This is a genomic window from Brachybacterium squillarum M-6-3 (genome assembly GCF_000225825.1).
Lineage (GTDB): Bacteria > Actinomycetota > Actinomycetes > Actinomycetales > Dermabacteraceae > Brachybacterium > Brachybacterium squillarum.
In genome coordinates this window covers 1-56,616 of record NZ_AGBX01000007.1, presented here as the reverse complement: position 1 = coordinate 56,616, position 56,616 = coordinate 1, and the positions used below count along the sequence as shown (strand labels likewise).

The 56,616-nt window shown below is 73.6% G+C and carries 50 protein-coding genes (1 of these 50 only partly in view); 13 read left to right on the top strand and 37 right to left on the bottom strand.

Annotated features, from left to right (window positions below):
* The 15 genes from metK to OM98_RS09760 form a co-directional block, all read right to left on the bottom strand.
* Nucleotides 1–918: the 5' portion of a methionine adenosyltransferase gene (metK, locus tag OM98_RS09830; protein ID WP_010534451.1), read on the bottom strand. 291 nt of this gene lie to the left of the window's left edge; 918 of the gene's 1,209 nt are visible here — the first part of the coding sequence; it begins with the start codon at nt 916–918; its stop codon lies beyond the left edge, outside the window.
* On the bottom strand, nt 915–2,222 hold the full coding sequence (coaBC, locus tag OM98_RS09825; RefSeq protein WP_010534450.1) for a bifunctional phosphopantothenoylcysteine decarboxylase/phosphopantothenate--cysteine ligase CoaBC: 1,308 nt from the start codon (nt 2,220–2,222) through the stop codon (nt 915–917). The genes metK and coaBC overlap by 4 nt, the downstream gene beginning before the upstream one ends.
* A 1-nt stretch (nt 2,223) precedes the next feature.
* On the bottom strand, nt 2,224–2,586 hold the full coding sequence (gene rpoZ / locus OM98_RS09820) for a DNA-directed RNA polymerase subunit omega (protein WP_010534449.1): 363 nt from the start codon (nt 2,584–2,586) through the stop codon (nt 2,224–2,226).
* A gap of 111 nt (nt 2,587–2,697) precedes the next feature.
* Nucleotides 2,698–3,288 (bottom strand): guanylate kinase, encoded by a 591-nt coding sequence (gmk, locus tag OM98_RS09815; RefSeq protein ID WP_010534448.1) that lies wholly within the window; start codon nt 3,286–3,288, stop codon nt 2,698–2,700.
* Entirely contained in the window at nt 3,285–3,611 is a 327-nt protein-coding gene (mihF, locus tag OM98_RS09810) for an integration host factor, actinobacterial type (protein WP_010534447.1), read from the bottom strand. Before mihF ends, gmk begins: the two co-directional genes overlap by 4 nt.
* A 208-nt stretch (nt 3,612–3,819) precedes the next feature.
* Nucleotides 3,820–4,695 carry an orotidine-5'-phosphate decarboxylase gene (gene pyrF / locus OM98_RS09805; RefSeq protein ID WP_010534446.1) on the bottom strand — a complete coding sequence of 292 codons (876 nt, stop codon included), beginning with the start codon at nt 4,693–4,695 and terminating at the stop codon, nt 3,820–3,822.
* Nucleotides 4,692–8,066, bottom strand: coding sequence for a carbamoyl-phosphate synthase large subunit (gene carB / locus OM98_RS09800; RefSeq protein ID WP_010534445.1), 3,375 nt, complete (start codon nt 8,064–8,066; stop codon nt 4,692–4,694). The genes pyrF and carB overlap by 4 nt, the downstream gene beginning before the upstream one ends.
* Nucleotides 8,066–9,295, bottom strand: a complete 1,230-nt coding sequence (gene carA / locus OM98_RS09795) for a glutamine-hydrolyzing carbamoyl-phosphate synthase small subunit (RefSeq protein WP_010534444.1) — start codon at nt 9,293–9,295, stop codon at nt 8,066–8,068. The genes carB and carA overlap by 1 nt, the downstream gene beginning before the upstream one ends.
* Nucleotides 9,292–9,786 (bottom strand): PH-like domain-containing protein, encoded by a 495-nt coding sequence (locus OM98_RS09790; RefSeq protein ID WP_010534443.1) that lies wholly within the window; start codon nt 9,784–9,786, stop codon nt 9,292–9,294. Before OM98_RS09790 ends, carA begins: the two co-directional genes overlap by 4 nt.
* Before the next feature lie 6 nt (nt 9,787–9,792).
* Nucleotides 9,793–11,112 (bottom strand): dihydroorotase, encoded by a 1,320-nt coding sequence (locus OM98_RS09785; protein ID WP_010534442.1) that lies wholly within the window; start codon nt 11,110–11,112, stop codon nt 9,793–9,795.
* Nucleotides 11,109–12,065 carry an aspartate carbamoyltransferase catalytic subunit gene (locus OM98_RS09780; RefSeq protein WP_010534441.1) on the bottom strand — a complete coding sequence of 319 codons (957 nt, stop codon included), beginning with the start codon at nt 12,063–12,065 and terminating at the stop codon, nt 11,109–11,111. Before OM98_RS09780 ends, OM98_RS09785 begins: the two co-directional genes overlap by 4 nt.
* The gene (gene pyrR / locus OM98_RS09775; RefSeq protein ID WP_010534440.1) at nt 12,062–12,664 is read right to left on the bottom strand and encodes a bifunctional pyr operon transcriptional regulator/uracil phosphoribosyltransferase PyrR; all 603 of its coding nucleotides are present in this window, start codon (nt 12,662–12,664) and stop codon (nt 12,062–12,064) included. The genes OM98_RS09780 and pyrR overlap by 4 nt, the downstream gene beginning before the upstream one ends.
* A gap of 151 nt (nt 12,665–12,815) precedes the next feature.
* Complete coding sequence (nusB, locus tag OM98_RS09770) at nt 12,816–13,337, bottom strand: transcription antitermination factor NusB (protein ID WP_010534439.1); 522 nt, start codon at nt 13,335–13,337, stop codon at nt 12,816–12,818.
* The gene (efp, locus tag OM98_RS09765) at nt 13,330–13,887 is read right to left on the bottom strand and encodes an elongation factor P (RefSeq protein ID WP_010534438.1); all 558 of its coding nucleotides are present in this window, start codon (nt 13,885–13,887) and stop codon (nt 13,330–13,332) included. The genes nusB and efp overlap by 8 nt, the downstream gene beginning before the upstream one ends.
* A 121-nt stretch (nt 13,888–14,008) precedes the next feature.
* Nucleotides 14,009–14,620 carry a MarR family transcriptional regulator gene (locus OM98_RS09760; RefSeq protein WP_029362799.1) on the bottom strand — a complete coding sequence of 204 codons (612 nt, stop codon included), beginning with the start codon at nt 14,618–14,620 and terminating at the stop codon, nt 14,009–14,011.
* A gap of 216 nt (nt 14,621–14,836) precedes the next feature.
* Between OM98_RS09760 and OM98_RS09755 the strand changes: the two genes are divergently transcribed.
* On the top strand, nt 14,837–15,208 hold the full coding sequence (locus OM98_RS09755) for a TfoX/Sxy family protein (RefSeq protein WP_010534436.1): 372 nt from the start codon (nt 14,837–14,839) through the stop codon (nt 15,206–15,208).
* A gap of 20 nt (nt 15,209–15,228) precedes the next feature.
* On the opposite strand, the gene OM98_RS09750 is transcribed toward OM98_RS09755, so the two are convergent.
* Complete coding sequence (locus tag OM98_RS09750) at nt 15,229–16,833, bottom strand: ABC-F family ATP-binding cassette domain-containing protein (protein ID WP_010534435.1); 1,605 nt, start codon at nt 16,831–16,833, stop codon at nt 15,229–15,231.
* A 343-nt stretch (nt 16,834–17,176) separates the two neighbouring features.
* Between OM98_RS09750 and ald the strand changes: the two genes are divergently transcribed.
* Entirely contained in the window at nt 17,177–18,295 is a 1,119-nt protein-coding gene (ald, locus tag OM98_RS09745) for an alanine dehydrogenase (protein ID WP_010534434.1), read from the top strand.
* A 129-nt stretch (nt 18,296–18,424) separates the two neighbouring features.
* On the opposite strand, the gene OM98_RS09740 is transcribed toward ald, so the two are convergent.
* The 6 genes from OM98_RS09740 to OM98_RS09715 form a co-directional block, all read right to left on the bottom strand.
* Nucleotides 18,425–18,769, bottom strand: coding sequence for a metal-sulfur cluster assembly factor (locus OM98_RS09740; protein WP_010534433.1), 345 nt, complete (start codon nt 18,767–18,769; stop codon nt 18,425–18,427).
* 40 nt (nt 18,770–18,809) lie between these two features.
* Complete coding sequence (gene sufC, locus OM98_RS09735; RefSeq protein WP_010534432.1) at nt 18,810–19,568, bottom strand: Fe-S cluster assembly ATPase SufC; 759 nt, start codon at nt 19,566–19,568, stop codon at nt 18,810–18,812.
* Between the two features lie 61 nt (nt 19,569–19,629).
* A complete protein-coding gene (locus OM98_RS09730) occupies nt 19,630–19,968 on the bottom strand; it encodes a non-heme iron oxygenase ferredoxin subunit (RefSeq protein ID WP_010534431.1) in 339 nt (112 codons plus the stop codon).
* Entirely contained in the window at nt 19,968–21,287 is a 1,320-nt protein-coding gene (gene sufD / locus OM98_RS09725) for a Fe-S cluster assembly protein SufD (RefSeq protein WP_010534430.1), read from the bottom strand. The genes OM98_RS09730 and sufD overlap by 1 nt, the downstream gene beginning before the upstream one ends.
* Nucleotides 21,287–22,717 (bottom strand): Fe-S cluster assembly protein SufB, encoded by a 1,431-nt coding sequence (gene sufB / locus OM98_RS09720; RefSeq protein WP_010534429.1) that lies wholly within the window; start codon nt 22,715–22,717, stop codon nt 21,287–21,289. Before sufB ends, sufD begins: the two co-directional genes overlap by 1 nt.
* Nucleotides 22,714–23,511 (bottom strand): helix-turn-helix transcriptional regulator, encoded by a 798-nt coding sequence (locus OM98_RS09715; protein ID WP_010534428.1) that lies wholly within the window; start codon nt 23,509–23,511, stop codon nt 22,714–22,716. Before OM98_RS09715 ends, sufB begins: the two co-directional genes overlap by 4 nt.
* A 362-nt stretch (nt 23,512–23,873) precedes the next feature.
* On the opposite strand from OM98_RS09715, the gene OM98_RS09710 reads away from it, so the two are divergent.
* From OM98_RS09710 to OM98_RS09685, 6 genes are all read left to right on the top strand, one after another.
* On the top strand, nt 23,874–24,977 hold the full coding sequence (locus OM98_RS09710; protein WP_010534427.1) for a glutathione S-transferase family protein: 1,104 nt from the start codon (nt 23,874–23,876) through the stop codon (nt 24,975–24,977).
* A 39-nt stretch (nt 24,978–25,016) separates the two neighbouring features.
* Nucleotides 25,017–25,961: an ABC transporter ATP-binding protein gene (locus tag OM98_RS09705; RefSeq protein ID WP_245528763.1), complete on the top strand. Its 945-nt coding sequence runs from the start codon at nt 25,017–25,019 to the stop codon at nt 25,959–25,961.
* Nucleotides 25,958–26,779: an ABC transporter permease gene (locus tag OM98_RS09700; RefSeq protein ID WP_010534425.1), complete on the top strand. Its 822-nt coding sequence runs from the start codon at nt 25,958–25,960 to the stop codon at nt 26,777–26,779. Before OM98_RS09705 ends, OM98_RS09700 begins: the two co-directional genes overlap by 4 nt.
* Before the next feature lie 132 nt (nt 26,780–26,911).
* Nucleotides 26,912–27,955: a COX15/CtaA family protein gene (locus OM98_RS09695; RefSeq protein WP_010534424.1), complete on the top strand. Its 1,044-nt coding sequence runs from the start codon at nt 26,912–26,914 to the stop codon at nt 27,953–27,955.
* Nucleotides 27,952–28,773 carry a type I methionyl aminopeptidase gene (gene map, locus OM98_RS09690; protein WP_010534423.1) on the top strand — a complete coding sequence of 274 codons (822 nt, stop codon included), beginning with the start codon at nt 27,952–27,954 and terminating at the stop codon, nt 28,771–28,773. Before OM98_RS09695 ends, map begins: the two co-directional genes overlap by 4 nt.
* A gap of 54 nt (nt 28,774–28,827) precedes the next feature.
* Entirely contained in the window at nt 28,828–30,105 is a 1,278-nt protein-coding gene (locus OM98_RS09685) for an APC family permease (protein WP_010534422.1), read from the top strand.
* Between the two features lie 218 nt (nt 30,106–30,323).
* On the opposite strand, the gene acnA is transcribed toward OM98_RS09685, so the two are convergent.
* The 5 genes from acnA to dut all read right to left on the bottom strand — a co-directional run bounded on the left by acnA (nt 30,324) and on the right by dut (nt 36,916).
* Nucleotides 30,324–33,146: an aconitate hydratase AcnA gene (gene acnA / locus OM98_RS09680; protein ID WP_175285975.1), complete on the bottom strand. Its 2,823-nt coding sequence runs from the start codon at nt 33,144–33,146 to the stop codon at nt 30,324–30,326.
* Nucleotides 33,147–33,434: 288 nt separating this feature from the next.
* Nucleotides 33,435–34,757 (bottom strand): class I SAM-dependent RNA methyltransferase, encoded by a 1,323-nt coding sequence (locus OM98_RS09675; protein ID WP_010534420.1) that lies wholly within the window; start codon nt 34,755–34,757, stop codon nt 33,435–33,437.
* A gap of 184 nt (nt 34,758–34,941) precedes the next feature.
* Complete coding sequence (locus OM98_RS09670; RefSeq protein WP_010534419.1) at nt 34,942–35,658, bottom strand: DUF3159 domain-containing protein; 717 nt, start codon at nt 35,656–35,658, stop codon at nt 34,942–34,944.
* A 7-nt stretch (nt 35,659–35,665) separates the two neighbouring features.
* Entirely contained in the window at nt 35,666–36,406 is a 741-nt protein-coding gene (locus OM98_RS09665; protein WP_010534418.1) for a DUF3710 domain-containing protein, read from the bottom strand.
* 3 nt (nt 36,407–36,409) lie between these two features.
* Nucleotides 36,410–36,916: a dUTP diphosphatase gene (dut, locus tag OM98_RS09660; RefSeq protein ID WP_010534417.1), complete on the bottom strand. Its 507-nt coding sequence runs from the start codon at nt 36,914–36,916 to the stop codon at nt 36,410–36,412.
* Nucleotides 36,917–36,979: 63 nt separating this feature from the next.
* Here dut and OM98_RS09655 point away from each other — a divergent pair, with 63 nt between their 5' ends.
* Complete coding sequence (locus tag OM98_RS09655) at nt 36,980–37,498, top strand: DUF3093 domain-containing protein (RefSeq protein WP_010534416.1); 519 nt, start codon at nt 36,980–36,982, stop codon at nt 37,496–37,498.
* Nucleotides 37,499–37,622: 124 nt separating this feature from the next.
* Here OM98_RS09655 and OM98_RS09650 read toward each other — a convergent pair whose 3' ends face one another.
* Nucleotides 37,623–37,922, bottom strand: coding sequence for a DUF4193 domain-containing protein (locus tag OM98_RS09650; protein WP_010534415.1), 300 nt, complete (start codon nt 37,920–37,922; stop codon nt 37,623–37,625).
* Between the two features lie 299 nt (nt 37,923–38,221).
* Between OM98_RS09650 and sepH the strand changes: the two genes are divergently transcribed.
* The gene (gene sepH / locus OM98_RS09645) at nt 38,222–39,475 is read left to right on the top strand and encodes a septation protein SepH (RefSeq protein ID WP_010534414.1); all 1,254 of its coding nucleotides are present in this window, start codon (nt 38,222–38,224) and stop codon (nt 39,473–39,475) included.
* 64 nt (nt 39,476–39,539) lie between these two features.
* Here sepH and OM98_RS15895 read toward each other — a convergent pair whose 3' ends face one another.
* The 3 genes from OM98_RS15895 to OM98_RS09630 all read right to left on the bottom strand — a co-directional run bounded on the left by OM98_RS15895 (nt 39,540) and on the right by OM98_RS09630 (nt 44,111).
* Nucleotides 39,540–40,685, bottom strand: a complete 1,146-nt coding sequence (locus OM98_RS15895) for an alkaline phosphatase family protein (protein ID WP_010534413.1) — start codon at nt 40,683–40,685, stop codon at nt 39,540–39,542.
* Nucleotides 40,682–41,257, bottom strand: a complete 576-nt coding sequence (locus OM98_RS15890) for a DUF5998 family protein (protein ID WP_010534412.1) — start codon at nt 41,255–41,257, stop codon at nt 40,682–40,684. The genes OM98_RS15895 and OM98_RS15890 overlap by 4 nt, the downstream gene beginning before the upstream one ends.
* 151 nt (nt 41,258–41,408) lie before the next feature.
* Entirely contained in the window at nt 41,409–44,111 is a 2,703-nt protein-coding gene (locus OM98_RS09630; RefSeq protein WP_010534411.1) for a bifunctional acetate--CoA ligase family protein/GNAT family N-acetyltransferase, read from the bottom strand.
* 124 nt (nt 44,112–44,235) lie between these two features.
* Here OM98_RS09630 and OM98_RS09625 point away from each other — a divergent pair, with 124 nt between their 5' ends.
* Nucleotides 44,236–46,692, top strand: coding sequence for a DNA gyrase/topoisomerase IV subunit A (locus tag OM98_RS09625; protein WP_010534410.1), 2,457 nt, complete (start codon nt 44,236–44,238; stop codon nt 46,690–46,692).
* Between the two features lie 60 nt (nt 46,693–46,752).
* Nucleotides 46,753–47,628 (top strand): D-hexose-6-phosphate mutarotase, encoded by an 876-nt coding sequence (locus tag OM98_RS09620; protein WP_010534409.1) that lies wholly within the window; start codon nt 46,753–46,755, stop codon nt 47,626–47,628.
* Between the two features lie 537 nt (nt 47,629–48,165).
* On the opposite strand, the gene OM98_RS09615 is transcribed toward OM98_RS09620, so the two are convergent.
* The 3 genes from OM98_RS09615 to OM98_RS09605 form a co-directional block, all read right to left on the bottom strand.
* Entirely contained in the window at nt 48,166–49,749 is a 1,584-nt protein-coding gene (locus OM98_RS09615; protein WP_010534408.1) for an FAD/NAD(P)-binding protein, read from the bottom strand.
* 138 nt (nt 49,750–49,887) lie between these two features.
* Nucleotides 49,888–50,673 (bottom strand): imidazole glycerol phosphate synthase subunit HisF, encoded by a 786-nt coding sequence (gene hisF / locus OM98_RS09610; RefSeq protein WP_010534407.1) that lies wholly within the window; start codon nt 50,671–50,673, stop codon nt 49,888–49,890.
* Nucleotides 50,670–52,799, bottom strand: a complete 2,130-nt coding sequence (locus OM98_RS09605) for a DNA gyrase/topoisomerase IV subunit B (RefSeq protein ID WP_010534406.1) — start codon at nt 52,797–52,799, stop codon at nt 50,670–50,672. Before OM98_RS09605 ends, hisF begins: the two co-directional genes overlap by 4 nt.
* 173 nt (nt 52,800–52,972) lie before the next feature.
* Here OM98_RS09605 and OM98_RS09600 point away from each other — a divergent pair, with 173 nt between their 5' ends.
* Entirely contained in the window at nt 52,973–53,191 is a 219-nt protein-coding gene (locus OM98_RS09600; protein ID WP_010534405.1) for a DUF7455 domain-containing protein, read from the top strand.
* A gap of 159 nt (nt 53,192–53,350) precedes the next feature.
* On the opposite strand, the gene OM98_RS09595 is transcribed toward OM98_RS09600, so the two are convergent.
* From OM98_RS09595 to metX, 3 genes are all read right to left on the bottom strand, one after another.
* Complete coding sequence (locus OM98_RS09595) at nt 53,351–54,727, bottom strand: RNA polymerase sigma factor (RefSeq protein WP_010534404.1); 1,377 nt, start codon at nt 54,725–54,727, stop codon at nt 53,351–53,353.
* Between the two features lie 238 nt (nt 54,728–54,965).
* A complete protein-coding gene (locus OM98_RS09590) occupies nt 54,966–55,403 on the bottom strand; it encodes a universal stress protein (protein ID WP_010534403.1) in 438 nt (145 codons plus the stop codon).
* Nucleotides 55,404–55,469: 66 nt separating this feature from the next.
* Nucleotides 55,470–56,616 (bottom strand): homoserine O-acetyltransferase MetX (gene metX / locus OM98_RS09585; protein WP_010534402.1); only part of this gene is annotated, 1,147 nt, incomplete at its 5' end.

The following is a 56,616-nucleotide window of genomic DNA, read 5'->3' as shown; positions in this document are numbered from 1 at the left end:
GACGACGTTCTTGGCGACCCAGCGCATGGCGTAGGCGCCGGAGCGGTCGACCTTGCTGGGGTCCTTGCCGGAGAAGGCGCCGCCGCCGTGACGGGCCATGCCGCCGTAGGTGTCCACGATGATCTTGCGGCCGGTGAGGCCGGCGTCGCCCTTGGGGCCGCCGATGACGAAGCGGCCGGACGGGTTGATGTGGTAGGTCACGTCGGAGACGTCCAGGCCGTTGGCGGCGAGCTCCTCGAGCACGGGGGCGACGACGACCTGGCGGATGCCGGGTTCGAGCTGGCCGCGCACGTCGACGTCCTCGTCGTGCTGGGTGGAGACCACGATCGCCTCGACGCTGCGGGCCACCCCGTCGTCGTCGTAGCCGATGGAGACCTGGGTCTTGCCGTCGGGACGGAGGTAGGGCAGCACCCCGTGGCGGCGGGCCTCGGAGAGGTTCTGGGAGAGCCGGTGGGCGGCGTGCACGGGCAGCGGCATCAGCTCGGGGGTGTCGCGGCAGGCGTAGCCGAACATGAGGCCCTGGTCGCCGGCGCCGAGGTCGGCGAAGGTCTCGGTGGCGCCGCCGTCGCGGCGCTCCCAGGACTCGTCCACGCCCGCGGCGATGTCGGGGCTCTGGGAGCCGATGGACACCTCGACGCCGCAGGAGTCGGCGTCGAAGCCCTTCTCGGAGGAGTCGTAGCCGATGTCGCGGATGACGTCGCGGACGATCCTGGAGACATCGGTGTAGCCGGAGGTGCGGACCTCCCCCGCCACGTGCACCAGGCCGGTGGTCACCATCGTCTCCACGGCCACGCGGGCGGCGGTGTCCTGGGCGAGCATGTCGTCGAGGATCGCGTCGGAGATCTGGTCGCAGATCTTGTCGGGGTGGCCCTCGGTGACGGACTCGGAGGTGAAGGTGCGCAGCTCGCTCGTGCTCATGGGGTCCAGGGTACGGGGGCGGAGGGGACGGGTCGCGACGGCAGGGCGTCGAGGATCGCATGCGCCACCTGCGTCTTGTCCCCCGCGGCGGCGGCGAGCTCGGCGCCGGTGGCGTCCAGCAGGTGCACCGCGTTCTCGGCGCCGCCGAAGACGCCGGCGGAGACGTCGTTGAAGACCAGCAGGTCGGCGCCCTTGCGGCGGGCCTTGGCGCGGGCGTGCTCGAGCGCGGGGGTGTCCGCGTCCCCGGTCTCGGCGGCGAAGCCGACGATGACGGGTCCTCCTCCCTGCGCGCGCTGGCTCACACTGTGGCGCAGGATGTCGCGGGTGCGGCGCAGGGCGAGGGTCGGGACCTCCTCCCGCTCCCCCTCCCCGGCGCTCTCGTCCTTCTTGATCTTGGCGCCGGCGCGCTCGGCGGCGGTGAAGTCGGCGACGGCGGCCGCCATGACCAGCACGTCCGTGTCCGGGTCCGCCCCGGGCAGGCGCTCCTCGACCGCGGCGGCGAGCTCGGCGGCGGAGCCGACGTCGACGCGCTCGGCCCCGGGCGGGGTCTCGAGGTCGACGTTGGCGGCGAGCAGGGTGACGCGGGCGCCGCGGGCGAGGGCGGCGTGGGCGAGGGCGAAGCCCTGACGGCCCGAGGAGTGGTTGCCGAGGTAGCGCACCGGGTCGAGCTCCTCGCGGGTGCCGCCGGCGGTGATCAGCAGGTGCCGGCCCTCCAGGTCCCGGGCGACGGCGCCGTCGGCGGTGCGGGGGGCGGTGATCGCGGCGCGGGCGGCCTCGAGGATCGCCTCGGGCTCGGGCAGGCGGCCGGGGCCGGAGTCGGGGCCGGTGAGGCGGCCGACGGCGGGCTCGAGCACGGTGACGCCGCGCTCGCGCAGCACGGCCACGTTCTCGGTGGTGGCGGGATGCTCCCACATCTCGGTGTGCATCGCGGGGGCGAGCACCACGGGGGCGCGGGTGACCAGCAGGGAGGCGGTGAGCATGTCGTCGGCGCGGCCCTGGCGCAGCCGGGCCAGCAGGTCCGCGGTGGCGGGCGCGACGACGACCAGGTCGGCCTGCTGCCCGTGGCGGACGTGGGCGACCTCGTCGACGTCCTGGAAGACGCTGGTGAGCACCGGGTGGTGGCTGAGGGCCTCCCAGGTGGCCGTCCCGATGAACTCCAGGGAGGAGGCGGTGGGGACCACGCGCACCTCTGCCCCGGCACCGACAAGGCCGCGCACCAGGTGCGCGGCCTTGTAGGCGGCGATGCCGCCGCCGACGCCGACCAGGACCCGGGCTCCGGAGAGCCCGGCGGCGGGCGCGGTCATCTCAGAAGGTGAAGTCCGTCAGCGGCGCCTCGGGGGCGTCGTCGCCGAGCTTGAGCGGGGCCGGGGCGTCGGGGTCCGGCTCCTGGGCGGCGGCGAATTCCTCCTCGTCGACCTCGCGGACGGTGAGCAGGCCCTCATCGATCTCGCGCAGGGCGATGGAGAGCGCCTTCTCCTGGCTGTCGACGTCCACCAGGGGGCCGACGAACTCGAGCAGGCCCTCGGAGAGCTGCTCGTAGTAGGCGTTGATCTGGCGGGCGCGCTGGGAGGCGTACAGCACCAGGGCGTACTTGGAGTCGACGGTCTCCAGCAGACGGTCGATCGGCGGATTGGTGATGCCTTCGGGCTGAGCCACGGTTCCGGCCACGGAAGTCCCTTCCTCGATGGTGGACGTGCAACGGTCAAGGGTACGCCCTCGGCCCGGGTGGGGGCGAGGGCGACGGGGCGGGGCGCGCGTGACCTCCCGCACCCCGGGCGCTCAGACGCCGACGCCGATCAGGGCGGCGAGCTCCTCGGTGGCCCGCTCGACCCGGTCGTTGACGATCGTGACGTCGAACTCGGGCTCGGCGGCCAGCTCCGACCGAGCGGTGGTGAGGCGGCGCTCGCGCTCCTCGGCGTCCTCGGTGCCACGGCCGACGAGACGGTCCACCAGGGTGTCCCAGTCCGGCGGGGCCAGGAACACGAAGCGGGCCCCGGGGAGGGTCCGCCGCACCTGACGGGCCCCGGACAGGTCGATCTCCAGCAGCACGGGGCGTCCGGCGGCGACGGTCTCCTCGACCGGTCCGCGGGGGGTGCCGTAGCGGTGGCGGCCGTGGACGACGGCCCATTCGAGCATGCGGTCGGTCTCCACCAGCTCGGTGAAGACCTCCTCGCTCACGAAGTGGTAGTGCACCCCGTCGACCTCGCCCGGGCGCGGGGCGCGGGTGGTCGCGGAGACGGACAGCCAGATCTCGGGGAACCGCTCACGGATCCGCGCGGAGACGGTGCCCTTGCCGACCGCGGTGGGGCCGGCGAGCACGGTGACGGAGGCCGGCGCCGCAGCGGCACCGGCCTCCCCCGGGGTCGTCACTCCGAGAAGTGCGCGACGAGCTTCTCCGCCTGGTGCGAACCCAGGCCGCGGATCTTGCGGGACGGCGAGATGCCGATCTCCTCCATGATCTGCTGGGCCTTCACCTTGCCGACGCCCGGCAGGGCCTCGAGCAGGGCGGCGACGCGCAGGCGCCCGACGACCTCGTTGACCTCGGCCTCCTCGAGGACCTTCTGGATCTCCTCGCCGCGGCGACCGGCGCTGTCCTTGAGGCGGGCCTTGATGGCGGCGCGCTCGCGGCGGGCCTCGGCCGCCTTCTGCAGGGCCGCTTCGCGCTGCTCGGGAGTGAGGGGAGGGAGAGCCACGATTCTTACCTCTTCTGTAGCTGGTGATGCGAGGGGGCGGTGAGCCCCCGCCGGTGGGTAGAGCGTAACCCCATCCGAGTGGCGGAGCACACTTCCCGCGCCTACTCTCGCAGATCAGCGGCCTGCACGGCAGCCGAACCGGCGATCCGGACGGGACCGAGCGCCCGGCCCCGCCCGGCTCCCTCCGCCGGGCGCGAGGGCGCGGCGCTCAGCGGTACTGCGCGGTGAGCTCGCGGGCCCGTTCGCGCAGCGTCTCGGGGTCCGGGCCGGCCGCGAGCAGCCCGCGGGACAGCGAGACCAGCACGTGACCTGCGGATTCACCGAACACCTGGGACAGTTCGGCCGGTCCGGCGCCCTGGGCCCCGAAGCCGGGGGCCAGCAGCGGGGCGCTGGGCGCCGCCGTGGCGAGGCCCAGCTCCCGGTAGGCGTCCCCGACGGTCGCCCCGACCACCAGGCCGAGGGAGGACCAGCGGCCCTGCTCCCCCGCCCCCGGCGTGCCGCCGCCGCGGGCCTCGGCGTGTCGCGCGACGGTCACGGCGACGCTGTGCCCGGCCGCGTCCCGGGCGTGCTGCACCGCGGGGCCGTCGGGGTTCGAGGTCAGGGCCAGCAGGAAGGCGCCCTTGCCGTGCTCGAGGGCGAGGTCGATCGCGGGGTCCAGCGAGCCGGCCCCGAGGTACGGGCTGAGGGTGACGGCGTCGGCCTCCAGGGGCGCCCCGGGTCGCAGGTGCGCGGCGGCGTAGGCGCCCATGGTGGAGCCGATGTCCCCGCGCTTGACGTCGAGGATGCTGAGCACGCCCCGCGCGCGGGCTGCGGCCAGCAGCTCCTCGAGCACGGCGACGCCGCGGGAGCCGTGCCGCTCGAAGAAGGCCGACTGCGGCTTGATCGCGGCGACGTCCTCCCCCACCGCCTCCAGCACGGTCCTGGCGAAGACCCGCAGCGAGTCCGGGGTGTCGGGCAGGCCCCATGCCTCCAGCAGCGAGGCGTGGGGGTCGATGCCGGCCACCACGGGCCCGCGGGCGGCGACCGCGGCCTGCAGCCGTGCCCCGAAGGGGTCCGCGGCGCCGGCAGAGGTGGGGGTGCTCACGCGCTCGCCCCGGCGGTCTCCTGCTCGGCGCCGCGGGAGCGGGCCTCGACCAGACGGGCGGTGTGCGCCTGCAGGCTGGTCACCGCGAAGGGCTCCTCGGGCAGGGCCTCGATGGCCTGCACGGCCGCCTGGAACTCCTGCACCGTGGTGATGATCGGGACGTCCACGCTGGTCGCGGCCGCGCGGATGGCGTAGCCGTCGGCCCGGGCGTGGGAGCCCGAGGGGGTGTTCAGCACGAAGGCGATGCGGCCGGCCTCGATCAGGTCGATCACCGTGTCGCCATCGCCGGGCTGGGAGGCCTTGCGCAGCACCCGGCAGGGGATGCCGGAGCGGCGCAGCACCTTGCCGGTGCCTGCGGTGGTGAGGATCTCGAAGCTGAGCGCCGCGAGCCGCGCCGCGGGCAGCACCACGGAGCGCTTGTCCCGGTTCGAGACCGAGATGAACACGGCGCCGGAGGTCGGCAGGCCCTGCCCGGAGATCGCCAGCTGGGACTTCGCGAAGGCCAGCGGGAAGGTGGAGTCCAGGCCCATCACCTCGCCGGTGGAGCGCATCTCGGGGCCGAGCAGGGAGTCCACGGCGTGGCCCTCCGCGGTGCGGAACCGCTTGAAGGGCAGCACGGCCTCCTTCACGGCGATCGGGGCGTCGTCCGGCAAGGAGGTGCCGTCGCCCTCGGCGGGCAGCACCCGCTCCGCGCGCAGCTGTGCGACGGTGGCGCCGGCCATCACCCGGGCGGCGGCCTGGGCCAGCTGCACGCCGGTGGCCTTGGAGACGAAGGGCACCGTGCGGGAGGCGCGGGGGTTGGCCTCGAGCACGTAGAGGATGTCCTGGCTGAGCGCGTACTGCACGTTCAGCAGGCCGCGCACGCCGACGCCCTCGGCGATGGCGCGGGTGGACTCGCGGATCCGCTCGACCACCGCGTCGCCGAGGGTGACCGGCGGCAGGGTGCAGGCCGAGTCGCCGGAGTGGATGCCGGCCTCCTCGATGTGCTCCATGACGCCGCCGATGTACAGCTCCTCGCCGTCGTAGAGGGCGTCCACGTCGATCTCGGTGGCGGTGTCCAGGAAGCGGTCGATGAGGATCGGAGCCTCGGAGCGGCCGCCCTCGGGGAGGTTGCGGCCCACGTAGTCGGCGAGCTGCTGGTCGTCGTAGACGATCTCCATGCCGCGGCCGCCCAGCACGTAGCTGGGGCGCACCAGTACCGGGTAGCCGACCTGCGCAGCGACCTCGAGGGCGTCGCCGAGGGCCCAGGCGGTGCCGTAGGGCGGGGCGGGCAGATCGGCCTCGGCCAGCACGGCGCCGAAGTGGCCGCGGTCCTCGGCGAGGTCGATCGCGGAGGGGCTGGTGCCGATGACGGGCAGCCCGGCCTCCTCGAGGCGGCGGGCGAGCGAGAGCGGGGTCTGCCCGCCGAGCTGCACGATCACCCCGGCGACGGGGCCGACGGCCTTCTCGGCCTCGTACACCTCGAGGACGTCCTCGAAGGTGAGGGGCTCGAAGTAGAGCCGGTCGGCGACGTCGTAGTCGGTGGAGACGGTCTCCGGGTTGCAGTTGACCATGATGGTCTCGTAGCCGCCGCCGGGCAGCTCGCGGTCGCCGAGGGCGAAGGCCGCGTGCACGCAGGAGTAGTCGAACTCGATGCCCTGGCCGATGCGGTTGGGGCCGGAGCCGAGGATCATCACGGCGGGGCGCTCCCGCGGCTCGACCTCGGTCTCCTGCTCGTAGCTGGAGTAGTGGTACGGGGTGCGGGAGGCGAACTCGGCGGCGCAGGTGTCGACCGTCTTGAAGACAGGGGTGATGCCGAGGGCCTCACGGACCCCGCGCACCACCTCGCCGCGGCGGCCGCGCAGCGCGCCGATCTGCTCGTCGGACAGGCCGTGACGCTTGGCGGCACGCAGCAGCCCGGCGTCCAGCACCTCGGCGGCGCGGATGTCGGCGGCGAGCTCGGCGACCTGCAGCAGCTGGTCCAGGAACCAGCGGTCGATGGCGGTGGCCTCGTAGAGCCGGTCCAGGGTGTCGGCCACGTCGACCATGCCCTCGGCGGCGGCCCAGAGCACGCGGGAGACGGCCCGCAGGCGGGTGTCGGTGGGCACCCGGGCGCCCTCGATCAGCGCGGCGACCTCCTCGGCGCTGGGCGGCTCGCCGTGGTAGCCGAGCTGGGAGCCGGGCACGTCCAGGGAGCGCTGCGCCTTGCCGAGCGCCTCGGTGAAGCTGCGGCCGAGCGCCATCGCCTCCCCCACCGACTTCATGGTGGTGGTCAGCGTCGGGTCGGCGGCCGGGAACTTCTCGAAGGCGAAGCGGGGCACCTTCACCACGATGTAGTCCAGGGTGGGCTCGAAGCTCGCCGGGGTGGTGCCGGTGATGTCGTTGCGGATCTCGTCGAGGGTGTAGCCGATGGCCAGGCGCGCCGCGATCTTCGCGATCGGGAAACCGGTGGCCTTGGAGGCCAGGGCCGAGGAGCGGGAGACGCGCGGGTTCATCTCGATGACGACGATGCGGCCGGTGGCGGGGTCGACGGCGAACTGCACGTTGCAGCCGCCGGTGTCGACGCCGACCTCGCGGATGATGCCGATGCCGAGGTCGCGCAGCTTCTGCAGCTCGACGTCGGTCAGTGTCAGGGAGGGGGCCACGGTGATCGAGTCGCCGGTGTGCACGCCGACGGGGTCGACGTTCTCGATGGAGCAGACCACGACGCAGTTGTCCGCGCGGTCGCGCATCAGCTCGAGCTCGAACTCCTTCCAGCCCAGGATGGACTCCTCGAGCAGCACCTCGGTGGTGGGCGAGTAGTGCAGGCCGTCGCCGGCGATGCGGCGCAGGTCCTTCTCGTCGTAGGCCATGCCGGAGCCGAGGCCGCCCATGGTGAAGCTGGGACGCACGACCATCGGGTAGCCGAGGTCCTCGGCGGCGGCGAGGCAGTCGTCCATGGTGTGGCAGATGCGGGAGCGGGCGGACTCGCCGCCGACGGTCTCCACGACGTCCTTGAACAGGCTGCGGTCCTCGGCCTTCTGGATGGCGTCGAGGCTGGCGCCGATCATCTCGACGCCGAACTCGGCGAGGGTGCCGTTCTCGGAGAGGGCGACGGCGGCGTTCAGCGCGGTCTGCCCGCCCAGGGTGGGCAGGATCGCGTCGGGCCGCTCGGCGGCGATGATCGTGCGGATGACGTCCGGGTCGATCGGCTCGACGTAGGTGGCGTCGGCGATCTCGGGGTCGGTCATGATCGTGGCGGGGTTCGAGTTCACCAGGATCACCCGCAGGCCCTCCTCGCGGAGGACCCGGCAGGCCTGGGTGCCGGAGTAGTCGAACTCGGCGGCCTGGCCGATGACGATCGGGCCGGAGCCGATGACCAGGACGGAGGAGATGTCGGAACGGCGGGGCATCAGGACTCCTGGGAGAGGTCGGAGGCGGTGGAACCGGTGGCGCGGCGCTCGCGCACCATGTCCACGAGGCGGTCGAACAGGGGCGCGGCGTCGTGTGGTCCGGCCGCGGCCTCGGGGTGGTACTGGACGGAGTAGGCGGGGATGTCCAGGCAGCGCAGGCCCTCGACGACGTCGTCGTTCAGGCCGACGTGGGAGACGACCACGCGGCCGTAGCGGCCGTCGCCGTGGGGGGCGGGGTGTTCGCCCTCCAGGGGCACGTCCACGGCGAAGCCGTGGTTGTGCGCGGTGATCTCGACGGTGCCGGTGGCGCGGTCGAGCACGGGCTGGTTGATGCCGCGGTGGCCGTACTTCAGCTTGTAGGTGCCGAAGCCGAGGGCGCGGCCCAGCAGCTGGTTGCCGAAGCAGATGCCGAAGAAGGGGATGCCGGCGTCGAGCACGCCGCGCAGCAGTTCCACCTGCTCGTCGGCGGTGGCGGGGTCGCCGGGGCCGTTGGAGAAGAACACGGCATCGGGCTCGGTGGCCCGCAGCTCCTCCAGCGTGGTGGTGGCGGGCAGCAGGTGCACGCGCAGGCCGCGGGCGAGCATGGCGCGGGGGGTGGCGCCCTTGATGCCGAGGTCCACGGCGGCGACGGTGCCGATCGCCTCGCCCTCGGGCTCGAGCAGCACGGGCTGGGCGAGGGTCACCTCGTCCACGAAGCTGGCGCCGGCCATCTCGGGCTGGGCGCGGACCTGCTCGAGCAGGGCGTCCTGGCCGGCGGCGAGGGCGTCGCCGCTGAAGACGCCGCCGCGCAGGGAGCCGTGCTCGCGCAGGATGCGGGTGAGCATGCGGGTGTCGATGCCGGATATGCCGACGACGTCCTCGGCGACGAGCAGCTCATCGAGGGTCTGCTCGGCGCGCCAGTTGGAGGCGGTGCGACTGGCCTCACGCACGGCGTAGCCGCGCACCCACACCCGTGCGGACTCCATGTCCTCGGCATTGGCGCCGGTGTTGCCGATGTGGGGGGCGGTCTGGACGACGATCTGCCCGGCGTAGGAGGGGTCGGTGAGGGTCTCCTGGTAGCCGGTCATGCCGGTGGAGAAGACGACCTCGCCGAGGCGGGCTCCGCGGGCGCCGTAGGCGGTGCCGCGCAGGGCGGTGCCGTCCTCGAGCACCAGCAGGGCCGGCTCGGGGCGGGCGCGGCCGGGGCGGGGCGCCGCGGTCGGGGCGGAGGTCTGAGGGGGAGTGCTCATGGGGTGTCCTTCCGGGAGAGCAGGAGGTCGTGGTCGGCGCGGCGCTCGAGGCGCAGGCCGGTGTCCAGGAGGGTGTCGCCGAGGCGCCAGCGGATCACCAGCAGGCCGTCGCCGCCGACGGCCTTGCCGGCCATCGCCCCGGCGGAGCCGAGGGTGTCGACGTCGGCGGCGGGGATGGTGAGGTCCGGGGCGCCCTGGCGCTCGATGCGCCAGGAGCCGACCGCGCCGCGGACGAGGGTGGCCTTGGAGCGGGTGCCGAGGCCGTGGGCGACGACCCGCTCCAGCGGTGTGCCGGCCAGCACGGTGTCCACGTAGATCGCGGGGACGGGGCCGATCTCGGTGTCCTCGCCGAGGTCGGCGAGGCTGCTGGCGGTGTCCGGGGCGGGCAGGTGCGCCTGGGAGCGGCCGCGGCGGCGCCAGCCCAGCGCCATCAGGCCGAGGGCGGCGAGGAAGACGAGGGCCAGGATCAGGACGGGCAGGGCGCGGTCCACCGGCCCTCAGTCCTCCGCCAGGGCGCCGTCGCGCACGGTGACGCGGCCGGCGTGGACGGTGAGGCGGTTGCGGCCGGGCAGCTCCGTGCCCGCGTAGGGGCTGTTGGTGCTGCGGGAGGCGTGCTCGGCCGGGTCCACGGGGGCGGCGGGGCGGGGGTCCCAGACCAGCAGGTGCGCCGGGGAGCCGACCTCCAGCGGTCGGCCCTGGTCCTCGTCGCGTCCGATCCGCGCGGGCGTCTCGGACATCACCCGGGCCACGTCCCGCCAGCTCAGGGTGCCGGGGTCGACCATGGTCGCCTGCACCACCGCGAGGGCGGTCTCCAGGCCGGTCATGCCCATGGCGGCCCGGTCCCATTCGCGGTCCTTGGCGTCGCGGGGGTGGGGGGCGTGGTCGGTGGCGACGATGTCGATGGTGCCGTCGGCCAGGCCCTCGCGGACCGCATGGACGTCGGCCTCGGTGCGCAGCGGCGGGTTCACCTTGTAGCGGGCGTCGAAGCCGCGCACGGACTCGTCGGTCAGCAGCAGATGGTGCGGGGTGACCTCGGCGGTGACGGCGATGCCGCGCGCCTTGGCCCAGCGCACGATGTCGACGCTGCCGGCGGTGGAGAGGTGGCAGACGTGCAGGCGGGAGCCGACGTGCTGGGCCAGCAGCACGTCGCGGGCGATGATCGACTCCTCGGCGACGGCGGGCCAGCCGGCCAGGCCGAGCTCCGCGGAGACGACGCCCTCGTGCATCTGGGCGCCCTCGGTCAGGCGCGGGTCCTGGGCGTGCTGGGCGATGACGCCGTCGAAGGACTTCACGTACTCCAGGGCGCGGCGCATCAGCACCGGGTCGTGCACGCACTTGCCGTCGTCGCTGAACACGCGGACGCGGGCGCGGGAGCGGGCCATCGCGTCGAGCTCGGCGAGCCGCTCCCCCGCAAGGCCCACGGTGACGGCGCCGACAGGGCGCACGGTGCACCAGCCGGCGGCCTCGCCCTGGCGGGCGACCTGCTCGACGACGCCTGCGGTGTCGGCGGTGGGGGTGGTGTTGGCCATCGCGTGCACGGCGGTGTAGCCGCCGCGGGCGGCGGCGCGGGAGCCGGACTCGACGGTCTCGGCCTCCTCCCCGCCGGGCTCGCGGAGGTGGGTGTGCAGATCGACCAGGCCGGGCAGCAGCACGCAGCCGTCCGCCTGGATCACCTCGGCGCCGGCGGGGGCCTCGAGGCCGGCGCCGAGCGCGGTGATGGTGCCGTCCTCGATGAGCACGTCGGCGACGTCCTCGCCGTAGGGGCGGCCGCCGCGGACCAGGAGGGCGGAGCTCGGGGTGCTGGGGGTAACGGTCATCGGGCGTCCTCCCGGGCGTCGGTGGCGAGCAGGTGGTAGAGCACGGCCATGCGGACGAACACGCCGGAGGCGACCTGTTCGACGATGACGCTGCGGGGGCCGTCGGCCACGTCCCCGGCGATCTCGAAGCCGCGGTTCATCGGGCCGGGGTGCAGCACGAGGGCGTGCTCGGGCAGGGCGGCGGCGCGGGCGGTGGACAGGCCGTAGCGGCGGGCGTACTCCCCCGCGGTGGGGAAGAAGCCGCCGCCGACCATCCGCTCGCGCTGGACGCGCAGCATCATCACGGCGTCCGGGCCCTCGGCGAGGGCCGCGTCGAGGTCGTAGGAGATCTCGCAGGGCCAGGCGGAGGCGCCGACGGGCACCAGCGCGGGCGGCGCGACCAGGGTGACGCGGGCTCCGAGCAGGTCCAGCAGCAGCACGTTGGAGCGGGCCACGCGGGAGTGCAGCACGTCGCCGACGATCACCACGTGCAGACCGGCCAGGTCGGCGCGGGGGTCGCCGGGGCGCAGGTGGCGGCGCAGGGTGAAGGCGTCGAGCATCGCCTGGGTGGGGTGCTCGTGGGCGCCGTCACCGGCGTTGACGATGGGCTGGTCGATCCAGCCGGCATGGGCCAGCAGGTGGGCGGCACCGGAGGAGCCGGAGCGCACCACGACCGCGTCGGCGCCCATCGCCTGCAGGGTGAGGGCGGTGTCCTTGAGGGACTCGCCCTTGGAGACGCTGGAGCCCTTGGCGGAGAAGTTGATGACGTCCGCGGAGAGGCGCTTGGCGGCGGCCTCGAAGCTGATCCGGGTGCGGGTGGAGTCCTCGAAGAAGAGGTTCACCACGGTGGTGCCGACCAGGGTGGGCAGCTTGCGGATCGAGCGGGACTGGGTCGCCGCCATGTGCTCGGTGGTGGCGAGGACCTCGAGGGCCTCGGTGCGGTCGAGGTCGGCGATGGAGATGAAGTGCCTCATGCGCGCCCCTCCTCCGCGGCGGGCCGCTCGATGTCCACGGCGTCCTCCCCGTCGGTCTCCGCCAGGTGCACCGATACCCGTTCGCTGCGGGAGGTGGGGAGGTTCTTGCCGACGTGGTCGGCGCGGATCGGCAGCTCCCGGTGGCCGCGGTCCACGAGCACCGCGAGGCGCACGGCGGCGGGGCGGCCGATGGCGCCGAGCGCGTCGAGGGCGGCGCGGATGGTGCGGCCGGAGTAGAGCACGTCGTCCACGAGCACCACGGTGCGGCCGTCGATGCCGGCGCGGGGGATGCGGGTGGGCCCGGGGGCGCGGGTGGGGTGGCGGCGCAGGTCGTCCCGGTACATCGTGATGTCCAGGGAGCCGGCGAGGTCCTCGAGGGGTCGTCCGAGGCCCTCGGCCTCGAGGATCTGGGCGGCGAGCCGCTCGGCGAGGGGGACCCCGCGGTGCGGGATGCCCAGGAGGACGAGGTCCTCGGCGCCGTGCCCGGATTCGAGGATCTCATGGGCGATGCGGCGCAGGGAGCGGCGGATCTCCTCGGGGCCGAGGATCCGGCTGCGCTCCCCCCTCCCGTCGCCGGATGGGGTGGTCTGCTCGGTCATGTCTCTCCCTTCCACGCCTCACGGGACGTGCGGTTAAAGGGGTGCGCGGCGCCGCCGCGCGGGCCGGGGCCGAGTCTAGCCCGGGGAGCCGAGGGGCCGGGCGGGCGACCGCGGCCCGGACGGGGGTCGAGGCCGCGTCGCCGCGGGCGGATCACCCCAGCAGGCCCTGCAGATCGACCAGTCGCTGCAGCAGACCGTTGACGAAGCGGGGCGAATCGTCCGTGGAGAGCGCCTCGGCGATCTTGGTGTACTCGCCGATCACGGCGCCGCGCTCCCCGGGCTCCGTGACGAACAGCACCTCGGCGGCGCCGAGGCGGAGGATCGCGCGGTCCACCGCGGGCATGCGGCGCAGCGGCCAGTCGCGGGTGTAGGTCTCGAGCTGCTCGTCGACCTCTTCGGCGCGGGAGGCGTAGAGCTCCACCAGCTCCTGGGCGCGGGCGGGCAGGGGGGTCTGGGCGGCGGTGTGCCTGCGGCGCTCGGCGAGCACCTCGAGCACGGGGGCCCGCCGGGCGTCGGCCTCGAACAGCACGTCCAGGGCGCGGATGCGCTCCTTGGTGCGCGAGTGCAGGCGGTCGGCGCGGGCGGGGACGGTGCGTTCGAAGGCGACCTCGGCCCCCTCCCGGGTGGGGAGGGGAAGGCCGGGGTCCTTCTGGTCGCGGCGGGACTCAGGCACGCTCGCGGTACTCCCCGGTGCGGGTGTCGACCTTGACCTTCTGGCCCTGCTCGAGGAACAGCGGCACCTGGATCTCGCGGCCGGTCTCGAGGGTGGCGGGCTTGGTGCCGCCGTTGGAGCGGTCGCCCTGCAGGCCCGGCTCGGTGAAGGAGATCTCGAGGATCACGGAGGCGGGCAGCTCGACGGAGAGCGCGGCGCCGTCGTGGAAGGCGATCACCACGTCCTGGCCCTCGAGCATGAGGTCGCGGACGTCACCGACCACGTCGGCGGTCAGGGAGACCTGCTCCCAGGTGGTGGTGTCCATGAAGACGTACAGGTCGCCGTCGAGGTAGGAGTACTGCATGTCGCGGCGGTCGACGGTGGCCGTCTCGACCTTGAGGCCGGCGTTGAAGGTCTTGTCGATGGTCTTGCCGGAGAGCACGTTCTTGAGCTTGGTGCGCACGAAGGCGGGGCCCTTGCCCGGCTTGACGTGCTGGAACTCGACGACGCTCCAGAGGTTGCCGTCGATCACCAGCACCATGCCGTTCTTCAGGTCGTTCGTGGTCGCCATGGGTCTCCTCGGATGCGGTGCGGGCAGGCTGGTGCCCGTCGGATGGTCTGCGGGGTGCGCGCGGGGCGTGCCGCGCGTCGTCCAGGATAGCGCGCGGGGCCGTGGGACCCGAGGGCCGGACTCAGGCGCGGGAGGTGAGGTCCACCATCGTCACCAGGCGCTCCAGCAGGGGGTGGGCGGCGCTCTCCTCGCGCCAGCCGCTCGTCTTCAACGCGCGGGAGACGGACTGCTGGGTGATGCCGAGGTGCTCGGCGAGCTGGACCTGAGTGGCGTCGGGCTGCTCGCGCAGGGCGTGGACCACGCGCCACTGGCCGCGGTTGCGGGTGGCGATCATCCAGCCGACCAGACGCAGCACCGCCTCGGCGTCGGCGGCGGTGTCCTGCTGGCGAGGGTCGGCGGCGCGGATCGCGAGCGGTACCTGGGAGGTGGTGCGGGCGGCGTGCACGGCCCGGGCGGCCGCCTCGACGGCGGGGCCGGTGATCGCACGGGTGGGGGTGGGCAGCGGGTCGGGCACCGCCCCGATCCCCCAGCCGATGGACCAGCTGCCCAGCTCGGACGCCCGCAGCACCGCGGCCAGGGCGGTGCCGGCGCGGTCGGCGAGGGCCAGGGCGTCGCTGCCGGCGGTGCGCTCGGGCTCGCGGCGCAGGCCGAGGCCGCCGAGCGCCTCCACGAGGGCCGGGAAGGGGTCGGGGTCCTGCGCGCCGCGGCGCGGGGTGAAGCTCAGCACATGCACCCGGGCACGGTACCACCGAGCACCGCGAGATCACCCTTTTTCGCGCGACACTCGCGCCACGCAGTGATTCGTCTGTTGCGAAATGGGCGAGATGCGCCAGAGGCGGCGGCCCCGCGGCGTCGGCCGCTCCCCCGCCCTTCCGCCGGGCCCGGGCAGCGCCTACCGTCGGGGCATCGCCGACGCGCACCGCCGCGCCGCCCGGACGAAGGAGGAGCCATGGTCCCGTCGGAGGCCGCCGAGCACCCGGAGCAGCAACGGCTGCTCACCCGCATCCGGGCCCATCTGGAGCGGCGCGGCGAGACCGCTCCGGTGCGGGAGAAGGCGATGTTCGGGGTGCGGGCCCTGATGCTCGGCGAGGAGATGCTGGTCTCCGCCCACCGGGACGGATCCCTGCTCGCCCGGGTGCGCCCGGCCGACCACGAGGAGCTGGTGGGCCGCCCCGGCGCCGCGCAGGCCGAGATGGGCGCCGGACGCAGCATGGGCGCGGGCTGGATCAGCGTGCAGGCCGAGGCGCTGGAGGACGAGGCGGAGCTGGCGCACTGGCTGGACGCGGCGCTGCTGCGGCACCGGGAGTCCGCGGGCGGCTGAGCCGGTCAGGCCGGGCGGGCTCAGGCCAGCTCGACGAGCTCCTGGTAGGAGGCGTTCCAGAGGTCCTCGACGGCGTCCGGCATCATCAGCACCCGCTCGGGGGAGAGGGCCTCGACGGCGCCCGGGTCGTGGGAGACCAGCACCACGGCGCCCTCGAAGGCCGCGAGCGCCCCGAGGATCTCCTGCCGGGAGGCGGGGTCGAGGTTGTTCGTGGGCTCGTCCAGCAGCAGCACGTTCGCGCTGGAGACCACCAGGGTCGCGAGCGCGAGGCGGGTCTTCTCGCCGCCGGAGAGCACCCCGGCGGGCTTGTGCACGTCGTCGCCGCTGAACAGGAAGGAGCCCAGGATCTTGCGGGCCTCCACCTCGGGCAGCTCCAGGGAAGCGCTCATCATGTTCTCGAGCACCGTGCGGTCCCCGTCGATGGTCTCGTGCTCCTGGGCGTAGTAGCCCACGCGCAGGCCGTGCCCGGGCAGCAGGCCGCCGGTGTCGGGGGCGTCCACGCCGGCGAGGATCCGCAGCAGGGTGGTCTTGCCGGCGCCGTTCAGGCCCAGGATCACCACCTTGGAGCCGCGGTCGATGGCGAGGTCCACCCCGGTGAAGATCTCCAGGGAGCCGTAGGACTTCGAGAGGTCCTCGGCCATCAGCGGCGTCTTGCCGCAGGCGGCGGGCTTGGGGAAGCGCAGCGAGGCGACGCGGTCGCTCTGGCGGTCCTCCTCGGTGCCCTCCAGCAGCCGCTCGGCGCGGCGCAGCATGTTCTGCGCGGCGACGGCCTTGGTGGCCTTGGCGCGCATCTTGTCGGCCTGGGCGGTGAGCTGGGTGGCCTTCTTCTGGGCGTTCTGGCGCTCGCGGCGCCGACGCTTCTCGTCGTCCTCGCGCTGGCGCTGGTACTGCTTCCAGCCCATGTTGTAGATGTCGATCTCGGCGCGGTTCGCATCGAGGTAGAACACCTTGTTGACGACCTGCTCGACGAGCTGCACGTCGTGGGAGATGACGATCAGGCCGCCGCGGTAGGTCAGCAGGTACTCGCGCAGCCACACCACCGAGTCGGCGTCGAGGTGGTTGGTGGGCTCGTCCAGGATCATGGTGGTGGCCTGGGAGAACAGGATGCGGGCGAGCTCCACGCGGCGGCGCTGGCCGCCGGAGAGGGTGCCGAGGGTCTGCTCCAGCAGGCGGTTGGGGAGCCCGAGGTTCGCGGCCATCCGCTTGGCCTCGGCCTCGGCCGCGTAGCCGCCGCGGGAGTCGAGCTCGGCCTCGAGCGTCGGGTAGCGGTTCATCGCCTTCTCGCGCTTGGCCTCGCTGAGGGACATGTCCCCCATCTCCTCCTCGGCGCGACGCAGCCGGTTCAGCACGTCGTCCAGGCCGCGGGCGGAGAGGATGCGGGCGAGCACCAGCTCATCCGGGTCGCCGGTCTGCGAGTCCTGCGGCAGGTAGCCCAGCTCGCCGGAGACCTCGACGCTGCCCTCGGTGGGCGCGAGGGTTCCCGAGAGCACCTTGGTCAGGGTGGTCTTGCCGGCGCCGTTGCGACCCACCAGGCCGATGCGGTCCCCGTCGGTCACCTGGAAGGACACGTCGCTCATGAGCAGGCGGGCGCCCACGCGGATGGCGAGGTCGTGCACGGTGATCACGGCGGGTCTCCTGGGGGGTCGAGGGAGCGGGAGAGGACGACGGCCGGCGCGGACTGGGCGCATCCGGGCCGGAGCGAGTCTATGGGCGCTCCCCTCCCCCGGTCGCCCCGATACCCCTGCCGGGTGCCGCGACCCACAGCCCCGCGCCGCCGCCGGGCCCCGCGTCGGTCACGGGCGCGGTTCCCCGGTCGCGCGGCCGGACATCTCCGTGCCGCCCGTTCCGCAGGTCACGGGCCGGTCACACGGGCTCGCCGAATGGCCGCCGCGGGCCGACACGGGATGCCATAGTGGTCCCGTCCGTCAGCGTCGACGGTCACCGAGAGAGTTGAGGAGAGAACCCCGCATGCGCATCGGCGTCCCCCGGGAGATCAAGAACCACGAGAACCGGGTGGGCCTCACGGCCGCCGGAGTCCACGAGCTCGCCCTGCGGGGCCACGAGGTGCTGGTCGAGAGCGGGGCCGGGGTCGGCTCCCGTATCCCGGACACCGATTACGTGGCCGCGGGGGCCCGCATCCTGCCCACCGCCGAGGAGGTGTGGGACGGCGCCGACATGATCGTGAAGGTGAAGGAGCCGCTGCCCGCCGAGTACCCGCGGATGCGCAAGGGGCAGGTGCTGTTCACCTATCTGCATCTCGCGGCCGACGAGGCCCTCACCCGGGCACTGCTGGACTCCGGCATCACCGCCATCGCCTACGAGACCGTGCAGCTGCCGGACCGCTCCCTGCCGCTGCTGGCGCCCATGAGCGCCATCGCCGGGCGCCTGGCCACCCAGGTCGCGGCCTATCACCTGATGGCACCGCTGGGCGGTTCCGGCGTGCTGATGGGCGGCGTGCCCGGCACCGGAGAGGCGCACGTGGTGGTGCTCGGCGGCGGTGTGGTCGGAGAGCAGGCCGCGATGATGGCGCTGGGCCTGCACGCGCAGGTCACCGTGATGGACGTGAGCGTGCCGCGCCTCGCGCAGATCGCGAACGTCCACGACGGCCGCATCCTCACCCGCTACTCCACCACCCTGGACGTCGCCACCCAGGTGGCCGACGCCGACGTGGTGATCGGCTCGGTGCTGATCCCCGGCAAGAAGGCCCCGAAGCTGGTCACCGAGGAGATGGTCTCCACCATGAAGGCCGGGTCGGTGCTGGTGGACGTCGCCATCGACCAGGGCGGCTGCTTCGAGAACTCCCGCCCCACCACCCACGCCGACCCGACGTTCACGGTGCACGACACGGTGTTCTCCTGCGTCGCGAACATGCCCGGCTCGGTGCCGGTCACCGCCACGGCGGCGCTGACCAACGCGACCCTCCCCTATGTGCTGCGGCTGGCGAGCGGGGACTGGCGGGAGACCCTCCGCGCCGATCCGGCCCTCGCCGCCGGGCTGCACACCCACGACGGCGCCCTCACCCACGCCGGCACCGGCGAGGCGCACGGCATCGAGGTCGCCGACACCGCCGCGGTGATCGCCGGCTGACCGACTCCGCGCGAGGACCGCACGAGGACGAGGAGGACAGGGCCCCGCCCCCGCGCACGGCGGGGACGGGGCCCTGGTCGTCGGCGCCGCAGGAGACGGCGCCGGGAAGTGACTCAGCTCGGACTCGGCTCAGAGGTTGAAGCCGATCGCGCGCAGCTGCTCGCGGCCGTCCTCGGTGATCTTCTCCATGCCCCACGGCGGCATCCACACCCAGTTGATGCGGTGGGACTCGGTGATCGGGTCGAGCACCGCGAAGGTCTGCTCCTCCAGCAGGTCGGTCAGCGGGCAGGCCGCGGAGGTCAGGGTCATGTCGATGACGGCATTGCCCTCCTCGACGGTGACCCCGTAGACCAGGCCCAGGTCGACGACGTTGATCCCCAGCTCGGGATCGATGACGTCCTTCATGGCCTCGGTGACCTGCTCGGCCGTGACGGTCTCGGCGGGCATCCCGGTGCCCTCGGCGGACGTGGTCATGACGTGCTCTCCGTTCTCCGCGGCGCGCCGCGGGAGGCGATCAGTTCGCGGCCGCCAGGAAGCGGTCGTAGCCCTCGGACTCGAGCTGCTCGGCCAGCTCGGGGCCGCCCTGCTCGGCGATCCGGCCGTTCACGAAGACGTGCACGAAGTCCGGCTTCACGTAGCGCAGGATGCGGGTGTAGTGGGTGATGAGCATGATGCCCACGTCGGTGTTCTCCTTGGCGCGGTTCACGCCGTCGGAGACGATGCGCAGCGCGTCCACGTCGAGGCCGGAGTCGGTCTCGTCGAGGATGGCCATGGAGGGCTTGATGAGCTGCATCTGCAGGATCTCGTGGCGCTTCTTCTCGCCGCCGGAGAAGCCCTCGTTGACGTTGCGCTCCGCGAAGGCGGGGTCCATGCGCAGGTCGTCCATGGCGCCCTTGACGTCCTTGACCCAGGTGCGCAGCGAGGGTGCCTCGCCGTCGATCGCGGTCTTGGCGGTGCGCAGGAAGTTCGAGACGGTCACGCCGGGGACCTCGACCGGGTACTGCATGGCCAGGAACAGGCCGGCGCGGGCGCGCTCGTCCACGCTCATCTCCAGCACGTCCTCCCCGTCCAGGGTCACCGAGCCCTCGGTGATCTCGTACTTGGGGTGGCCGGCCAGTGCGTAGGCGAGGGTGGACTTGCCGGAGCCGTTGGGGCCCATGATCGCGTGGGTCTCCCCGCCGCGGATGGTGAGGTCGACGCCCTTGAGGATCTGCTTGGTGCCCTCGGGGGTCTCGACGGTGGCGTGGAGGTTCTTGATCTCCAGGACAGACATGGGTGGTTCTCCTTGACCAGGGATGCTGGTGGGTAGCGGAACGAAGGGTGTGGTCAGCTGGTCAGCTGGTCGGCTGGACGGTCGCGGTGGGGTCGACGAGGACGGTGCCGTCCTCGAGGCGCACGGGCATCACCCGCACCGGCCGGACCGCCGGCAGCTGGAGGGGACGGCCGGTGCTCAGATCGAACTGGCTGCCGTGCTTCCAGCACTCGATGGTGCAGCCCTCCACGTCGCCGTCGCTGAGCGCGATGTCGTCGTGGGAGCAGCGGTCCTCGAGGGCGTGGACGCCTCCGTGCTCGTCGCGCACCAGGGCGATCTCCACGCCGCCGGCGACGACATCGAGCGCCGTTCCCGGGGCGAGATCGGACAGGGCCGCGACGGGCACGAAGGCGTCCGACATCAGTTCATGCTCCGGGCGAGCTCGGTCTCGATGGAGGCGAACAGGTGCTCGCGGATCTCGGGCACGTCGATCTGCTGGATCAGCTCGGCGAAGAAGCCGCGCACGACGAGGCGGCGGGCCTCCTGCTCGGGGATGCCGCGGGCTCGGAGGTAGAACAGCTGCTCGTCGTCGAAGCGACCGGTGGCGGCGGCGTGGCCGGCGCCCTCGATCTCCCCGGTCTCGATCTCCAGGTTCGGCACCGAGTCGGCGCGGGCGCCCTCGGTGAGCACCAGGTTCCGGTTCAGCTCGTAGGTGTTGGTGCCCTCGGCGGCCTTGCGGATCAGCACGTCGCCCACCCACACGGAGCGGGCCTTCTGCCCCTGCAGCGCGCCCTTGTAGGCGACGTTGGAGGTGCAGTTCGGGGCGGCGTGGTCCACGAACAGGCGGTGCTCGAGGAACTGGTTCTCGTCGGAGAAGTACAGGCCCAGGTCCTCGATCTCGCCGCCGGGGGCGGAGAACTCGCCGATGGTGTTCACCCGCACGGCGCTGCCGCCCAGGGAGACCGCGATGTGCTTGAGCTTCGCGTCCCGGCCCACGCGGGCGTGGTGGGTGGCGATGTGCAGGGCGTCGTCGTCCCAGTCCTGCAGGGTGATGACGGTCATCTGCGAGTTGTCGCCGACCACCATCTCCACGTTCTGCACGTACTGGGCGGAGCCGGTGTGGTTCAGCACGAAGGTGGCGGCGGAGGACTCCTGGGTCTCCAGCACCACGTGGCCGTGGCCGCGCAGCTCGGCACCCTGGCCGACGCTCTGGACCCGGAAGGGCTCGGCGAGCTCGGTGTTCTTCGGGGCCACCAGGTGCAATGCCTGCTCGGTGCGGGCGGAGGCGATCGCGGTGGGAAGGTCCTCGGGCACCAGCACGGTGCCGCGGGGGGCCTCGCCGGCGCCGAGGGTCGACTCGGCGGCGGCGCCCTCGGGGCGGCTCACGGTGACCTCGACGGCCGCCTCGCCGGCGACGTCCTCGAACAGCGGGGCGAAGCGGCGCAGCGGGGTGAAGCGCCACTCCTCGATCTTGCTGCTGGGGGTCGAGTGGTCGCCGCGCTCGAAGGAGCGCAGGCGGTCCGCGCGGCTGGCCGCGGCGTGGGAGGAGCCCTGGCCGCCCTGGTCGGGCAGCGCGAGCGCCTCGTCCTCCAGCTCGGGACCGGAGCCCGCGGCCTCCCGGCCGAGGGTGCCCTGGGCCGCCACGGGGGCGGCGCCGGCGGCGTTCCCGGCCACGTCGGCGGAGGCGGGGTCCTCCACGGTGGCGATGCTGGTCTCGTCGTACACGTCGGAGGACGTCATCAACCGACTGCTCCTTCCATCTGCAGTTCGATCAGGCGGTTCAGCTCGAGGGCGTACTCCATGGGGAGCTCGCGGGCGATGGGCTCGATGAAGCCGCGCACGATCATCGCCATCGCCTCGGTCTCCTCCATGCCGCGGCTCATCAGGTAGAAGAGCTGCTCCTCGGAGACCTTGGAGACGGTGGCCTCGTGGCCCATCTGCACGTCGTCGACGCGCACGTCGACGTACGGGTAGGTGTCGGTGCGGGAGATCGTGTCCACCAGCAGGGCGTCGCACAGCACCGTGGAGGCGGAGTGCTCGGCCCCGGGCATCACCTGGACGAGGCCGCGGTAGGAGGTGCGGCCGCCACCGCGGGAGACCGACTTGGAGACGATCGAGCTCGAGGTGTGCGGAGCCATGTGCACCATCTTCGAGCCGGTGTCCTGCTGCTGGTTCTCGCCGGCGAAGGCGATGGACAGGGTCTCGCCGCGGGCGTGCTCGCCCATCAGCCAGACGGCCGGGTACTTCATGGTGACCTTGGAGCCGATGTTGCCGTCGACCCACTCCATGGTGCCGCCCTGCTCCACCGTGGTGCGCTTGGTGACCAGGTTGTACACGTTGTTCGACCAGTTCTGGATGGTCGTGTAGCGCACGCGGGCGTCCTTCTTCACCACGATCTCCACCACGGCGGAGTGCAGCGAGTCGGACTTGTAGATCGGCGCGGTGCAGCCCTCCACGTAGTGCACGTAGGAGCCCTCGTCGGCGATGATCAGGGTGCGCTCGAACTGGCCCATGTTCTCGGTGTTGATCCGGAAGTAGGCCTGCAGCGGGATCTCGACGTGCACGCCCGGGGGGACGTAGACGAAGGAGCCGCCGGACCACACGGCCGTGTTCAGCGCGGAGAACTTGTTGTCCCCGGCCGGGATCACGGTGCCGAAGTACTCCTCGAACAGCTCGGGGTAGTCCCGCAGGCCGGTGTCGGTGTCCACGAAGATGACGCCCTGCTCCTCCAGGTCCTCGCGGATCTGGTGGTAGACGACCTCGGACTCGTACTGGGCCGCGACGCCGGCCACGAGACGCTGCTTCTCGGCCTCGGGGATGCCGAGGCGGTCGTAGGTCTCGCGGATGTCCGCGGGCAGCTCCTCCCAGGAGGTGGCCTGGCCCTCGGTGGAGCGCACGAAGTACTTGATGGCGTCGAAGTCGATGCCGGACAGGTCGGGACCCCAGGTGGGCATCGGCTTCTTGTCGAAGACGCCGAGGGCCTTGAGGCGACGCTGCAGCATCCAGTCGGGCTCGTCCTTGCGGCGGGAGATGTCGCGGACGACCTCCTCGTTCAGGCCGCGGCGGGCGCTGGCGCCCGCATCGTCCTCGTCGTGCCAGCCATAGGCGTAGCTGCCGATGGACGCGATGATCTCGTCCTGGCTGAGCTGCTGCTCTGGTGCGCTCGTCATGATGTCCTTCCCTCGGTGAGCGGAATGTGTGTCGTGCAGGCGTGGGCACCCTGGGCCAGGGTGGCCAGCCGTTGGACGGGGGCCCCGATGATGCGGGCGATGACCTCGGTCTCGGCCTCGCACAGCTCGGGGTGGTCGGCGGCCACGTCCAGCACGGGACAGTGGCCGTGGCAGAGCTGCGCCGTGACGAGGGTACGGGTCCCTCCCCCGGCGCGGCTGCCGGTGCCGGGCAGCGGCACGGTCAGCGGCCGCACGGTGGTGGCGTAGCCGCGCTCGGTGAGCAGCTCGGCCAGCAGCTCGAGGCGGCGCGCCAGGGTCACGGTCTCCCCGGCGGCCTCGCGCGCGGTGACCTTGGCGGACACCGCCTGCTGCCAATCGGCGACGCGACGGTCGGCGAGCGCCCGGGTGGCCTCCTGCCCGCCGAGGCGGGCGATCTCCTGGAAGGCCATCACGGCGAGCTCGTCGTAGCCGCCCGGCAGGGTGTCGTGGGCGGACTTGGAGAGCACGAAGGACTTGCTGGGGCGTCCCCGCCCGCGACGGGCGACGGGGACCTCGTGCTCGGCGATCACGCCCTCGGCCTCCAGGGCCGAGAGGTGGCGGCGCACCGCGGCGCTGGTGAGGCCGAAGCGCTCGGCCAGCACGCGGGCGGTGATGGGGCCGTGGACGGAGATCGCCTCGATCAGGCGGTCCCGCGTGTCGCGCTGCTCCAGGGCGCGGGGGGCCTCCCCTGAGGCGCCCTCGGCCGCGAGGGGCTCGGGCGCGGTGGCGTCCTCGGTGAGTTCCCGGGTCTGCACGGTGCCCTCCTTCCCTGCTGCGGGTCCGGGGTGGCGGTCGCACTGGCTCCGCCCGGGGCTCGGAGCCCCATCCCGGTTCGATCCATGATTTTACAATGTCAAGCTTTCGGAACGCGAGGGCGGGGGCGCCTCGCCCCATGACAAGGGTCACCCGGGGGTCCGACGAACAGGACGCCGACCGGGCGGAACGGACAGGACGGAACGGACAGGAGGCCGATGGGGGGCGGATGAGGGGCGGACAGGGAGGGGCGCTCCCGCCGGACGCCGCCGTCTGCCGCATCACCCCACATCCCCCTTTCGTTCAGCATTCAAGGACTTCGGTAAACTGGCATGATCGACCCCGACATCAGGAGGCATCGACCATGAGCACCTCCCCCAGCTCTCCCAGCTCCCGCCCATCCCCCGGCACCCCGGCGACCGGGCAGGTCACGCACGACCAGCGCGGCAGCTACGTCACCCAGGGCAAGGCCTTCGATCGGGACATGACCTACATCCCCGATCGCATCACCCGCGACGGCCGCGACGGCTGGCCCGTCGAGCCCGGACGCTACCGCCTGGCCGCCGCCCGCGCCTGCCCCTGGGCGAACCGCGCGCTGATCTCCCGCCGACTGCTCGGCCTGGAGGACGCGATCTCCCTGGCCATGGCAGGCCCCACCCACGACCAGCGCTCCTGGCGCTTCGACCTCGACCCGGGCGGCGTCGACCCCGTCCTCGGCATCGAGCGGCTGCAGCAGGCGTACTTCGCCCGCTACCCCGACTACCCGCGCGGCATCACGGTGCCCGCCGTGGTCGACGTGCCCAGCGGACAGGTGGTCACCAACGACTTCCAGCGGATGACGCTGGACTTCGCCACCGAGTGGACCGCCCACCACCGCGAGGGCGCCCCCGACCTCTACCCGGAGGGGCAGCGCGAGGAGATCGACGCCCTGAACCGCTGGATGCTGCACCGCGTGAACAACGGCGTGTACAAGACCGGCTTCGCCGGCACCCAGGAGGACTACGAGCGCGAGTACCGCTCGCTGTGGGCGGCGCTGGACGAGCTGGAGGAGCGCCTGGGCCGCTCCCGCTACCTGATGGGCTCCCGGATCACCGAGGCCGACGTGCGCCTGTTCCCCACCCTGATCCGCTTCGACGCGGTCTACCACGGGCACTTCAAGGCCAACCGGCAGCCACTGTTCACGATGCCCAACCTGTGGGGCTACACCCGGGACCTCTTCACCACCCCGGGCTTCGGCGACACCATCGACCTGCAGCAGATCAAGGAGCACTACTACGTGGTGCAGACCGACATCAACCCCACGCAGGTGGTGCCGCTGGGCCCCGACCCCTCCGGTCTGATCTCGCCGCACGACCGCGACCGCTTCGACACCGACACCTGGGGGCCCGAGGGCTCCGCTCCCCCGCCGCCCCGGGCCGACGAGCGGGTCGATCCGGCCCGCACGCCACTGCCCCCGGCCGCCGCCTGAGCGGAGCGGGGCCGGCGGGGGCCTAGCATGGTCGCCGCCATGACTGCGCTGCCGCCCGCCCTGATCACCGAGGACCTCCGCCTCGCCTACGGGTCCCAGCGCGCCCTGGACGGGCTCGACCTCACGGCCCGGCCGGGCCAGGTCACGGCCCTGCTCGGCCCCAACGGCGCCGGCAAGACCACCGCGATCTCCTGCGCCACCGGACTGCTGCGCCCCGACAGCGGCACGGTGCGGGTGCTCGGCGAGGACCCCGCCGCGGCCGGCCCCGAGCACCGCGCCCGGGTCGGGGTGATGATCCAGGACGGCGGCCTCACCTCGGGAGTGCCCGCGATGGCGCTGCTGCGCTACGGCGCCTCGCTCTATGCGGAACCGGTGGACGTGCCCGAGCTCGCCGCCTACCTCGGCATCGACGAGTTCGCCGGCACCCTGGTGCGGCGCCTCTCGGGAGGACAGCGCCAGCGCCTCGCCCTGGCCCTCGCCGTCGTCGGCCGCCCGGAGCTGGTGTTCCTGGACGAGCCGACCGCCGGGATGGACCCCGCGATCCGGCAGCGGGTGCGCACCCTGGTGCGCTCCCTGGCCCGCACCGGCACCGCCGTCGTGCTCACCACCCATCTGATGGACGACGTGGTGGGCCTCGCCGACGAGGTGCACGTGCTCTCCCGCGGCCGTGCCGTCGCCTCCGGCACCGTGGCCGAGGTGATCGAGGAGCACCGCGGCCCCGAGGCCTCGCTCAGCCTCACCGCCCGGCTCGACGGGATCACCCCCGAGTCCCGCGACGCCGTGGAGGCGGAGCTGCGGGCCGTGGCCGCCCGCCACGGGGCACGCCTGGAGCTCGGCGGCGCGGGCGCCGCAGACCTCGAATCCGTGCTGCTGGACCTGATGCGAGCCGATGAGGACCACGGCCGGGACGACACGACGGAGCCGGACCCGGTCGCAGAGGCCCCGCGCGGCCCCCTCGCCCGGCTCCGCGGGAGGGCGCGATGACCGACATGCCGAGCCCCGCCCCCTCGTCCTCCGCCGCCGCGGGCACCGAGGCGCAGGCGCCCCGCCGTGCCGCCCGGCCCGCCTCCCCGTCGCGGCGGATCCTGGCCCACACCCGGCTGGAGACCCGCGCGCTGCTGACCAACGGCGAGCAGCTGATGGTCGCGATCGCCCTGCCCGCGATGGTGCTGATCGGGCTGCGGCTGCTGCCCGTCGGCCGCCTGGAGGGCATCGCCCCCGTCGACACCGCCGTGGCCGCGACCCTGGCCACCGCCCTGGTCTCCACCTCCTTCACCTCCCAGGCCATCCAGACCGGCTTCGACCGCCGCAACGGCGTGCTGCGCTGGGTGGCGACGACGCCGCTCGGCCGGGACGGCTACCTGGCCGGGAAGGTGCTGGCGACGCTGCTGGTGCACGTGGTCCAGGTGGGGCTGCTCGGGGCGTTGGGCCTCGCGCTCGGCTGGCGGCCCTCCCTGCTGGGAGTGCTCGCGGCCGTGCCGGTGTGGGCGCTGGGCACCCTGGCCTTCGGCTCCCTGGGTCTGCTGCTGGCCGGACGGCTGCGCACCGAGGCGGTGCTGGCCGTCTCCAACCTGACCTTCGTGCTGTTCGTCGCCGTGGGCGGCATCGCCTTCCCCGCCGCCACCTACCCGCGGTTCTGGCGCGGCCTGGTGGACCTGCTGCCCTCCGGGGCGCTCGGGGAGCTGCTACGAGCCTGCCTCGCGCACGGGCCGTTCTCCCTCGGCTCGGCGGTCGTGCTGCTGACCTGGGCGGTGCTGGGCACCCTGGCGGTGATGCGCTGGTTCCGCTGGACGGACAGCTGAGGCCGTCCGGGCACGCTCTCCGCACACGGGGCCGGACCGCCGCGGGGCCGCGGTGCGGGATTGCTCCCATCGTCGCCGCGAGTACTCTTCCTGGACGCTCCTGCGTCGGGTTCCTTCCCTAGACTCAGGGGCATGCCGACCGCTCCAGCCGACGCCGCGCGGACCGGGCTACCGCCCGAGATCCACGGACGCTTCTCGACCCTGCCCGAGCCCCTGCTGCCGCGTCTGGGCCCCGTCGCCCGGGCGCGCATCGTGGCGACGGTGCTGTGGGCGAACCTGGTCTGCCAGATCGCGATCCTGCTGACCGGTGGCGCCGTCCGGCTGACCGGCAGCGGCCTGGGCTGCTCCACCTGGCCCAACTGCGAGCCCGGCGAGTTCGCCCCCGAGCTGACGCTCGAGGCCGGCATCCACCCCTTCATAGAATTCGGCAACCGGATGATGACCGGTGTGCTCAGCATCGTCGCGATCCTGGTGCTGCTGGTGTCCCTGCGCTGGCTGCGGCACCTGGGACGGCGTTTCCTGCTGCTGGCCGCGGTGCCGCTGATCGGCACCCTCGCCCAGGCCGTGATCGGCGGGGTCCTGGTGCTGGTGAACCTGCACCCGGCGCTGCTCAGCCCCCACTTCCTGATCTCGCTGGCCCTGGTCGCGGTCTCGACCGTGCTGCTGCGCCGCGGAGGTGACGGCACGGGCCCGCGCCGCCGCACCGTCCCGGGCGCGGTGATCGCCCTGATGACGGCCCTGGCCGTGGTGGGCGCGGTGGTGCTGGTGCTCGGCACCATCGTCACCGGCACCGGCCCCCACACCGGCGACGACGGCGACGTGGTGCGGATCCTCATCGACCCGGTGCTGATCTCCCGGCTGCACGCCCTGGCGGTGTGGGCCTTCTGCGCGCTGCTGGTGCTGATGCTGGTCATGCTGCACCGCGGCGGTGCCCCCTGGGCCTCCCGGCGCGCGGCCTGGCTGCTGGTGGGCGTCACCCTGCTGCAGGGCGTGATCGGCTACGTCCAGTACTTCACCGGCCTGCCCGAGATCCTGGTGGCCCTGCACCTGCTCGGCGCGGGCCTGTTCACCGCCGGGATCGCCTCCCTCGCCAGCACCTTCTCCACCCGCTTCCCGGTCGACGGGACCCCCGCAGGCCGCCCCGCCGCCCCCGCCGATTCGGAGGCCCGCGCATGATCCTCGGCCGTCGCCGCCGCGACTCCACCCAGGAGCTGCCCACCCTCGACCAGGCCCGCCCGGCCGGCGAGTTCGTCGCCGGCGTGCTCTCGCACCTGCGGGCGGTCGTCGAGCCCGGGTGGAACCTGCTGGAGGTGGACGCGGAGGCGCACCGACTGATCCGCGAGGCCGGCGCGACCAGCTGCTACCTGGACTACCACCCGGCCTTCGGCGCCTCCCCCTTCGGCCACGTCATCTGCACCTCGGTCAACGAGGGCGTCCTGCACGGGCGCCCCGACGACCGGGTCCTGGCCGACGGCGACCTGCTCTCCCTGGACTTCGCGGTGCAGGTGGAGGGCTGGGTCGCGGACTCCTGCCTCTCGGTCGTGGTGGGCACGCCCGCCGAGGCGGACCTGCAGCTGATCCGCGACACCGAGACGGTGATGTGGGCCGGGATCGACCAGGTGCGCGCCGGGAACCACGTCGGCCATATCGGTCACGCCGTGATGGTGGCCGCCCACGACCTCGGCTACACGATCAACCAGCGCTTCGGCGGGCACGGCGTGGGCCGCACCATGCACGAGGCCCCCTTCGTCCCCAACCACGGCACCCCCGGCGCCGGGGCCGAGCTGATCCCCGGGCAGCTGCTGACCGTCGAGCCCTTCCTGGTGCCCACCACGCACGAGCTGGTGGTCGACGAGCGCGACGGCTGGACCCAGCTGTCGGCCGACGGCTCCCGCGGCGCCCACACCGAGCACACCCTCCAGGTCACCGAGGACGAGCCGGTGATCCTCACCGCCCGCGCCGACGACCCCTCCCCGCGCAGCTCCCTGCCCTGATCCCCCGGACGTGACCCCCGGGGCCCGCTCCCCGGCGCCGAGACGAGGACGACGATGAGCACCCCGAACAGCTCCCCCGCCCTGGCCCGCCGACTGGGCACCGGTGACGCCGTGATGATCGGCCTCGGCTCCATGATCGGCGCCGGGATCTTCGCGGCCTTCGCCCCGGCCGCCGCGGCCGCCGGCTCCGGGCTGCTGATCGGCCTGGCCCTCGCCGCGCTGATCGCCTACTGCAACGCGACCTCCTCCGCGCAGCTCGCCGCGCAGTACCCCACCTCCGGCGGCACCTACGTGTACGGACGGGAGCGGCTGGGCGCGTGGCCGGGATTCGTGGCCGGCTGGGGCTTCGTGATCGGCAAGACGGCCAGCTGCGCCGCGATGGCCATGACCTTCGCCGCCTACGCGGTGCCGGAGTCCTGGCAGCGTCCCGCCGCCGTCGCCGCCGTGCTGGCGCTCGCGGCGATCAACACCCGTGGCGTCACCCGCACGGCCGCCGCCACCCGCGTGATCGTCACCGTGGTGCTGTTGGTGCTGGCGATGGTGGTGCTGGCGGGGCTGACCTCCGGGGCGCCCGCCCTGGACGGGGTGGTCTCGCTGCGTATGGGAGACGGCGGCTGGATGGCGGGCGGCTGGTACGGGGTGCTGCAGTCCGCGGGCCTGCTGTTCTTCGCCTTCGCGGGGTACGCCCGCATCGCCACCATGGGCGAGGAGGTGCGCGAGCCGCGCCGCACCATCCCCCGCGCGATCCTCACCGCGCTCGGCCTGGCCCTGGCGGTCTACGTGCTGATCGCCGTGGCGCTGCTCGTCACCGTCGGCGCCGCAGGCGTGGCCGCCTCCCCCACGCCGCTCGCGGAGGTGCTGCGCGTGCGCGGCTGGGAGTGGGGCGTGCCGCTGGTGCGGATCGGCGCGGCCGCGGCGGCCCTGGGCGCGCTGCTGGCGCTCATCGCCGGGATCGGCCGCACCAGCCTCGCGATGGCCCGGCAGGGGGACCTCCCGCGTTGGCTGGCCACCGTGCACCCGCGCCACCAGGTGCCCCACCGCGCCGAGATCGCCCTGGCCCTCGTGGTCAGCGCGCTGGTGCTGACGGTGGACCTGCGCGAGGCGATCGGCTTCTCCTCGGTCGGCGTGCTGCTGTACTACCTGATCGCGAACCTCGCCGCCCTCACCCAGGAGGCGCCGGACCGCCTGTACGCGAAGGGGTGGCAGGTGCTCGGCGCGATCGGCTGCGTGGTGCTGGTGGCGACCCTGCCGCCCGTCTCGATCGCGGCGGCCGCGGTGATGTTCGCCCTCGGCGTCGGCTACCGACTGCTGCGGCTCCGTCGCGCCCGCTGACCCCGGCCACGCCGACGGGGCGCGGCACGTCTGCGCACGGATAAGGGTGACTATCCGACGCAGACGTGACGCACCCTCGGTCTTTCCCGCACGAACGTGACTCGCCGCCCCGTGCGTGGACGGGAGACGAGCGGCGGCGCCTCGAACCATGGAACGGCCCCGGTCCCTCGCGAGGAGGGGCCGGGGCCGGTCCCGGGTGCGGGGCGCGCCCGCGGTGCTCAGGCCGCCAGGGACCGCAGCACGTACTGCAGGATGCCGCCGTTGCGGAAGTAGTCCGCCTCACCGGGGGTGTCGATGCGGACGACCGCGTCGAACTCGACGGTGGAGCCGTCCTCCTTCACGGCCGTCACGGCGACCGTCTTGGGGGTGGAGCCCTCGTTCAGGGCGGTCACGCCCGTGATGTCGAAGATCTCGGTGCCGTCCAGCCCCAGGGACTCGGCGGTCTCGCCGGCCGGGAACTGGAGGGGCAGCACGCCCATGCCGATGAGGTTGGAGCGGTGGATGCGCTCGTAGCTCTCGGTGATGACGGCCTTCACGCCCAGCAGCTTGGTGCCCTTGGCGGCCCAGTCGCGGGAGGAGCCGGTGCCGTACTCCTTGCCGGCCAGGACGACCAGCGGGATGTCCTGCTCGGCGTACGCCTGGGCGGCGTCGTAGATGAACTCCTGCTCACCGGTCAGGAAGTTCTTGGTGTAGCCGCCCTCGACGCCGTCCAGCAGCTGGTTCCTGATCCGGATGTTGGCGAAGGTGCCGCGGATCATCACCTCGTGGTTGCCGCGCCGGGAGCCGTAGGAGTTGAAGTCCTTGCGCTCCACGCCGTGCTCCCGCAGGTAGCGGCCCGCGGGCGAGTCCGCCTTGATGGAGCCGGCCGGGGAGATGTGGTCGGTGGTGGTGGAGTCGCCGAGCTTGGCGAGCACGCGGGCGCCGTGGATGTCCTCCACCGGCTCCGGGGTCTCGCCCATGCCCTCGAAGTACGGGGGCTTGCGCACGTAGGTGGACTCGCCGTCCCAGGCGAAGGTGGCGCCCTCGGGGGTGTCCAGCCCGCGCCAGCGCTCGTCGCCGGTGAAGACGTCCTGGTAGTCGGCGGTGAACATCTCCTGGGTGATGTTCTCGCCGATGACCTGCTCCACCTCGGTGGGGCTGGGCCAGATGTCGCGCAGGTAGACGTCCTTGCCGTCCTGGTCCTTTCCGAGGGCGTCGTTCTCGAAGTCGAAGTCCATGGTGCCCGCGAGCGCGTAGGCGATGACCAGCGGCGGGGAGGCCAGGTAGTTCATCTTCACGTCGGGGTTGATGCGGCCCTCGAAGTTGCGGTTGCCGGAGAGCACCGAGGTGACGGAGAGGTCGTTCTCGGCGATCGCGTCGGAGATCTCCTGGGCCAGCGGGCCGGAGTTGCCGATGCAGGTGGTGCAGCCGTAGCCGACCAGGTGGAAGCCGAGGGCCTCCAGGTCGGGCCAGAGACCGGCGTTGGTGTAGTAATTCGTGACCACCTGGGAGCCGGGGGCCATGGAGGTCTTCACCCAGGGCTTGGAGACCAGGCCCTTGGCGACGGCGTTCCGGGCCAGCAGGCCGGCGGCCATCATCACCGAGGGGTTGGAGGTGTTGGTGCACGAGGTGATCGAGGCGATCGAGACGATGCCGTGGTCGATCGTGAAGTCGTGCCCTGCCACCGGGGTGGGCTTCGAGGCCCGGCCGGCGACGTGCTGGTGCTCCGGGGCCGCGCCGCCGCCCTCGTTGTCCGAGTCCGGGGTGGAGGGGTCGGAGGCGGGGAAGGAGCCGTCGGACCCCGAGAGGGACATCCTCGCAGCGTCTTCTCCTACATAGGAGGGCAGCACCTCACGGAAGGAGTCCTTCGCCTCGGTCAGGACGATGCGGTCCTGGGGGCGCTTGGGTCCGGCGATCGAGGGCACCACGGTGGACAGGTCCAGCTCGAGGTACTCGGAGTACTCGGCCTCCTGCGAGGGGTCGTGCCACAGGCCCTGGCGCTTCGCGTAGGCCTCGACCAGCGCGAGCTGCTCCTCGGAGCGGCCGGTGAGGCGCAAGTAGTCCACGGTCACCTCGTCGACCGGGAAGATCGCGCAGGTGGAGCCGAACTCGGGGCTCATGTTGCCGATGGTCGCGCGGTTCGCGAGCGGCACCTGGGCCACGCCCTCGCCGTAGAACTCGACGAACTTGCCCACCGCGCCGTGCTTCCGCAGCATCTCGGTGATGGTGAGCACGACGTCGGTCGCGGTGGCCGCGGCGGGGATCTCGCCGGTCAGCTTGAAGCCGACCACGCGCGGGATGAGCATGGAGACCGGCTGGCCGAGCATCGCGGCCTCCGCCTCGATGCCGCCGACGCCCCAGCCCAGCACGCCCAGGCCGTTGACCATGGTGGTGTGCGAGTCGGTGCCGACACAGGAGTCCGGGTACGCACGTAGCACCCCGTCGACCTCCCGGGTCATGACGGTGCGGGCCAGGTACTCGATGTTCACCTGGTGCACGATGCCGGTGCCCGGGGGGACGACCTTGAAGTCGTCGAAGGCGGTCTGGCCCCAGCGCAGGAACTGGTAGCGCTCCTTGTTGCGCTCGTACTCGAGCTCCATGTTCTTCTCGAGGGCGTCGAGGCGGCCGGCCACGTCGATCATCACCGAGTGGTCGATGACCATCTCGGCGGGGGCCAGCGGGTTGATCTTCTCGGGGTCGCCGCCGAGGTCCTGCATGGCCTCGCGCATGGTGGCCAGGTCGACCACGCAGGGCACGCCGGTGAAGTCCTGCATGATCACGCGGGCGGGGGTGAACTGGATCTCGACCGAGGGATCGGCGGAGGGGTCCCAGGAGGCCAGGGCCCGCACGTGGTCCGCGGTGATGTTGGCACCGTCCTCGGTGCGCAGCAGGTTCTCCAGCAGGATCTTCAGGCTGTAGGGGAGCTTCTCGGCGCCGTCCACGGCGTCGAGCGCGTAGATCTCGTAGTCGGTCCCGCCGACGGTGAGGTCCTGTTTCGCGGAGAATGAGTCGATGGTGCTCACAGGGCACACACTCCTTTGGTGGTGGGCGAACGCGACCATCGTAATCGGGATCACCCCCGAACCTGACCGTTCCCTCCCATGGAGGAGGCCGTTCGGCGCCGTGACCTCGGGACACGCTCCCCGGATCAGTTATCTTGACGTCAAGATAACTATAGCACGCAGCGCCCCCCCACGGCCCGTGGACGGGACTGGGAAAAGGGTGAGCCGAATCGCTCAGGCGAGGCAGTCCTGGGTGAATTAGAGAATGCGATCAGTGCGTTATTCCGCCATGTCGCGGTGGCCCCGGGCGATGCCCGACGGGGCCCTCCGGGGGGGGGTTCCGAGAGGTCAGGCCTCAGCGCGCTCCAGCACCGTCACCGACTCCATGTGGTGGGTGTGCGGGAAGAGGTCGAAGGCGCGCAGGTCGGTGATGCGCCAGCCCGCCTTCTCGGCGACGGCGAGGTCGCGGGCGAGGGTGGAGGGCTCGCAGGAGACGTAGACGATGCGGCGGCGCACGGCCGCGGCGAGCAGGCCCATCAGCTCGGCCCCGGCGCCGGCGCGCGGCGGGTCCAGCACCACGGCGTCCACGCCGCCGCGGCGCGCGCGCACCCAGTCGATGACGTCGGCGGTGGCCGTGGAGACCTGCGGGAGGTCGGCGAGGTTCTCGGCGGCCTGTTGGGAGGCGCGGCGGTTGCCCTCCACGCTCTGCACGCTGCCCTCGGGGCCCACCAGCTCGGCGGCGGCGGCCGCGAACAGGCCCACCCCGCCGTAGAGGTCCCAGACGCTGCGGGGCTCGGCGGGGCGCAGCTCGGCGGTGACGACCTCGCTGAGCAGCTCGGCGGCCCGGCGGTGCACCTGCCAGAAGCCGGTGGCGCCGACGGTGAACAGCCGCTCCCCCACGCGCTCGCGGACGCTGCCGTCGCCGCGCAGCGGCTGCAGGCCGCGGGCGGTGCGCACGGCCACGTCGGCCTCGCCCCAGGCGGCGGGCACCTCGACGCTCGCGGGGTCGAGCTCGCGGCCGATGAGGACCACGGAGACCGGGCCGGTGGAGGGGGCGACCACGTCGATGGCCTCGGTGCCGGCGGGGGCGGTCCAGTCCTCCAGGGGCAGCTCGCGGATGGCACGGGCGGCCAGCGGGTTCTCGCCCACGCCGCGGACGTCGTGAGAGCGCCAGCCGCGCATGCCGACGCGGCCGTCCTCGTCGACCGCGAAGCGCACGCGGGTGCGCCAGCCGAGGCCGTCGAGGTCGTGCGGGGCGGGTTCGACCTGGACCTCCTCGAGCGGGTAGCTGCGCACGCCGGCGCGCTGCAGCAGCTCCTGCATCACCTCGGAGGCGATGCGGCGCTGCGCGGGCAGGGCGATGTGAGCCCATTCGGCGCCGCCGACGCCGTCGATGCCGGCCTCGTCCCACACCGAGGGCACGCGGTCCACCCCGGCCTCGAGCACGTCGATGGTCTCGGCGCGCCAGAAGCGGGCGTCGGCGGCCTCTTTCGGGTCCTCCAGCAGGCGGGCGGTGACGGTCTCCCCGGGGGTGGTGCCGCGGACGAAGACCACGCGGCCCTCGTGGCGGGCGACGAAGGTGCCCCCGGCGGCCGGGTTCCCGGCGGTGAGGGTGAGCAATCGTCCCTGGGCGGCGGCGTCACCGGCCGTGCGATCCGTCTCCGGGCTCATCGGCGCCCCTTCCCTCCTGCGGCCCACGTCTGCCGCGTCCGTCGGCGTGTCGGGGACCAGTGTCGCACCCTCCTGACCGCGATGTGGACACCCCTGGCGGATCCCTCACGTATCAGGGTCGGATCTCACGCCGGGTGTCCGGTGCACGGTGTCCGGGTTCACGGGAGCCGCGCCGACGGCAGGGTCAGGCCGCGGCGGCCTCGCGGGCGGCGCGGCGGGCCAGCAGCGCGCGGTGCATCAGCCAGGTGAGGTAGGCGATCACGGCGAAGGCCGGCAGGCCCATCACGAGCTTGGCGACGCCGAGCGCCGCGACCTGCCCGGTGAGCAGAAGCGGGACCTGCACCCCCAGCTTCGCGGCGTAGAGCAGGGCGAACAGCCCGGTGGCGCGGGTGTAGACGCGGCGGGCATCGGGGGCCTCGGCCCAGTCCGCGACCCGCGGGTCCAGCAGGGCGACGACCACACCGATCAGGGGCCGCCGGGCCAGCAGCGAGACCAGCAGCACCAGCAGGGAGACGGCGTTGATGGCGATGCCGGGGGCGTAGAAGTCGGTGCCCTCGCCGGAGCGGATCGCCAGCAGGGCGCCGATGCCCACCCCGATCAGTCCGCCCAGCGCGCTCGCGGGGCTCTGGCGCTGGACCAGGCGCGCCAGCAGCGCGAGGACCACGGCCGCGACCGCGGAGATCGCCGCCACGGCGACGGCGCCGGTGGCGACGAACAGCACCACGAACAGCAGGGTGGGCACCACCGACTCGGCGACGCCGCGGGGCCCGCCGATCGCCTGCGCGACGGAGAACTCCTCCTCCTGCAGCACGCCCCCGAGACCGGAGGCGGAGCGCCGTCCATGGCCCGCCGGCGAGGTCGAGGCATCGTTCGGGCTCTGCGGATGCCCGGGATCGCTCATCGGGCGCTCAGCCGATCTCGGAGATCTCGGGGCCGCGGCGCTGGGGGTCCAGGGAGGCGAACTTCTCCGCCGCCTGCGGCACCAGGCCGGGGCGCTGCCCGGGCAGGTGCAGCGGGATCAGCTCCTGCGGGGCCATCGCCTCGGTGCCGCGCACCACCACCAGGCGCGAGAACAGCGTCTCGAAGGTGCGGGCCTGGTCGGTGTTGGAGAGGGCCTTGCCGGTGAGGATGCCGCGCAGGAACCAGCGCGGACCGTCGACGCCCATGAAGCGGGCGGGGCGGTAGCCGGTGCGGCCGTCGGCGCGCTTGACGGGCAGGCGGGTGATCAGCTCGGTGCCGAAAGTGCCCTCGCGGGTCTCGGCGGTACCGCCCTGCTTGACCACGGAGTCGCGCAGTGAGGTGCGCACGTCCTGCCAGAGCCCGCGGGTCTTGGGCGCGGCGAAGGCCTGCACCTGCAGGGAGGAGCCGCCGATCACCAGGTTCGCGCCGGTGACGGTGTTGCTGCGCTGGTCGACCTCCATCCGCAGCTCCATGCCGTCGATGGTGGGGACCCGCAGGCCGCCCAGGTCGATGCGGTCCTCCTCGGGGGCCTCGGACTCGTCGTAGGGGCCGTCCTCGAGGTGCTCGGGGCGCTCGTCGGCGGTCTCCGAGATCTCACCGGCCTCGTCGACCTCGTCGGCCTCCGGGGCGTCGACCTCCTCGACGGCGGGGTCGGCGGCGTCGCTCTTGCGGCGGGAGAACAGGGCCATCGCTCAGGCCTCCTTCACGGTGGGGGCGGCGGCCAGGGCGCCGGTGGAGCCGAAGCCCGCCTCGGCGCGGTCGGTGGCCTCGAGGTCCTCGACCTCGCGCAGCACCGGAGCCAGGAAGGGCACGATCACGAGCTGGGCGATGCGGTCGCCGGGGTGGATGCGCACGGCCTGCTCGGGGTCCGTGTTCAGCAGGGTCACCTTGACCGGGCCGCGGTAGCCGGCGTCGACCACGCCGGGGCCGTTCAGCACGGTGACGCCGTGGCGGGCGGCGAGGCCGGAGCGCGGGCAGACCAGCCCGACGGTGCCGGGGGGCAGGGCGATCGCCATCCCCGTGTCCACCAGGGCGCGGGCACCGGGCTCCAGCAGCACCTCCTCGGCGCTGGCCAGGTCCAGCCCGGCGTCGTCGGCGTGGGCGCGCTGCGGCGCGGTGGTGCCCTCCTGCAGGCGGATCCGCAGCTCGGGGGCGGTGCCCGGCGCGGTCTCGGCGGCGGTCTCGACGGGGTGCGACATGACCCCCAGCCTAGGCGCTCGCCGCCGCCGTGCCGCTCAGGGCCAGCGTGAGACGATGGCCGCATGTCCGCCGCCGCATCCGACGCCTCCCGCCCGAGCCCCGCCGCCCGTCCCGCCCCCGCCGCCGCGGGCTCCGCCCCCCTGTTCCGGGAGCGGCTGCTGCCGAGCCCCGGCACCTGGGTGGTCTTCGTGATCGGCGGCGCGATGTTCGGCGTGATCCTGGTGCCGCTGTCCACCACGATCGCCCTGGTCGCCGGGATCATCGGCATGGTGGTCGCGGTGATGCTCGGCGTGGCCACCGCCCCGGTGCTCAGCGTGGACCGCGAGGGCCTGACCATGGGCCGCGCCCGCGTGGAGCACGACCTGCTCGGCGAGCCCGAGGTGCTCGACGGCGAGGACTGGGCGCGCACGATGGGCGTGGACTTCGAGCCGCTGGCCTTCCACTGCACGCGCGGCTGGATCCACTCCGGGGTGCGGGTGCCGCTGCACGACGAGGACGACCCGACCTCCGCCTGGGTGGCCAGCTCCCGCCGCCCCGGCGATCTGGCGCTCGCGCTGCGCAGCGCCCGCGCCTCCCGCTGACGACGACCGGGGCGTGCCGGAGCCCCCTGGACTCACCAGCACTCCCGGACCGGCATTCCCGTGACACGCACGACGCCCGCCCCCCTTCCGGGGGCGGGCGTCGTGGTCTGTGCGGGGCTGCGGCTCAGGCGGCGCAGTCCTTGCAGATGATGAGGGTGCCCTCGACATGGTCGATCTGGCTGCGGTGCTTCACGAGGAAACAGCTGGCGCAGGTGAACTCGTCCGCCTGACGGGGCAGCACACGGACGGACAGCTCCTCGCCGGAGAGGTCCGCGCCGGGCAGCTCGTAGGAGTCGGCCGCCTCGGCCTCGTCCTCGTCCACCGTCGGGGTGGACGCCTCGTTGCGGCGGCCCTTGAGCTCCTCGATCGAGTCGTCGTTGGACTCGTCGTCGTTCTTGCGCGGTGCGTCGTAATCAGTGGCCATCTACGGTCCGTTCCTGGTTGTCTGTGCGGTCGTCCGACCGGTCGGGATGCGTCGCTCCGAGGGGCGCCGCCCCGGGGGTCGGTCCGCAGTCGCAACGCCGAATGCGGCGGCATTATTGCAGAGCGCGGGCCCCGCGACAACATGGCGCGCCCCGAGGCCGTCGCGGCGTGTCGCGCCCCGCTCCCCGCGGGGTCCATGGGGCCGCCACGCCCCGGGGATTCCCAGGTGGGACCGCGCGGCGTCTAGACTCGGGCCACATTCGCACGAAGCGCCCGGGGGCGTCCGAGGAGAGGTGGACGATGCGAGAGCTCGAACTCGACGGGATCCATGACGACGGCGAGCACGCGGTCCTCATCGATTCCGATGGCGAGCGGTACACGGTGCGGATCGACGAGGCGCTGCGCGCCGCCGTCCGCCGTGACCGTCCGGCGCTGGGCATGATCCAGGCCGCCGGGTCGGCGCCGCTGCGCCCGCGGGAGATCCAGGCGATGCTCCGCGCCGGCCGCAGCGCCGAGGAGATCTCCGAGATCGCCCAGGTCTCGGTCGAGCACGTCCGCCGCTACGAGGGCCCCGTGCTCGCCGAGCGCGAGTGGACCGCCCAGCGCGCCCGCACCTTCCCGGTGGGCCGCGGCGGGCCGAGCCTGTCCTCCGTGATCTCCGAGCGCCTCGCCGCCCGCCAGGCCGACGAGGACGTCGCCTGGGACGCCTGGCGCCGCACCGACGGCACCTGGACCCTGGAGCTGAGCTTCTCCGCCGGCGGCCGCACCCGCCAGGCGCACTGGGTGGCCGACATCGACAACCGCTCCGTCTCCCCCGTGGACGACGAGGCCCGCTGGATCAGCGACGAGGACGGCCCGCCGGAGCCGGTGCGCGGCCGCGCCCGCCTGCAGGCCGTGAAGACCTCCGTGTACGACCACGAGGCCGCCCATGCCTTCGAGGAGGGCGCCGCGGGCAGAAGCTCCGCCCGCGGCGCCACCGCCCCGGGGCCCGCCGTGGACGAGGACGAGCTGGACGCGCTGAATGCCCGCCGCGGCCTGCGCTCGGTCACGCCGCCCGAGGACGACGGCGGCGTCTGGTCCACCCTGGACGAGGACCCCGAGGGCGCCGGTCTGGCCCCCACCCAGGCCTTTCCGGTGCTCACCGAGGAGGACCTGGAGGACGCCTCGGTGCAGCTGGACGACTCCGCGGACGCGGGCAGCGAGGACGGCTCCGTCACCACCGACGAGGACGCCGATTCGGAAGCCGCCCGGGACCACGCCCGCGGCGGCTCCGCGCCCAGCGCCGAGCAGGCCGAGCAGGAGGAGCCGGAGGCCGAGGAGGAGGACCCCGCGGCCTCGCCCTCCCCCACCCCGGCGGACTACCAGGACACCGTGGACCTCACCCCGCTGCCCGGCTTCGACCGCCCCCTGGGGTCCTCGGATCCCGAGGAGCCGGCCGAGCCCGCCGCGGAGAGCCGACCGGCGAAGTCCAGGGGATCCAGCTCCAAGGCGAAGAGCAAGCGCGCCTCGATGCCCAGCTGGGACGAGATCGTCTTCGGCTCCAAGCAGGACTGAGCCCGCCCCACCGCCGCACGCGTCCCGGGACGCCTCGCCCTTCTCGGGCGGGGCGTCCCGTCGTTCAGGCGTCCACGCGCAGCAGCGGCACCCAGCCCTCGGCCGGGGTCAGCGAACCGTGCACGCCGACCATGCGCCGGGCGCCCTCGGGGCGCCGGGAGTAGTCGTCCACCGTGTGCCGGCCGCGGCCGAGCACCAGGACCTCCGGCAGTCGCGCGGCGACCCGCGGGTCGAGCGGCGTGCCCGGCGGGGCCCAGAGTCCCGCGGCGAGGGCCTGCTCCCGCTCCAGCACCAGCGCCCGCTCCCCCAGCAGCTCGCGCAGACCGGCCGCGAGGCCGGGGGCGTACGCGGAGTCGTGCAGGGTGAGCGCGAGGGCGCGGGCCTCCCCCGCGACCACGGCGACCTGCGCGGCCAGCCGCGGGTGCGTGGCGAGGTCGACGGTCACGGCGGGATCGGTGTCGACCATGCCGTGGTCGGCGGTGACGGTGAGGCGGGTGCCGGCGGGCAGGCGCCGCAGCAGGGTGCCGATCAGCGCGTCGACCTCGGCGAGGGCGTCGCGCCAGGCGTCGGAGGCCACGCCGTGCACGTGCCCCGCGTGGTCGACGTCGTCCACGTGCAGGTGCACCAGGCCGTCCGGTCCGGCGCGGCGGGCCGCGATCACCACGGCGTCGGCGCGGTCGTGGCGGCCGTGCGGCTGGAAGTCCCAGCCGCGGTAGGCGACGCGGGAGAGGTGGCTGCCGCGGTGGCGGGCCGGGGCCACCTGGATCGCACGTCGGGCGCCGTCCTCCTGCGGCGTCGGCTCCGGCATCCACGCCTCCGGGCGCACCCGCGGGTCTCCGGTGAGCTGGTTCAGCGCGGTGCGGGTGGCGGGGTCGTGGGTGGTGTAGCCGAGCACGCCGTGGGTGAGCGGCAGGAGTCCCGTGAGCAGGGAGACCATCGCGGTGGCAGTGGTGGCGGGGAAGACCGTGCGGATCGGCGTGATGCGGTCCTCGAGGCGGCGCAGCACCGGGGTGAGGGACCGGTGTGCGGCCAGCAGCTCGCTGCCGAGGCCGTCCAGCAGCAGCACCACGTCGAGGCCCGGAGCGGGCTCGCGCAGCAGGGGGGCGAGCACGTCGAGCTGCGCGGGCCGGACGCCGTCGGCGAAGGGCGGGGGCAGCAGGTCCGCCGGCCAGTCCGGGACGGCGGACGCCCCTCCCGGGGTGGGGTTCACCCGTCGAGCGCGTCGATGGCGTCGATCAGGTGCCCGTGGAAGGCGAGGGCATCGGCCAGGGCCGCCTCGCCGTCGGCCAGGGCGCTGACCCGCAGGGCGAGGTCGGCGGGGGCGACGGTGCCGGTGTAGCCGTGGTCCATCTGGCAGGAGGGGTCCTCGCAGAGCGCCTTCTCCAGGTCCACGCGCTGGGAGCCGTTCCAGGTGATGCCGAGGGTGACCTCGGCCTCGGCGCCCTGCACCTGCCCGTCCTCGGTGTCGAAGGCCTGGGAGAGGCCGGTGCCGGAGATCCGCGCCAGCCGGATCCGCTCGGTGGTGGCGACGACCTGCGAGGGGTTCAGCGCGTCGGCGGGGTCGTCGTCCAGGTGGGTGATGAGCAGGTGGGTGCGGGTGAGCACCAGCACCGTCAGGTGGCGGCGCACCTCCGGCCCGTCGAAGGTGGTCTCGGGACGCACCAGGTAGGCCAGGGGCTCGGCACCGCGCAGGGTGAGCCCGATGGATTGCGTGGCGGTCTGCGGGAAGTACCCCGCGACCTCGAGGTCCGCGATCAGGGAGTCGGGCAGCGTGGTGGTCATTGATCCAGTCTTGCACGACCTCGCCGTGCCTGTCGGCCGCTGCGGCGCGCATGTGAGGTGTGCAGGGCACGCCGAGGGCGAACAAGCCCGGACCTGCACCTTTGCGGGGACTGCGGGCGCCGCATTATCCATCGTGCGGGCCGCCGCAGGCTCAGCTCTCGGCGCTGCCGAGCAGCACCCGGCGGGTGCCGTCGGTGCGGTTGGGCGCGGCCGCGAGGCGGGCCCTGGCCCCCACCACGGTGACGCCCTCGCGGGCCACCAGCACCGGGTACAGCTCGAGGGAGGCGAGCTCGGGGACGTCCTCGGACAGCAGCGCCACCCGCACCACCACGTCGGCGAGCGCGGCCCGGTCCGCGGGCGGCAGGCCGTCCTCGCCGCGCAGCTTCACGGCGGTGGCGGGGGCATCGACCAGGCGGGCGGCCCCCTGCTCGCTGAGCGGGGGGATGGCGTAGGCGATGTCGCCGAGCAGGTCGGTGGCGTCCCCGGCCACGGAGAGGGAGACGACGGGGCCGAGGGAGGGGTCCTCGACGCTGCGCACCACCATCGCGACACCGGCGGGGGCCATCGCCTGCACCTCGGTGCCGGCGGCGGAGAAGGCCAGGTCGCGGCGCATCCCCTGGTAGGCGCGGCGCAGGTCCTCGGGGTCCTCGAGGTCCAGGCGCACCCCGCCGAGGTCGGTGCGGTGGCGCAGGGCCGGGTCGGCGCTCTTGAGGGCCACCGGGTAGCCGAGGCGCTCGGCGGCGGCGAGGGCCTCCTCCTCGTCGGCGACGGGCTCCGCGGGCAGCAGGTCCAGGCCGTAGGCGGCCAGCAGCTCCCGGGTGGCGACGGGGCCCAGCTCGCGGGTCCCGTCCGTGGTGGGGGCGTGCTCCTCCACCAGGGCGCGGGCGGCGGCGCGATCCACGTCCTCCCGCTGCGCGGGCTCGCCGGGGTCGACGGCGGGGCGCAGGGCCGCGCGGAGCATCCCGGCGCCGGCGCGGATCGCGCCGTAGGGGGTGGCGTGCACGGGCGGCAGCGCGGGGTCGGCGCGCACGGCCTCCTGCACGGCCTGCATCCGCTCGTGGGAGGTGATCAGGCACAGCAGCAGCCGCACCTCGCTGTGGCGGGCGACGGTCGCCATCTCCCGCAGCCAGCTCACCGGGTCGCCGCGCAGGGGATCGATGACCCCGGCGATCACGAGGTCGGCGTGGCCGGGGCCGGCGATCGCGGTGAAGGCGCGCTGGACCACCCGGGGGTCGGTGGCCAGGGGCACCGTGCGGTCCTCGAGGGTGATCTGCATGCCGGCCTCGTCGGCGGCGCCGCGCAGGGAGGCGCCGAGGGCGGCGGTGTTGGACAGCAGCGCCACCCGGGGGCCCTCGGGCAGGCCCTGGCGGCCGATGGCGTCGACCACGTCCAGCAGGTGCTTGACGGTGCGGGTGGGGACCACGCCGGCGGAGTCGAGCACCTGGTCCAGGGCGCGGCGGGGCAGGGTGGAGGGCCGCACGTCGTGCCCGGGGGTGCCGGAGACCTCGATGCCGGGCGGGCGCAACACCACCAGCGGGATGCGGCGGGTGAGGCGGCGGGCGATGCGGCTGAACTTGCGGGGGTTGCCCATCGACTCCAGGGAGACGCCGATCGCGCGCACGTGCTCGTCGTCCTCCCAGTGCTGGAGGACGTCGTTGAGGGAGACGTCGGCGCGGTTGCCGACGGCCACGAACTCGTGCAGGGCGGTGCCGCGCTCGTCCACCCCGGCCAGCAGCATCGCGGCGAGGGCGCTGGACTGTCCGGCCAGGGCGATCCGCCCGGTGGCGGGCATGGTGGGGGCCAGCGACACGCTGAGCGGCTCGGGGGCGGTGCGCAGGAAGCCGAAGCTGCCGGGGCCCAGCAGCCGCATGCCGTGGCGGCGCACCCGGGCGACCAGCTCGCGCTGGGCGCGGTGGCCGTCCTCGTCGGCGGTGAAGCCCTCGGTGGGGATCAGCAGGCTGCGCACGCCGATGCGGGCGCAGTCGTCGATGGCCTCGGCCCAGGCGTGCGGGCGCAGGGCCAGTACGGCGAGGTCCACGGGCCCGGGGACGTCGGCGATCCGGGAGTGGGCGGGGCGTCCGCCGAGCTCGAAGGCCTCGCGGGAGACGACGTGGACGCTTCCCTCGTATCCGGAGGACTCCAGCGCCGCGAGCACCCGGCCGCCCGGGGAGTCGGCACGGCTGGAGACGCCGACCAGCAGCACCGATTCCGGGTGCAGCAGGCGCTCCATGGCGCGGGACTCGGCGCGGTGCTCCCGCTCGGCCATCACGGCGCGGGAACGGGCGGTGGGGTCGATCCGGAAGGAGACCATCACCACGCCGTCATCGAGGTGGCGGTGCACCTCGAAGCCGGCGTCGGTGAAGACGTTGATCATCTTGGTGTTCTGCGGCAGCACCTCGGCGGTGAAGGTGGAGATGCCGTGCTCGCGGGCGGCGGCGGCGAGGTGCTCGAGCAGCACGGAGCCCAGGCCCGTGCCCTGGCGGGCGTCGGAGACGTTGAAGGCGACCTCGGCCTCGTGCTCCCCGGTGCGGTCGTAGCGGCCGATGGCGAGGATCTCCTCCCCCACCAGCACCACGAAGGCCACCCGGTCGCGATGGTCCACCGTGGTGAATCGTGCCAGGTCACGCGGGGAGAGCCGCGGCATGGGGGCGAAGAAGCGCAGGTAGCGGGAGCGCTCGGACTGGCGCTCGTGGAAGCGCTCGACGGCGGGGGCGTCGCCGGGCAGGATCGGCCGCAGGTGGGCGGCGGAGCCGTCCCGCAGGGCGATGTCGGCCTCCCAGTGCGCCGGGTACGGGGCCGGTTCCTCGGCGGTCTCGCGCCGTCTGCTGCGTGCTCCGGGGTGCCTCTCCGCCATGACCGGATCCTATCCGGCGGCCCCGGCACGGGTGGGGGACGGTGGTCGATCCCGCATCCCCGCGGGGGCGGTGAGCGGGGGCGCCTCCCGGCATCGGGGCCGGTCATGGGCCATGATGTCCCCCATGGCCCGATCGCGCAGCACTCCCGCACGCCCTGGTGACGAGCCCGTCGAGGAGACGATCGTCGACATCGACGTCACCAGCGAGATGGAGACCTCGTTCCTGGAGTACGCCTACTCGGTGATCTACTCCCGGGCGCTGCCCGACGCCCGCGACGGCCTCAAGCCCGTCCAGCGCCGCATCCTGTACATGATGGCCGACATGGGGCTGCGGCCCGACCGCGGCCACGTGAAGAGCCAGCGCGTGGTGGGCGAGGTCATGGGCAAGCTCCACCCCCACGGCGACACCGCGATCTACGACGCCCTGGTGCGCATGGCGCAGGACTTCACGATGCGCCTGCCGCTGGTGGACGGCCACGGCAACTTCGGCTCCCTGGACAACGGCCCCGCCGCCCCCCGGTACACGGAGGCCCGCCCCGCCCCGGCGGCGCTGCTGATGACCTCCTCGCTGGACGAGGACGTGGTCGACGAGGTCCCCAACTACGACAACCAGCTCACCCAGCCCGAGGTGCTGCCCGCGCAGTACCCGAACCTGCTGGTGAACGGCGCCTCCGGCATCGCGGTGGGCATGGCCACGAACATGGCCCCGCACAACCTGGTCGAGACCATCGCGGCGGCCCGCCACCTCATCGAGCACCCGGACGCCGAGCTGGAGGCGCTGATGCGCCTGGTGCCGGGGCCGGACCTGCCTTCGGGCGGCCGCATCATCGGCCTGGACGGCGTCCGCGACGCCTACCGCACCGGCCGCGGCTCCTTCCGCATGCGCGCCACCACCCGCATCGAGAGCGTGACCAGCCGCAAGAAGGGCATCGTGGTCACGGAGCTGCCCTACCTGGTGGGCCCCGAGAAGGTCGCCGAGAAGCTGCGCGACGCGGTGCAGGCCAAGAAGGTCCAAGGCATCACCGACTACCAGGACCTCACCGACCGCCGCCATGGGCTGCGCCTGGTGCTCACCGTGAAGTCGGGCTTCGACCCCGAGGCGGTGCTGGAGCAGCTCTACAAGCACACCCCGCTGGAGGAGTCCTTCGGCATCAACAACGTGGCCCTGGTGGAGGGCCAGCCCCGCACCATGGGGCTCAAGCAGCTGCTGGAGGTGTTCGTCGCCCACCGCCTGGACGTGGTGCGCCGCCGCACCGAGCACCGCCTGCGCCGCCGCACCGACCGGCTGCACCTGGTGGAGGGCCTGCTGCTGGCGATCCTGGACATCGACGAGGTCATCCAGATCGTCCGCACCAGCGACGACGCCGAATCGGCCCGCACCCGGCTGATGCAGGTCTTCGACCTCACCCAGGTGCAGGCCGAGTACATCCTGGAGCTGCGCCTGCGCCGCCTGACGAGGTTCTCCCAGGTGGAGCTCGAGGGCGAGCGCGACGAGCTGCGCGCCGAGATCGAGCGCCTGCAGGAGATCCTCGGCTCCGAGGAGGTGCTGCGCGCCCTGGTCTCCGAGGAGCTGGCGCAGGTCGCCGCCCAGCACGGCACCTCCCGCCGCACCGTGCTGCTGGAGGCCGCCGAGCAGCCCGTGGCCGCCGCCGGCGGCTCCCTCGAGGTGCCCGACGAGCCCTGCGGCGTGCTGCTGACCGGCACCGGGCTGGTGGCCCGCGCCGCCGGTGAGGAGAAGACCCTGCGGGAGGGGCCCCGCGCCTCGCACGACGTGATCGTCTCCGAGGTGCGCAGCACCACCCGCTCCACCGTCGGCGTGGTCACCGACCGCGGCCGCGTGCTGCACCTGTCCGTGGTCGAGCTGCCCGCCCTCGCCCCCACCGCGGGGGCGCCCTCGCTGGCGGGCGGGGCGCGCCTGGCGGACCTGGTGGACCTCGCCACGGACGAGCGCCCGGTGGCGCTGATCCGGGTGGCCGCGGCGGACGTGGAGCGGGGCGGCGCGATCGCGCTGGGAACCCGGCAGGGTGTCGTCAAGCGGGTCCAGCTGGACTTCCCCCGCACCGACGGCTTCGAGATCGTCTCCCTCAAGGACGGTGACGCCGTCGTGGGCGCCGTGGACCTCGAGCACGACGAGGACCTGGACCTGGTGTTCGTCACCTCCGACGCGCAGCTGCTGCACTTCCCCGCCTCCGGGGTGCGTCCCCAGGGCCGCGGGGCCGGCGGCGTGGCGGGCGTGAAGCTGGCCGCGGGCGCCGAGGTGATCTCCTTCGGCGCGATCGACGTGACCGCCCCGGCGGACGTCGTCACCGTGGCGGGCTCCTCGGCGACGCTGCCGCTGCTGCAGACCGGCTCCCTGAAGGTCTCGGCGCTCACCGAGTTCCCGGCCAAGGGCCGCGCCACCGGCGGCATGCGCTGCCACCGCTTCCTGCGCGGCGAGGAGGTCCTGATCGGCGCCTGGGTGGTGCCGCATCCGGCCCGCGCCTGCTCCGAGGCCGGGCAGCCGATCGACCTGCCCGCCCCGGTGGGACGCCGCGACGGCTCGGGCACCCCGGTGTCGGTGCCGATCGCCGCGGTCGGCTGACCCCCCGGCCGACCCCGGGGCGGCCGTGCCCCGGGAGCCGCCGCGTGGCACGATGAGGCCATGAGCACCGCAGCCGCCGCCCGTCCCGTGCCCGCCCTGCCCGAGGGGGTGCGCCTCGGCGAGGACCACGGCGCCCCGGCCGTGCTGGTGGACACCCCGGCGGCCCGCGCGGTGGTGCACCTGCACGGCGCGCACCTGAGCTCCTGGGCGCCGGCGGGCGCCGAGGAGGTGCTGTTCCTCTCCCCCACCTCGTCCTTCGGCGAGGGCGCGGCGATCCGCGGCGGCGTGCCGCTGGTGGGTCCTTGGTTCGGGCCGGGACGGCACGGCGACCGCCCGACCAAGCACGGCTGGCTGCGCGACGTCCGCTGGGACCTCGTCGAGGCGGGCGCGGAGGACGGGGACGTGCTGCTGACCCTCGCCTCCCCCGCCGCCCGCACCGAACTGGGCGCGACCCTGCGGCTGCGCCTGGGCGCCGAGCTCTCCCTGGACCTGGAGCTCACCGCCGGGGAGGAGGCCCTGCCCGACGTGGAGGCGGCCCTGCACACCTACCTCGCGCTCGCCGACGTCCGCGAGGCCCGGATCGAGGGCCTCGGCGGCGCCGACTACCTCGACAACACCCGCGGCCTGGCGCCGGCCACCCTGCCGGAGGGGCCGTTGCGTCTGAGCGGCCCCACCGACCGCGTGATCACCGCCGACACCGCGGTGCGGGTGGTCGACGAGAAGGCCGGGCGCACCATCGTCTCCACGCCGCGCGGCACCGCCCGCACGGTGGTGTGGAACCCCTGGGGCGAGGGCGCCGCCGGCATGGACGACCTGCCGGACGACGCCTGGCCCGGATTCGTCTGCGTCGAGCCGGCCGTCGCCAAGGAGGCCGCCGTGGACCTCGCCCCCGGCGCGTCCGTGGCCCTCGGCGTCACCTACCGCCTCGAGCGCTGAGCGCGAGGGCCGCGGACGCCTCCCCGCGGCACCGCCCGGAAAGAGAGTGGACCGCGGGGGTCTGCGCCTGATCGGGTAGGGGCATGACGTACCCCACCGCCCCGCAGCCCACCCCGTCGCCGATCGCCGCGACCGGCGCGCCGCCCGGCGGCCGCTCGGGGACCACTGTGCTCCCGGTTGTCGACGGTCCCTCGGGCATCGACGGCCGAGCTCCGGGCCGGGTCGCGCCCGCCGCCCCGGCGCCGCGCCCCTCGACGTCCCGAGGTCGCTGACCGGGCCCACCGCCCGGTGCTGCGGACACCGCGGCCGCTGACCCCTCCCCCGCCGACGACGCCCCGACCGGGCGTCCTCCCCGGCGCACCCCCCGGCGTGCCCGGGAGTCCGCGCGGCGGGAGCAGGCGGCCCGCGAGCAGCGCGAGCAGTCGGAGCGTCGGCACCTGCAGGCGCTGCTGCTCTCCGCCCTCGACCGCCGGATGTGGTGAGGCACGGGGCCGCCCGCCGCCGAGGCGACGGGCGGCCCCGTCCCCCGTCGGAGGCTCAGGCGCCCGCGGGTGCCTGAGCGGCCACGGCGGCGGCGAGGTCCGCGCCGAGGGCGGGGGCCATGCCGAGGATGCGCTGGCAGCTCTCCAGGTGCCAGACCCGCAGGGTCTCGTTGAGGTTCCCGGCCAGCAGCGGTCCGGCCACGAACACCCCGGGCGCGGCCCGGTGGTGGGCGTCCACGGCCAGGCCGCCGCGGGAGGCGTTCGCGGTGACCAGCTCCTGATCGAGCAGGGCCCGCAGGAAGGGGTCGTCGGTGTCGTCGAGGGTCTGGAAGCCGGCGCAGTTCACGACGACCGCATAGCGGTCCGGCAACGGCGCGTCCTGCTCGTCGGCGCGGACAGTGACCTGCCAGCCCTCGGGGGTGTCGGCGGCGGCGTAACGGCCGGGGATCACCTCGAGGCGGCCCTCCCGCAGCCAGCGGTCGGCGACGCGCTGGTAGTCGCCGCCGGTGGGGCGGGAGTAGCGGTTGATGAGGTTGCCCTCGCGGGTCACGTAGGACTGCTGCTCCTCCCACGACAGCCGGTCCAGCAGCCCCCCGGCCAGGCGCTTCAGCTCGGGCACGGTGTCCTGCTCGGCGTAACCCTCGGCGAGGGCGGCCTCGACGTCGGCGGCGACGGCCTGCAGCATTCCCGCGGCGGTGAGCTCCGTCTCGGGCCCCTGTGCGGCGTAGGCGGCGAGGTGGATCGAGCGGTACTCCTCGCGGCGGTCGGGACGGATGGTCCAGGTGTTCGGGGTGCCGCGCGGGGTGAGGACGCGCAGGGCGCCGAGCCGCGGCTCGAGGTCCTCGGCGCGGTGCAGGGAGTGGAGCAGCTCGAGGGCGTCGGCGCTGGCCCCGACCACCAGCAGGTCGCGGGAGGCGCCGTCGGGCAGCCCGGACAGGGTCTCACGGAGCTGGTCGACGAGCGCGTCCATGCTCTCGGCGTGGGAGTCCTCCACGAACACCCCCGTCGAGCCGGGGCCGATGCTGTGCGGCAGGGTCTGCTTCGGCGGGCTGCCGAGGGCCAGCAGCACGGAACGAGCCTCCACCTCGACGGCGCCGTCCTCGCTCCGCACGGTCAGCCGCCAGCCGCCGTCCTCCGCGCGGTCCAGGGCCCGTGCCTCCCCGCGCACCGTGGCGACCTCTGCGCCGGGGGTGGCGGCGATCCGTGCCCGGGTGTGCTCGGCCAGGAAGCGGCCGAACAGGCGGCGCGGGAGGTACAGGTGCTCGAGACGGTCCTCGCGGAGGTCCTCGGCGTGGTCGGAGACCCAGCCGGTGGAGATGCCGAGGTCCGGGTCCGCGGCGAGGATCTGCTCCCGGTGCGCGCGCAGCCAGTCCCGGAACTCGTCGCGCAGCGCGTCGGTGAGGAACTCGTCCAGGCCGGTGACGATGAGGGAGGCGGAGCCGGAGCGCTCGCCGTAGGGCAGGCCCGCGTACAGGTCCTCGCTGCGCTCCACCACGGTCACGCGGAGGCGCTCGCGGCCGGTGCGGCCCTCCCGGTGCTGCTCCAGCAGCTCCAGCAGGGCGGAGGTGCCGGCGATCCCGGCACCCACGATCACCAGGTCGTCCGGCGGGGCGGGATTCTGCGGGGCGGCGGTGGGCATCGGATTCTCGTTCCGAGCGGGGAGGGGGACGCCCGCCAGCCTAGCCCCGATCGCCCGGGATGTCGGACTCCGGTCCCGGGGGAGAGGGCCCTCACGTGCCCCGGCAGCGCCCGCCGGCCCTCACCGGGACGCAGGTCCTCAGCGGACGGGGATCCCCTCGGCGGCCATCGCGGCCTTCGCCTCGGGCACGGAGATGGTGCCGAAATGGAAGACGCTCGCGGCGAGGACCGCGTCGGCCCCGGCGTGCACGGCGGGTGCGAAGTGCTCGGGCCGGCCGGCGCCGCCCGAGGCGATCAGCGGCACCGTGGTGGCGGCGCGGGCCTGCTCGATGAGCTCCAGGTCGAAGCCGCGCTCGGTGCCGTCGGCGTCCATCGCGTTCAGCAGGATCTCGCCGGCGCCGCGGTCGCTGACCTCGCGGATCCAGGCGATCGCGTCGATGCCGGTGCCGCGGCGGCCGCCGTGGGTGGTGACCTCGAATCCCGAGCCGGAGCGGGCGCTGCCCTCGGGGGTGTCGGTGGTGACGCGGCGGGCGTCGATGGACATCACCAGCACCTGGTTGCCGAAGTGGTGGGCGATCTCGTCGACCAGCTCGGGGCGGGCGATGGCGGCGGTGTTGACCCCGCACTTGTCGGCGCCCGCGCGCAGCAGCTGGTCGACGTCGGCCACGGAGCGCACCCCGCCGCCGACGGTCAGCGGGATGAAGATCTGGTCGGCCGCGGCGCGCACCACGTCGATCATGGTGTCCCGGCCGCCGGAGGAGGCGGTGACATCGAGGAAGGTGAGCTCGTCGGCGCCCTCGGCGCCGTAGCGGGCGGCGAGCTCCACCGGGTCCCCTGCGTCGCGCAGGCCCTGGAAGTTCACGCCCTTGACGACGCGCCCCGCGTCCACGTCCAGGCAGGGGATGACCCTGACAGCCACGCTCATGCGTCGATCCTCTCGCGGTCCAGTTCCTCGGCGCCCTCGATGATGAACTGCTTGCGCGGGGCCACCTCGGAGCCCATCAGCAGCTCGAACATGGCGCTGGCGGCCTCGGCGTCCTCGATGCGCACCCGGCGCAGCATCCGCTGGGCGGGGTCCATGGTGGTGTCGGCCAGCTGGTCGGCGTCCATCTCGCCGAGGCCTTTGTAGCGCTGGATGGGTTCCTTGTAGCGCTTGCCGCGGCGCGCGAGGTTCTTCAGCAGCTTGGTCAGCTCGACCTCGGAGTAGGTGTAGACCAGCTCGTTCTTCTTCGCGCCGCCGTGGATGATCTCCACCCGGTGCAGCGGCGGCACCGCGGCGTAGACCCGGCCGGCCTCGACCAGGGGCCGCATGTAGCGGTGGAAGAGGGTGAGCATGAGGGTGCGGATGTGGGCGCCGTCGACGTCGGCGTCGGTCATCATGATGACCTTGCCGTAGCGGGCGGCCTCGAGGTCGAAGGTGCGGCCGGAGCCGGCGCCGATCACCTGGATGATGTTCGCGCACTCGGCGTTCTTCAGCATGTCGGTGACCGAGGCCTTCTGCACGTTGAGGATCTTCCCACGCAGGGGCAGCAGGGCCTGGAACTCGGAGTTGCGGGCGTTCTTCGCGGTGCCGAGCGCGCTGTCGCCCTCGACCAGGAACAGCTCGGAGCGCTCGACGTCGCTGGAGCGGCAGTCGGCCAGCTTGGTCGGCATGGTGGAGGACTCCAGCGCGTTCTTGCGGCGCGAGACCTCCTTGTGCATGCGGGCGGCGATGCGGGCGCGCATCTCGGAGACGACCTTGTCGATGACCAGGGATGCCTGCTCCTTCTCGCCCTTCTTGGTGGAGGCCAGCACCTCGGTGAGACGCTCCTCGACGACCTTGGCGACGATGGCGCGGATCGGCGGGGTGCCCAGCACCTCCTTGGTCTGGCCCTCGAACTGCGGTTCGTCGATGCGGACGCTGACCACGGCGGTGAGGCCGGCCAGGGTGTCGTCCTTCTCGATCTTCTCGTTCTTGGCGTTGAACTTGACCCGGCGCGCATGGTTCTCGACCTGCTTGCGCAGGGTCTTCACCAGGGCCTGCTCGAAGCCGCTGACGTGGGTGCCGCCCTTGGGGGTGGCCACGATGTTCACGAAGCTGCGCAGGGTGGTGTCGTAGTCGGCGCCCCAGCGCAGCGCGATGTCGACCTCGCAGGAGCGGCTGACCTCGGTGGAGACCATGTGGCCGTTCTTGTCGAGCACCGGCACCTGCTCGGTGTAGTCGCCGCTGCCCTGCAGACGGATCACATCGGTGATGCGCTCGTCCTGGGCCAGGTACTCGACGAACTCGGAGATGCCGCCGTCGTAACGGTACGTCCGGGTGGCGGGCTGGTCGGGGACGGCCTCCGGGCGGTGGTCGGTGATCGCGATCTCGAGGCCGGGCACCAGGAAGGCGGTCTGGCGGGCGCGGCGGGTGAGGTCGTCCAGGGAGAAGTGGGAGCCCTTGATGAAGATCTGCGGGTCCGCCCAGTAGCGCACGCGGGTGCCGGTGACGCCGCGCTTGGCCTTGCCGACCACGCGCAGCTCGGCCGGGCCTTCGGCCGGGGTGAAGGGAGCCTCGGGGTCGGGACCCTCGGCGGGATCGGCGAAGACGCCGGCCTGACCGCGGTGGAAGCTCATCGCGTAGGTCTTGCCGGCACGGTCCACCTCGACGTCCAGGCGAGCCGAGAGGGCATTGACGACGCTCGCGCCGACGCCGTGCAGGCCGCCGGAGGCCGCGTAGGAACCGCCGCCGAACTTCCCGCCCGCGTGGAGCTTGGTGTAGACCACCTCGACGCCGGTCAGGCCGGTGCGGGGCTCGACGTCCACGGGCACGCCGCGGCCGGTGTCGCGCACCTCGACGGAGCCGTCGGGGTGCAGCACCACCTGGATGGAGGAGCCGTTGCCCCCGAGGGCCTCGTCGACCGCGTTGTCGAGGATCTCCCACAGGCAGTGCATGAGGCCGCGGGAGTCGGTCGAGCCGATGTACATGCCGGGGCGCTTGCGCACCGCCTCGAGGCCCTCGAGGACCTGGAGGTTGCGGGCGTCGTAGGCGGCCTGCGCGGCCTTCGGGGCTGTGGAGGAGGGGGACACGCCCTGGATCCTACGTGCCCGGGCACGGCGATCGCGGGAGGCGGCGGCCCTGCTCGCCGGGGGCGGAACGCGCCGTGAGCGGCGCCTCAGCGTCCTCCGTGGTCGTTGCGCCCCTGGCGAACCGCGCCACGCATCCCTGCCCGTGCGCGCCACGGGGTGCTAGAAAAGGACCCATGAACCTCACTCTGGAAGCCCCCCGCCTGTCGGCCAAGGACCGCTGCGACCGCTGCGGCGCCCAGGCCTACGTCAAGGTGGTGCTGCAGGCCGGTGGCGAGCTGCTGTTCTGTGCGCACCATGCCCGCGCCCACGGCGATGCCCTCAAGGACATCGCCGCCGAGGTGATCGACGAGACCGAGCGCCTGCACGCGAAGCCGGAGCCGGTCGAGGACTGATCTCCTCCCCACGACCCCGACGGGGGCGCCCACCGATCCGGTGGGCGCCCCCGTCCCGCGTTTCGGCACTCGTCGACGCCGACGCGACATGAGAACGGCGCCGGTCCCCTTGCGGGGGCCGGCGCCGTTCGTCGTTGACTGGTGCGGGGTCAGCCGCTGTCAGTCGAGGTAGTCCCGCAGCACCTGGGAGCGGGAGGGGTGGCGCAGCTTCGACATGGTCTTCGACTCGATCTGGCGGATCCGCTCACGGGTCACGCCGTAGACCTTGCCGATCTCGTCGAGGGTCTTGGGTTGGCCATCCTCGAGGCCGAAGCGCATGGAGACCACCCCGGCCTCGCGCTCGGAGAGGGTGTCCAGCACGGAGTGCAGCTGCTCCTGCAGCAGGGTGAAGCTCACCGCGTCGGCGGGCACCACGGCCTCGGAGTCCTCGATGAGGTCGCCGAACTCGCTGTCGCCGTCCTCGCCCAGCGGGGTGTGCAGGGAGATCGGCTCGCGGCCGTACTTCTGGACCTCGACGACCTTCTCGGGCGTCATGTCCAGCTCCTTGGCCAGCTCCTCCGGGGTGGGCTCGCGGCCCAGGTCCTGGAGCATCTGGCGCTGCACGCGGGCCAGCTTGTTGATGACCTCGACCATGTGCACGGGGATGCGGATGGTGCGGGCCTGGTCCGCCATGGCGCGGGTGATGGCCTGACGGATCCACCAGGTGGCGTAGGTGGAGAACTTGTAGCCCTTGGAATAGTCGAACTTCTCCACGGCACGGATCAGGCCCAGGTTGCCCTCCTGGATCAGGTCCAGGAACAGCATGCCGCGGCCGGTGTAGCGCTTGGCCAGGGAGACCACGAGGCGGAGGTTGGCCTCCAGCAGGTGGTCCTTGGCCGCGCGGCCGTCCTCGACGATCATGGCGAGCTCGCGGCCGGGCTTGGTGCGCACGATCGACTCGTCGCGCTTGAGCTTCTGCTCGGCGTACAGGCCGGCCTCGATGCGCTCGGCGAGCTCGACCTCCTGGGCGGCGTTCAGCAGCGCCACCTTGCCGATCTGCTTGAGGTAGTCCTTGACGGGGTCCGCGGTGGCGCCGGCGGTGACGACCTGCTGGGCAGGGGCGTCGTCGTCGGAGGAGGTGAAGACGAAGCCGCCGGAGTCCTCGGCCTTCTCGTCGGCCTCGGCCTTCTCCTGCGGGGTCTCGGCCTCGGCGGCGGAGGTCTTCTCGTCCTCGGCGTCGTCCTCGGGCTCCTCGCCCTCCTCCGACTCCGCGGCGTCCTCCGGCTTCTCGTCCGCGGCGCCCTTGCGGGCCGTGGTCGCGGCCTTCTTCTTCGCGGTGCTCTTGGAGCGGGTGGTCTTCTTGGCGGGCTCGGCGTCCTCGGCGGGCGCGAGCTCCTCCACGGCGTCCTCGGCGGGCGCCGTGGCGGCGGCCTTCTTCGTCGTCCGGCGCGATGCGGGCTTCCGGGCGGCGGAGGTCTTCGTGGTGGAGGCCGTCTCGGCACCCTCCGCGGTGGCGGTGGGGTCGACGACGGTCTCAGCGGTCTTGGAGGAGGTCACAGAGTTCCTTCTTCCGGCGGCACCCCTGGTGGAGGCGCCGACACACTCGGGTGGTCGGTCTTCTCGGTGCGGCTGACGGATCTCGGTGCCTCACCTGGATTCCGGTCCCCAACGGTGAGATGGCGCACGAAGGCACGGTGCCGTCAAGCCTCACCAGTGTAACGCCCCGCGGGAGCAGGTATTCCCAGGGCCGCCGATCGGACGGATCGCGTCCGGGGCCGCCGGGGATCGATGGCGCTCAGGCGTCGGCGGCGACGGCCGGGATGGTGCCCGAGGTGGAGGTCGAGGTGTCCTTCACGGTCAGCACCGGACAGGGGGCGCCGAGCACGAGCCGACGGGCGGAGGCGCCCAGGTTGAGTTTGCCGATCGGGGACTTGCGGCGCAGGCCGATCACGATCACCGAGGCGGCGGACTCCTCGGCGACAGTCACCAGGAACTCGCCGATGTCCTCGTGCTCGGCGGCGGTGCGCACCTGGGCGCGCAGCTCCGCTCCCCCGGCGGCGGCGAGCGCCGTCTGCACGGCCTCGGCGGAGGCCACGGAGGGGCCGTGCTCGGGGTCGTTGTAGGGGTGCGAGGCGATCAGCAGGTCCTGGCGGCGGCGGCCGGCCTCCCGCACCGCCGAGCGCAGAGCCGCATCGCCCTGTCCGGACGGCGAGTACCCCACCACGATCGTCATCGGCGACCCTCCTTCGCGCGCACGTCCCGCGCTCTGCCGGGTCTCCGGTGCGCGGGCGGCCACAGCCTAGCCCGCCAGCAGGTCCCCGATCCACTCCCGCATCCCCGGGTGGGCGAGCAGGAAGGCGTCGTGGCCGATCGGGGAGCTGGCCAGGCGCCAGGTGGCGCCGGGGACGTGGGTGGCCATCTCGGCGACCAGATCCGGCGGGAACAGCCGGTCGCTGTCGATGGCGACGACGAGGGTGCGGGCGCGGACCGTGGCCAGGGCAGCGGCGGTCCCCCCGCGGCCGCGGCCGACGTCGTGGGTGTTCATGGCATGCGCCAGCACCAGGTAGGAGTTGGCGTCGAAGCGGCGACAGAGCTTGGCGGCGTGGTGGTCGAGGTAGCTGGTGACCTGGTGGCGGCCCTGCGCCCCGAGGGGGTCCTCGCCGTCCTGGGGGAGGTTGGAGAACCGCGCCTCCAGCTCGGCGGCCGTGCGGTAGGTGGTGTGGGCGACGCGGCGGGCGGTGCCGAGGCCGCGGTGGGGCCCCTCCCCCGCCGGCAGGTCGTAGTAGTCGCCGCCCGCGAAGCCGGGGTCGTCGCGGATCGCGGCGATCTGCACGGAGTTCCAGGCGATCTGGTCGGCGCTGGCCCGGGCGGAGGTGGCGATGACGGCCAGGCGCTCCACCCGTTCGGGGTGGGAGGCCGCCCATTCGACGGCGCGCATCCCGCCCATGGAGCCGCCGATCACGAGGGCCAGGCGCTTGATGCCGAGGGCGTCGCACAGGGCGCGCTCGGCCTCGACCTGGTCCCGCACCGTGAGAGAGGGGAAGCGGGAGCCGTAGGGGGCGCCGTCGGGGGCCGGCGAGCTGGGGCCGGTGGAGCCCTGGCAGCCACCCAGCACGTTGGGGGCGATCACGCACCAGCGCGCGGTGTCGATGGGGCGGCCGGGGCCGATCAGGTCCTCCCACCAGCCGGCGCTGGGGTGGGAGGCGTCCTGAGCACCGAGCACGTGGGAGTCGCCGGTGAGGGCGTGCAGCACCAGCACGACGTTGGAGCGGTCCGGGGCGAGCTCGCCCCAGGTCTCGTAGGCCAGGGTGACCTCGGGCAGCTCGGCGCCGGATTCGAGGGTGCGCGGTCCGAGCTCGGCGAAGCGGCGGTTCCCGGCTCCGCGGCCGGGATGCCAGGCGCCGCTGGCCGGGCAGGGGGCGGTGGGGGCGGGGCCCCCGGGGGGC

Bases quoted from the DNA above. Each gene is read 5' to 3' on its own strand.
- sepH (WP_010534414.1), top strand. From the start codon at position 38,222: ATGCGAGAGCTCGAACTCGACGGGATCCATGACGACGGCGAGCACGCG.
- OM98_RS09655 (WP_010534416.1), top strand. From the start codon at position 36,980: ATGTCCGCCGCCGCATCCGACGCCTCCCGCCCGAGCCCCGCCGCCCGT.
- OM98_RS09620 (WP_010534409.1), top strand. From the start codon at position 46,753: ATGAGCACCGCAGCCGCCGCCCGTCCCGTGCCCGCCCTGCCCGAGGGG.
- OM98_RS09705 (WP_245528763.1), top strand. From the start codon at position 25,017: ATGACTGCGCTGCCGCCCGCCCTGATCACCGAGGACCTCCGCCTCGCC.
- OM98_RS09695 (WP_010534424.1), top strand. From the start codon at position 26,912: ATGCCGACCGCTCCAGCCGACGCCGCGCGGACCGGGCTACCGCCCGAG.
- efp (WP_010534438.1), bottom strand. From the start codon at position 13,887: ATGGCGACCACGAACGACCTGAAGAACGGCATGGTGCTGGTGATCGAC.
- OM98_RS09615 (WP_010534408.1), bottom strand. From the start codon at position 49,749: ATGCCCACCGCCGCCCCGCAGAATCCCGCCCCGCCGGACGACCTGGTG.
- OM98_RS15890 (WP_010534412.1), bottom strand. From the start codon at position 41,257: ATGACCACCACGCTGCCCGACTCCCTGATCGCGGACCTCGAGGTCGCG.
- carA (WP_010534444.1), bottom strand. From the start codon at position 9,295: ATGAGCACTCCCCCTCAGACCTCCGCCCCGACCGCGGCGCCCCGCCCC.
- sufC (WP_010534432.1), bottom strand. From the start codon at position 19,568: ATGTCTGTCCTGGAGATCAAGAACCTCCACGCCACCGTCGAGACCCCC.
- map (WP_010534423.1), top strand. From the start codon at position 27,952: ATGATCCTCGGCCGTCGCCGCCGCGACTCCACCCAGGAGCTGCCCACC.
- OM98_RS09730 (WP_010534431.1), bottom strand. From the start codon at position 19,968: ATGTCGGACGCCTTCGTGCCCGTCGCGGCCCTGTCCGATCTCGCCCCG.
- OM98_RS09670 (WP_010534419.1), bottom strand. From the start codon at position 35,658: ATGAGCGATCCCGGGCATCCGCAGAGCCCGAACGATGCCTCGACCTCG.
- sufB (WP_010534429.1), bottom strand. From the start codon at position 22,717: ATGACGAGCGCACCAGAGCAGCAGCTCAGCCAGGACGAGATCATCGCG.
- OM98_RS09650 (WP_010534415.1), bottom strand. From the start codon at position 37,922: ATGGCCACTGATTACGACGCACCGCGCAAGAACGACGACGAGTCCAAC.
- OM98_RS09755 (WP_010534436.1), top strand. From the start codon at position 14,837: ATGGTCCCGTCGGAGGCCGCCGAGCACCCGGAGCAGCAACGGCTGCTC.
- pyrR (WP_010534440.1), bottom strand. From the start codon at position 12,664: ATGACCGAGCAGACCACCCCATCCGGCGACGGGAGGGGGGAGCGCAGC.
- OM98_RS09685 (WP_010534422.1), top strand. From the start codon at position 28,828: ATGAGCACCCCGAACAGCTCCCCCGCCCTGGCCCGCCGACTGGGCACC.
- OM98_RS09780 (WP_010534441.1), bottom strand. From the start codon at position 12,065: ATGAGGCACTTCATCTCCATCGCCGACCTCGACCGCACCGAGGCCCTC.
- OM98_RS09710 (WP_010534427.1), top strand. From the start codon at position 23,874: ATGAGCACCTCCCCCAGCTCTCCCAGCTCCCGCCCATCCCCCGGCACC.
- sufD (WP_010534430.1), bottom strand. From the start codon at position 21,287: ATGACGTCCTCCGACGTGTACGACGAGACCAGCATCGCCACCGTGGAG.
- OM98_RS09625 (WP_010534410.1), top strand. From the start codon at position 44,236: ATGGCCCGATCGCGCAGCACTCCCGCACGCCCTGGTGACGAGCCCGTC.
- OM98_RS09665 (WP_010534418.1), bottom strand. From the start codon at position 36,406: ATGGCCCTGTTCTCCCGCCGCAAGAGCGACGCCGCCGACCCCGCCGTC.
- hisF (WP_010534407.1), bottom strand. From the start codon at position 50,673: ATGAGCGTGGCTGTCAGGGTCATCCCCTGCCTGGACGTGGACGCGGGG.
- carB (WP_010534445.1), bottom strand. From the start codon at position 8,066: ATGCCCCGCCGTTCCGACATCTCCTCCGTCCTGGTCATCGGCTCCGGC.
- OM98_RS09700 (WP_010534425.1), top strand. From the start codon at position 25,958: ATGACCGACATGCCGAGCCCCGCCCCCTCGTCCTCCGCCGCCGCGGGC.
- OM98_RS09600 (WP_010534405.1), top strand. From the start codon at position 52,973: ATGAACCTCACTCTGGAAGCCCCCCGCCTGTCGGCCAAGGACCGCTGC.
- OM98_RS09675 (WP_010534420.1), bottom strand. From the start codon at position 34,757: ATGAGCCCGGAGACGGATCGCACGGCCGGTGACGCCGCCGCCCAGGGA.
- OM98_RS09740 (WP_010534433.1), bottom strand. From the start codon at position 18,769: ATGACCACGTCCGCCGAGGGCACCGGGATGCCCGCCGAGACCGTCACG.
- coaBC (WP_010534450.1), bottom strand. From the start codon at position 2,222: ATGACCGCGCCCGCCGCCGGGCTCTCCGGAGCCCGGGTCCTGGTCGGC.
- OM98_RS09590 (WP_010534403.1), bottom strand. From the start codon at position 55,403: ATGACGATCGTGGTGGGGTACTCGCCGTCCGGACAGGGCGATGCGGCT.
- acnA (WP_175285975.1), bottom strand. From the start codon at position 33,146: ATGGTCGCGTTCGCCCACCACCAAAGGAGTGTGTGCCCTGTGAGCACC.
- OM98_RS09785 (WP_010534442.1), bottom strand. From the start codon at position 11,112: ATGACCGTTACCCCCAGCACCCCGAGCTCCGCCCTCCTGGTCCGCGGC.
- OM98_RS09630 (WP_010534411.1), bottom strand. From the start codon at position 44,111: ATGGCGGAGAGGCACCCCGGAGCACGCAGCAGACGGCGCGAGACCGCC.
- dut (WP_010534417.1), bottom strand. From the start codon at position 36,916: ATGTCGCACCCCGTCGAGACCGCCGCCGAGACCGCGCCGGGCACCGCC.
- ald (WP_010534434.1), top strand. From the start codon at position 17,177: ATGCGCATCGGCGTCCCCCGGGAGATCAAGAACCACGAGAACCGGGTG.